The organism is Acidaminococcus sp. (assembly GCA_022482815.1).
Classification (GTDB): domain Bacteria; phylum Bacillota; class Negativicutes; order Acidaminococcales; family Acidaminococcaceae; genus Acidaminococcus.
The window spans coordinates 2941245-2998915 of sequence record JAKVOM010000001.1; the positions used below are offsets into that span (position 1 = coordinate 2941245).

The 57671-nt window shown below is 49.8% G+C and carries 44 protein-coding genes (2 of these 44 cut by a window edge); 8 read left to right on the forward strand and 36 right to left on the reverse strand.

Features of this window, described 5'->3' with window-relative positions; all coding sequences use genetic code 11:
- The 22 genes from LKE33_12695 to LKE33_12800 all read right to left on the reverse strand — a co-directional run.
- A protein-coding gene (locus LKE33_12695) for a C69 family dipeptidase (protein ID MCH3951771.1) crosses the window boundary here: on the reverse strand, positions 1–13 show its 5' portion. Its footprint begins 1457 nt before the window's first position; the window shows 13 of its 1470 coding nt (coding positions 1–13); the start codon lies at positions 11–13; its stop codon lies beyond the left edge, outside the window.
- A gap of 27 nt (positions 14–40) precedes the next feature.
- Positions 41–3454, reverse strand: coding sequence for a 4-alpha-glucanotransferase (malQ, locus tag LKE33_12700; GenBank protein MCH3951772.1), 3414 nt, complete (start codon positions 3452–3454; stop codon positions 41–43).
- Positions 3455–3466: 12 nt separating this feature from the next.
- Positions 3467–5212: a glycogen synthase GlgA gene (gene glgA / locus LKE33_12705; protein MCH3951773.1), complete on the reverse strand. Its 1746-nt coding sequence runs from the start codon at positions 5210–5212 to the stop codon at positions 3467–3469.
- Positions 5213–5332: 120 nt separating this feature from the next.
- Positions 5333–7399 (reverse strand): 1,4-alpha-glucan branching protein GlgB, encoded by a 2067-nt coding sequence (gene glgB, locus LKE33_12710; GenBank protein ID MCH3951774.1) that lies wholly within the window; start codon positions 7397–7399, stop codon positions 5333–5335.
- Between the two features lie 23 nt (positions 7400–7422).
- Positions 7423–9873, reverse strand: coding sequence for a glycogen/starch/alpha-glucan phosphorylase (locus LKE33_12715; GenBank protein ID MCH3951775.1), 2451 nt, complete (start codon positions 9871–9873; stop codon positions 7423–7425).
- A 168-nt stretch (positions 9874–10041) separates the two neighbouring features.
- Positions 10042–11154 (reverse strand): glucose-1-phosphate adenylyltransferase subunit GlgD, encoded by a 1113-nt coding sequence (gene glgD / locus LKE33_12720; protein MCH3951776.1) that lies wholly within the window; start codon positions 11152–11154, stop codon positions 10042–10044.
- On the reverse strand, positions 11147–12337 hold the full coding sequence (locus LKE33_12725) for a glucose-1-phosphate adenylyltransferase (protein ID MCH3951777.1): 1191 nt from the start codon (positions 12335–12337) through the stop codon (positions 11147–11149). Before LKE33_12725 ends, glgD begins: the two co-directional genes overlap by 8 nt.
- Positions 12338–13065: 728 nt before the next feature.
- On the reverse strand, positions 13066–14253 hold the full coding sequence (locus tag LKE33_12730) for an iron-containing alcohol dehydrogenase (protein MCH3951778.1): 1188 nt from the start codon (positions 14251–14253) through the stop codon (positions 13066–13068).
- An 80-nt stretch (positions 14254–14333) separates the two neighbouring features.
- Positions 14334–15548 carry a nucleotide sugar dehydrogenase gene (locus LKE33_12735; GenBank protein MCH3951779.1) on the reverse strand — a complete coding sequence of 405 codons (1215 nt, stop codon included), beginning with the start codon at positions 15546–15548 and terminating at the stop codon, positions 14334–14336.
- A 454-nt stretch (positions 15549–16002) separates the two neighbouring features.
- Positions 16003–17463 (reverse strand): undecaprenyl-phosphate galactose phosphotransferase WbaP, encoded by a 1461-nt coding sequence (gene wbaP, locus LKE33_12740; GenBank protein ID MCH3951780.1) that lies wholly within the window; start codon positions 17461–17463, stop codon positions 16003–16005.
- A 383-nt stretch (positions 17464–17846) separates the two neighbouring features.
- On the reverse strand, positions 17847–18872 hold the full coding sequence (locus tag LKE33_12745) for a hypothetical protein (GenBank protein MCH3951781.1): 1026 nt from the start codon (positions 18870–18872) through the stop codon (positions 17847–17849).
- 94 nt (positions 18873–18966) lie between these two features.
- A complete protein-coding gene (tsaD, locus tag LKE33_12750; protein ID MCH3951782.1) occupies positions 18967–19986 on the reverse strand; it encodes a tRNA (adenosine(37)-N6)-threonylcarbamoyltransferase complex transferase subunit TsaD in 1020 nt (339 codons plus the stop codon).
- Between the two features lie 15 nt (positions 19987–20001).
- Positions 20002–20454, reverse strand: coding sequence for a ribosomal protein S18-alanine N-acetyltransferase (gene rimI / locus LKE33_12755; protein MCH3951783.1), 453 nt, complete (start codon positions 20452–20454; stop codon positions 20002–20004).
- The gene (gene tsaB / locus LKE33_12760; GenBank protein MCH3951784.1) at positions 20418–21119 is read right to left on the reverse strand and encodes a tRNA (adenosine(37)-N6)-threonylcarbamoyltransferase complex dimerization subunit type 1 TsaB; all 702 of its coding nucleotides are present in this window, start codon (positions 21117–21119) and stop codon (positions 20418–20420) included. Before tsaB ends, rimI begins: the two co-directional genes overlap by 37 nt.
- The gene (gene tsaE, locus LKE33_12765; GenBank protein ID MCH3951785.1) at positions 21113–21577 is read right to left on the reverse strand and encodes a tRNA (adenosine(37)-N6)-threonylcarbamoyltransferase complex ATPase subunit type 1 TsaE; all 465 of its coding nucleotides are present in this window, start codon (positions 21575–21577) and stop codon (positions 21113–21115) included. The genes tsaB and tsaE overlap by 7 nt, the downstream gene beginning before the upstream one ends.
- A gap of 458 nt (positions 21578–22035) precedes the next feature.
- Positions 22036–23595 carry a phosphoenolpyruvate carboxykinase (ATP) gene (pckA, locus tag LKE33_12770; GenBank protein MCH3951786.1) on the reverse strand — a complete coding sequence of 520 codons (1560 nt, stop codon included), beginning with the start codon at positions 23593–23595 and terminating at the stop codon, positions 22036–22038.
- 708 nt (positions 23596–24303) lie between these two features.
- Positions 24304–25437: an acyl-CoA dehydrogenase family protein gene (locus tag LKE33_12775; GenBank protein MCH3951787.1), complete on the reverse strand. Its 1134-nt coding sequence runs from the start codon at positions 25435–25437 to the stop codon at positions 24304–24306.
- A gap of 127 nt (positions 25438–25564) precedes the next feature.
- Positions 25565–26002 carry a PaaI family thioesterase gene (locus LKE33_12780; protein ID MCH3951788.1) on the reverse strand — a complete coding sequence of 146 codons (438 nt, stop codon included), beginning with the start codon at positions 26000–26002 and terminating at the stop codon, positions 25565–25567.
- An 11-nt stretch (positions 26003–26013) separates the two neighbouring features.
- Positions 26014–26592, reverse strand: a complete 579-nt coding sequence (locus LKE33_12785) for a 3D domain-containing protein (protein ID MCH3951789.1) — start codon at positions 26590–26592, stop codon at positions 26014–26016.
- A 28-nt stretch (positions 26593–26620) separates the two neighbouring features.
- Positions 26621–28516, reverse strand: a complete 1896-nt coding sequence (locus LKE33_12790; protein MCH3951790.1) for a glutamine synthetase — start codon at positions 28514–28516, stop codon at positions 26621–26623.
- A 758-nt stretch (positions 28517–29274) separates the two neighbouring features.
- Positions 29275–29583, reverse strand: a complete 309-nt coding sequence (locus tag LKE33_12795; protein MCH3951791.1) for a DUF3870 domain-containing protein — start codon at positions 29581–29583, stop codon at positions 29275–29277.
- Between the two features lie 6 nt (positions 29584–29589).
- Positions 29590–30372 (reverse strand): class A beta-lactamase-related serine hydrolase, encoded by a 783-nt coding sequence (locus LKE33_12800; protein MCH3951792.1) that lies wholly within the window; start codon positions 30370–30372, stop codon positions 29590–29592.
- Positions 30373–30797: 425 nt separating this feature from the next.
- Here LKE33_12800 and LKE33_12805 point away from each other — a divergent pair, with 425 nt between their 5' ends.
- The gene (locus LKE33_12805) at positions 30798–31106 is read left to right on the forward strand and encodes a hypothetical protein (protein MCH3951793.1); all 309 of its coding nucleotides are present in this window, start codon (positions 30798–30800) and stop codon (positions 31104–31106) included.
- A 445-nt stretch (positions 31107–31551) separates the two neighbouring features.
- Entirely contained in the window at positions 31552–31899 is a 348-nt protein-coding gene (locus LKE33_12810; GenBank protein MCH3951794.1) for a hypothetical protein, read from the forward strand.
- Between the two features lie 408 nt (positions 31900–32307).
- Here LKE33_12810 and LKE33_12815 read toward each other — a convergent pair whose 3' ends face one another.
- Complete coding sequence (locus tag LKE33_12815) at positions 32308–33486, reverse strand: DUF819 family protein (GenBank protein ID MCH3951795.1); 1179 nt, start codon at positions 33484–33486, stop codon at positions 32308–32310.
- A 32-nt stretch (positions 33487–33518) separates the two neighbouring features.
- Complete coding sequence (locus LKE33_12820; protein ID MCH3951796.1) at positions 33519–34613, reverse strand: dipeptide epimerase; 1095 nt, start codon at positions 34611–34613, stop codon at positions 33519–33521.
- Positions 34614–35408: 795 nt separating this feature from the next.
- Here LKE33_12820 and LKE33_12825 point away from each other — a divergent pair.
- Both LKE33_12825 and LKE33_12830 read left to right on the forward strand, forming a co-directional pair.
- Complete coding sequence (locus LKE33_12825) at positions 35409–36329, forward strand: AEC family transporter (protein MCH3951797.1); 921 nt, start codon at positions 35409–35411, stop codon at positions 36327–36329.
- Positions 36330–36720: 391 nt separating this feature from the next.
- Positions 36721–38244, forward strand: coding sequence for a beta-lactamase family protein (locus LKE33_12830; protein MCH3951798.1), 1524 nt, complete (start codon positions 36721–36723; stop codon positions 38242–38244).
- 448 nt (positions 38245–38692) lie between these two features.
- Here LKE33_12830 and LKE33_12835 read toward each other — a convergent pair whose 3' ends face one another.
- Positions 38693–39658: a hypothetical protein gene (locus LKE33_12835; protein MCH3951799.1), complete on the reverse strand. Its 966-nt coding sequence runs from the start codon at positions 39656–39658 to the stop codon at positions 38693–38695.
- 146 nt (positions 39659–39804) lie between these two features.
- On the opposite strand from LKE33_12835, the gene LKE33_12840 reads away from it, so the two are divergent.
- Positions 39805–40842, forward strand: a complete 1038-nt coding sequence (locus LKE33_12840) for a hypothetical protein (GenBank protein MCH3951800.1) — start codon at positions 39805–39807, stop codon at positions 40840–40842.
- Between the two features lie 313 nt (positions 40843–41155).
- Complete coding sequence (locus LKE33_12845) at positions 41156–42700, forward strand: hypothetical protein (GenBank protein MCH3951801.1); 1545 nt, start codon at positions 41156–41158, stop codon at positions 42698–42700.
- A gap of 72 nt (positions 42701–42772) precedes the next feature.
- Here LKE33_12845 and LKE33_12850 read toward each other — a convergent pair whose 3' ends face one another.
- The 9 genes from LKE33_12850 to queF all read right to left on the reverse strand — a co-directional run bounded on the left by LKE33_12850 (position 42773) and on the right by queF (position 51677).
- On the reverse strand, positions 42773–43588 hold the full coding sequence (locus tag LKE33_12850) for an alpha/beta hydrolase (protein MCH3951802.1): 816 nt from the start codon (positions 43586–43588) through the stop codon (positions 42773–42775).
- A 491-nt stretch (positions 43589–44079) separates the two neighbouring features.
- Positions 44080–45324, reverse strand: a complete 1245-nt coding sequence (locus LKE33_12855; protein MCH3951803.1) for an IS110 family transposase — start codon at positions 45322–45324, stop codon at positions 44080–44082.
- Positions 45325–46331: 1007 nt separating this feature from the next.
- Complete coding sequence (locus tag LKE33_12860; protein ID MCH3951804.1) at positions 46332–47324, reverse strand: hypothetical protein; 993 nt, start codon at positions 47322–47324, stop codon at positions 46332–46334.
- Positions 47325–47498: 174 nt separating this feature from the next.
- Positions 47499–48440, reverse strand: a complete 942-nt coding sequence (locus LKE33_12865) for a hypothetical protein (GenBank protein MCH3951805.1) — start codon at positions 48438–48440, stop codon at positions 47499–47501.
- A complete protein-coding gene (locus LKE33_12870) occupies positions 48430–49359 on the reverse strand; it encodes a hypothetical protein (GenBank protein ID MCH3951806.1) in 930 nt (309 codons plus the stop codon). The genes LKE33_12865 and LKE33_12870 overlap by 11 nt, the downstream gene beginning before the upstream one ends.
- Before the next feature lie 187 nt (positions 49360–49546).
- Positions 49547–50203 (reverse strand): putative 7-carboxy-7-deazaguanine synthase QueE, encoded by a 657-nt coding sequence (gene queE / locus LKE33_12875; protein MCH3951807.1) that lies wholly within the window; start codon positions 50201–50203, stop codon positions 49547–49549.
- Complete coding sequence (queD, locus tag LKE33_12880; GenBank protein MCH3951808.1) at positions 50193–50519, reverse strand: 6-carboxytetrahydropterin synthase QueD; 327 nt, start codon at positions 50517–50519, stop codon at positions 50193–50195. The genes queE and queD overlap by 11 nt, the downstream gene beginning before the upstream one ends.
- Entirely contained in the window at positions 50519–51220 is a 702-nt protein-coding gene (gene queC / locus LKE33_12885; GenBank protein MCH3951809.1) for a 7-cyano-7-deazaguanine synthase QueC, read from the reverse strand. Before queC ends, queD begins: the two co-directional genes overlap by 1 nt.
- Entirely contained in the window at positions 51213–51677 is a 465-nt protein-coding gene (gene queF, locus LKE33_12890) for a preQ(1) synthase (protein MCH3951810.1), read from the reverse strand. Before queF ends, queC begins: the two co-directional genes overlap by 8 nt.
- Positions 51678–52309: 632 nt before the next feature.
- On the opposite strand from queF, the gene LKE33_12895 reads away from it, so the two are divergent.
- Positions 52310–53923: a potassium/proton antiporter gene (locus LKE33_12895; GenBank protein ID MCH3951811.1), complete on the forward strand. Its 1614-nt coding sequence runs from the start codon at positions 52310–52312 to the stop codon at positions 53921–53923.
- An 880-nt stretch (positions 53924–54803) separates the two neighbouring features.
- Here LKE33_12895 and LKE33_12900 read toward each other — a convergent pair.
- The gene (locus LKE33_12900) at positions 54804–55685 is read right to left on the reverse strand and encodes a LysR family transcriptional regulator (GenBank protein ID MCH3951812.1); all 882 of its coding nucleotides are present in this window, start codon (positions 55683–55685) and stop codon (positions 54804–54806) included.
- Between the two features lie 204 nt (positions 55686–55889).
- Between LKE33_12900 and LKE33_12905 the strand changes: the two genes are divergently transcribed.
- A complete protein-coding gene (locus LKE33_12905) occupies positions 55890–56588 on the forward strand; it encodes a DUF1275 domain-containing protein (protein MCH3951813.1) in 699 nt (232 codons plus the stop codon).
- A 928-nt stretch (positions 56589–57516) separates the two neighbouring features.
- On the opposite strand, the gene LKE33_12910 is transcribed toward LKE33_12905, so the two are convergent.
- On the reverse strand, positions 57517–57671 hold the end of the coding sequence (locus tag LKE33_12910) for an HD domain-containing protein (GenBank protein ID MCH3951814.1). It continues 463 nt past the right edge of the window; only the last 155 of its 618 coding nucleotides appear in the window; its start codon lies beyond the right edge, outside the window; its stop codon occupies positions 57517–57519.

The following is a 57671-nucleotide window of genomic DNA, read 5'->3' on the forward strand; positions in this document are numbered from 1 at the left end:
TTGTACAAGGCATAAAAATCAAATCCTCCTCTGTCCTTTTTCAGGCACAATTTCTATAGGTCTCGACGAGTTCTTTCAAAACAGCGGCAAGCTGGGGTGTCAAAACACCCTCCTTCATCTGCCAGTGCCAGTTGCCAGACGCCGTTCCGGGAAGATTCATGCGGCAGGATGACGGCAGTCCGAGGATATCCTGCATGGGCACAATCACGGTACGCGCCCGGCGGGAATAGAGATACCCCAGGAACCGGCGCCGCAGCGTGTCTTCCTCATCGCTGCCGAATTCCCTGATGGAGCTTACCATGCGCTTCATTCTCTCTCTTCCGGCGTCGTCAAGTTCTTCTTCGAACCATCCTTTCAGCGTGTTATTATCATGCGTACCCGTATAGGCGATGCAGTTTGGCTCCGTATCAAAGCTCGTTTCGCCGTCAGACCGCGTGCGGCAGTGAAATTCGAGGATGCGCATGCCGGGAAAACCGAAAGCATCTTTCAGCTGATACACATCATCGGTGATGATGCCGAGGTCTTCGGCCACGAGCCGCAGTTCCGGCACCGTTTCCCGGATAGCTTTAAAAAGAGCTGCACCCGGCCCCGGTGTCCAGTGGCCTTTTCTGGCATCCCGTGTTTTGGCATCGACAGTCCAAACGGCGGCAAAGCCGCGGAAGTGATCGATACGGACGATATCAGCCTGTTCGGCGAGCGTACGGAAACGTTCCCGCCACCAGCGCCAGTCATCTTCCTGCAGGGCGTCCCACTTGTACAGCGGGTTGCCCCATACCTGGCCATCCGCACTGAAGTAATCAGGCGGCACACCGGCGACAGCCGTGGGATATCCTGCCTTATCAAGTTCAAAAAATTCCCGGTGAGCCCAGGTATCCGCACTGTCCGGGGCCACAAAAATCGGCATATCCCCAAACAGCTTGATTCCCTTCTGATGAGCATACTCCTTGATGCCCTGCCAGGCTTTATAAAACCGGTACTGGCCGATCTTATATTTGCGGATTTCCTTTTCCAGCAAACGGCTGTACTGCTCCATAGCCAGTTTCTGACGGTTTCTGATGGGTGCCGGCCACTCCTGCCAGGGTCTCCCGTAGAAATAATCCCTGAGGGCCCGGAAGAGGGCATAATCATCCAGCCAGTAACTATGGGTACTGCAAAACGTCTCGAAATCGCGGGTTTCCTCTTCTGCCAGTTCTCCTTCTTCTGCAAAGAGCTCTTCATTACCGGCAAAGGCAGAAAGCGACAAGTAAGGAGAATCCCCAAGTCCCGGGGGATTAAGCGGCAGAATCTGCCAGACATTCTGCCCGGCCGCTTCCAGAAAATCAAGAAAAGCTCTTGCTGCTGCTTCCTTGTTCTTGCTGCCGGGAAGCGAAGTCGGATGCAGCAGCACGCCCGTTTCAAAAGGTGTACCCGGTTCCGGCAGCCGGTTATTTCTTTCCACGCAGTGGTAAATGATAGCTCCGTAGGGCGGAAGCGTCAGCGTAAAGCGTCCGTTCAGAACGGGTACCATTTCATCGGTCTGCGTTTCAGTCCCTTCGGTTTCATCATAAGGACCGAAGATACGATCCACGGACCACAGGGTTTCCAGTTCCCCGTACGCGAGCCCCTGCGTATCGATAGTCACCGTCTGCGACTTAGCACTCCTGTTAAGAGCAGTAAAGAAGACGCCATCTTCCGCAGTATCTCCGAATACGTCTCTGCAGCCCTCGATGAAGCGGGCAAAAACGTAGACATCGCCGTGCGCATAGACTGTACTGAAACGGCCTGTCTGCAGGGCGGGATACGTGTTCCGCAGCTGGTTCAGCGTGCGGCAGCACGTGGTAAGGCGCTTATTTTCATGTCCCCAGGGAAACGGCTTGCGATTCTGCGGATCCTTGCCGCCCGTAAGACCTGCTTCGTCCCCATAATACAAAGTCGGAGCCCCGGGAAGCGAAAGCTGCCAGGCCCGCAGGAGCCCATCCATACGTTCTGCCACTTCTTCCGGATATTTGCCGGCAAGCACAGTCAGGATGCGCTCCACGTCGTGACTTCCCAGGAGGTTCATCATCGCGTACATGTGCTCGCGGGGATAATTTTCCATTTGCTGCCAGTACCGCTTGTCCGTATCTTCCGCACTATCATTACCCAAAGCAAAGTCTACCATCAGGGCACGCAGCACATAGTTCATGACGCTGTCAAGTTTACCGCCGGACAGGTACTGACGCTGCACACCGTAGCTGACCTTGCGGGAGGCATCTTCCCAGACCTCACCGATGAGGGCCGCATCCGGATCTGTTTTTTTGAGTTCCTGATAAAAAGGTTCCAGGAAACCGTCCGGCAATTCGTCGGCCACATCGAGACGCCAGCCGCTGATGCCGGCTTTCATCCAGTGCTTCATGACACTGTCCTCATCGCGGACAATAAAGTCCAGATAGGACGGTTCTATTTCCTTGACTTCGGGGAGCGTCTTGTCACCCCACCAGCACTGATAATCGTTCGGATAGGTGCGGAACTGATACCATTTGTAATAAGGCGATTTCTCACTCTGGGCAGCCCCGACACTATGATAGTTGCCATACCGGTTAAAATAGCGGCTGTCCGCCCCGGTATGACTAAAGACGCCGTCCAGAATAATCCGTATACCCCGCTTACGTGCTTCCGCACACAGCTTTTTGAAAGTAGCTTCATCCCCGAGGAACGGATCGATAACTTTGTAATCACCGGTATCATACCGATGGTTGCTGCGCGCCTTAAAAATCGGGTTGAGGTACAGGCAGGTCACACCCAGATCCGCGATATAGTCCAGTTTCTCAATGATGCCTTCCAGCGTTCCGCCATAAAAATCATAATACAGGACATTACCCCTGCTGTCCCTGCCGTAAGCCGGCTCACCATCCCAGGCGCTGTGCACGACGGCGCCCGACTTGCCGAGAAAACGTTCCGCCGGAACATCGCCTCGGTTAAAGCGGTCCGGGAAAATCTGGTAGATAATGGCATGCTTCAGCCAGTCCGGCGTCACAGCATCCGCGTCATAGACAGTAATCTGAAACGACGGCGGAGCTTCCCGTGAAAGATCTCCGACGCCTCCGAGCTGTGCCTTGTTATTGCCGTAATAAGTGACGGTATTGTCCGTCTGTACGACGAAGTAATACCAGACAAGGCAGCCTTTGTCCGGGACGCGGAACGTCACTTCATAGCGGCGATTCCGGACGGAATCAGTTTCTTTTTCTTCTGTATCGGAATCACGGCATTCCGTTTTCTGCTCGTCAAGGGGACGCGCCGGATCAACAGGCGGCTCATCAGGGCAGGTCATGGGATACCGTACTTCTTTGTCGTCAATCCATAAACGCAAAAAAACAGCTTCCGTTCCGTCACCCTGCACATCAAGGCGCAGGGTGACGGCAGTGCCCGCAGGTACTGCCCCGAAAGGGAAACGGTAAGCTGTATTGCGTGAATCATGATATAACAGTGTCTTCACGATAGATGTTCCTTATTTCTTTGTGCTTTCAGCGGCTTTTGGAGCCTTGGCACGAGTTGCGGTCTTGCGGGTCGATTTCGTTTTAGCGGCAGAAGCCGACTTTTTGCGGGGAGCCCGCTTATGGACGGTCTTCTTAGCAGCCGCTTTCTTGGCCGGTGCCATCTGAGGTTCGGCTTTCTCAGCGGTGTCTTTCGGAGCAGCAGCCGGTGCAGCCGTCTTCTCTGCGGCTTTCGGTGCAGCGGGTTCTGCTTTTTCTGCTGCCGGAGCCGTTTCTGCTTTAGCAGCAGTTTCCGCAGCCGGTTCAGCCTTCTTTTCGGCCGAAGTCTTTTTCAGAAGAGTTTCATACAGCGCTTCATAAGCCTGAGCCGATTTCGTCCAGCTGTTGTCAGTCATCATAGCGTTCTTCACGAGTTTTTCCCAAAGCTGGTCTTCTTCATAGAATCCGAGGCCCTTCTTGGCCGTGAAGAGCAGTTCATGGGCATTGAAGTTCGTAAACTTCAGGCCGTTACCCTCGCCACTGAACTTATCATAGTTCTGTACCGTATCTTTCAGTCCGCCAATATCGCGAACCACCGGCACCGTACCATATTTCATGGCAATCATCTGGCTGAGGCCGCAGGCTTCATAGCGAGACGGCATGAGGAACATATCCGCGGCGGCATAGACCTTGTGGGCCAGTTCTTCGCTGAAGCGGATATTGACCGAGACCTTGTCCGGATAACGGTTGTCCAGAGCCTGCAGGGCCTGTTCATACTTCTGGTCGCCCGTGCCGACGACGACAAACTGTACATCTTCCTGCATGAGTTCGTCCATGATGAAGGTCACAAGATCCAGTCCCTTGGCTTCCACCAGGCGGGAAATCATGGCAAACATCGGTTTACGGCGGTCCTGGGGCAGACCCAGTTCCTTCTGCAGGGCCTCCTTATCAAGCGGTTTCTGCGTAAAGACGTTAGAAACATCATACTTGTAAGGAATATACGGGTCGGTAGCCGGATTATAGGTGTTTTCATCCATTCCGTTCACGATGCCGCTGAGTTTGCCGGCACACATCCGGACAAACCCATCAAGGCCCTCGCCAAAATAAGGATACCGGATTTCTCCGGCATACGTCGGACTTACGGTCGTGATGTGATCCGCGTAATTCATGCCTGCTTTCAGGAAGTTCACGCAGCCGCTGTTTTCGATACGGCCGTCATCGAACAATTCCATCGGAAGTCCCAGTACATCTGCCACGACCTCGCGGCCGAAGATGCCCTGATATTTAATATTATGAATGGTAAATACACTCTTCATATCCGCATAGAACGGATCCTTCTGATAGACTTCCTTGAGGTAAACGCCGACAAGACCGGTATGCCAGTCATTACTGTGAATAATATCCGGCTTGAAACCGATATGAGGCAGCATTTCCACGATTGCCTTGCTGAAGTAAGCAAAGCGTTCTGCATCATCATAATACCCATAGAGTCCCGAGCGTTTGAAATAATACTCATTGTCAATAAAGTAGACCGGCACGTCGTTTACGACGATTTTCTGAACGCCCAGGTACTGCTTACGCCAAGCCAGATCCACTTCACCGGTATAGACCGTTTCCATCTGGTCATCGTACTTTTCAGCAATCGCCTCATACTTAGGGATTACCAGTGCGGTCTCCACGCCCTGTCTGCGCAGCTGCGCCGGCAGTGCACCCATTACATCGGCCAGCCCTCCCGTTTTGATGAAGGGCGCGGCTTCAGAAGCTGCAAACAACACTTTCATAAAACTCAACCTCACTTTCCTTCATCTGCACAATGCCATTGAGGCCATTGTTGATCATTGGTAGTTTTACAGTGTCTTTAAAAACGTTGATTCATTCGCCTTGCGAAGGAAATGACTGACTCACTTCTCCTTCGCGGCAGCTTGTTTCGGTGCTGCCTTCTTTCGCGCTCCGGTCTTGCGGCGCGTTCCGGTTTTCCGTGCAGCTTTCGTCTTACGGACGACAGCTGCAGATTCTATATGCTCAGCCTTAGATGCGACCGGAGCTTTTTCGGCGTTTTCAGGCTGTAATTGTTTGAGGTAAATCACGGCAAGCGGCGGCAGCGTCAGCACCAGTGACTGCTCACGCCCGTGCATAGCCACGTGCTCACTCTCTATCAGGACTTCTCCGTCTTTCTCAGTGCCCGAGCGAACTCCGCTTCCGCCGAATTCCTTGGCATCACTGTTCCAGACTTCGCGGTACGTACCGGGCTTATCGACACCGATGCGGTAGTCGTAGCGCACGACCGGCGTGAAGTTGCAGACAACAATCGTCCGCTCGTCCGGATTTTTGCCGCGGCGGATAAAGGCGATAACGCTGTTATCCGTGTCATCGCAGCTGATCCATTCGAAGCCCTTCCAGTCATAATCGACTTCATAGAATTCCGGATGGTCCAGATAGTATTGGTTCAGCGCCTTCACATACTGCTGCATCTGCGCATGCATCGGATAATCGAGGAGCAGCCAGTCAAGGCCCTCGGCAAAGCGCCATTCAATGAACTGCCCGAATTCACCGCCCATAAAGAGCAGCTTCTTGCCGGGATGGCTCATCCAATACGCATAGAAGGCACGCAGACCGGCGAACTTTTTCCAGTAATCTCCCGGCATCTTATCGAGCAGCGACTTTTTGCCGTGCACGACTTCGTCGTGAGAAAGCGGAAGGATAAAATTCTCCGAGAACGCGTAATACAGCGAGAACGTAATCAGGTTTTGGTTGTATTTACGATAAACCGGATCCATGGACATGTAACGCAGCATATCGTTCATCCAGCCCATGTTCCATTTGTAGTTGAAGCCCAGTCCGCCATCGCTGACCGGATGGGAAACGAGCGGCCAGGTTGTAGATTCTTCGGCTACCATGAGGGCCTGCGGTTCTTCTGCAAACACAGCCGTATTGAGCTGCTGCAGGAAAGCAACGGCCTCAAGATTTTCGCGGCCGCCGTTCTTATTCGGCTGCCACTCGCCGTCCTTACGCCCGTAGTCGAGGTACAGCATATTGGCCACGGCATCGATGCGCAGACCGTCCATATGGAATTCCCTGAGCCAGAAGAGTGCACTCGAAATCAGGAAACTCCGCACTTCGGAGCGTCCGTAGTCAAAGTTCATCGTATCCCAGTCTTTGTTTTCCGCCAGCATCGGATTACCCGATTCATAAAGCGGCTCCCCGTCAAAATAACGGAGGCCGTGGGCATCGCGGCAGAAGTGACCGGGTACCCAGTCAAGCAGTACGCCGATGCCGTTCTGGTGGCATTTGTCGACAAGATACATCAAATCTTCCGGTGCCCCGTACCGGCTCGTAGCGGCAAAATAGCCCGTTGCCTGATAACCCCAGGAGCCATCGTAGGGATATTCGCACAGCGGCATGAATTCCACATGGGTATAATGCATATCCACCAAATACGGTACGAGTTCATCCGCAAGCTCCCGGTACGTAAGAAGCGTGCCATCCTTATGGCGGCGCCAGGAACCGGCATGAACTTCATAGATGTTCATAGGCCCCGAATAGGAGCTCTTTGCGGCCTTCGCCTTACGCCACTTGCTGTCCTTCCATTTGTAACTCATGGATGCCACAACAGAAGCTGTGTTCGGCCGAACTTCGGCCTGGAACGCGTACGGATCGGCTTTCAGGATGGTTTCTCCTCCTGCCGTCTTGATGGCGTATTTATAGATTGTACCTTCCTTAAGACCCGGAATGAACGTTTTCCAGATACCGTTATCATCGGCGCGCTCCATGGGATTTTTGGAAGCATCCCAGTCGTTAAAATCGCCGACGACACTGACTGCCTGAGCATGCGGTGCCCACACGGCGAAACGAACGCAGGACTTGTGCTGCCACACAGTCTTATGAGCCCCGAACAAACGGTAACTGTTGTAATTCGTTCCGTTATGGAACAGGTACATGCTGTATGTATCTATGGCATTCAGATGCATAACTGTTTCACTCCTTTTACGAATCAGATTTTCACAGGTTTGATATGCCAGATATCTTCGGCATATTTGGTCACCGTGCGGTCACTGGAGAAATATCCCGACTGAGCGATGTTGACCGTGCTGGATTTGAGCCAGTTCATATGGTCAGCATAGCGCCGCAGGACCTCTTCATGAGCCGCGCAGTAGGACTTGAAATCCTTGAGGACGAAGAATTCGTCGTTTCTTGCGAGCAGTGCTTCATAGAGCTGTCCATACATCGGTTCTTCCTTGAGGACGTCCATGATCATGCGGATATCGGCATCATTCCGGTACAAATCCCAGGAAGAATAACCGCCCTCATTGTAGTATTTCTGCACTTCATTTGCCCGCAGGCCAAAGATTACACAGTTCTCATCGCCTACACGGTTATAGATTTCCACGTTGGCTCCGTCCAGCGTACCCAGGGTAATAGCGCCGTTCATCATGAACTTCATATTACCCGTGCCGGAAGCTTCCTTGCCGGCCGTAGAAATCTGTTCACTGACATCGGCTGCCGGGAAAAGACGCTGTCCGAGGGAAACATTGTAGTTTTCAAGGAAGATGACCTTCAGTTTGGCTCTGGCATTCGGTTCCCGGTCGATAAGCCGTGCCACCGTATGGATCAGGCGAATGACAATCTTTGCTTCGCCGTAAGAAGCAGCTGCTTTGCCGCCGAAGATAAACGTCTGCGGCGTTTCGATGAAATTAGGATCATCAAGCAAATGACGATACAAATAGTACACATGAAGGATATTCAAGAGCTGACGCTTGTACATGTGGAACCGCTTGACCTGGATGTCAAACACAGAAAGCGGATCGACCTTGATATCCTTTGTCTTAAAGAGCCATTCGGCCAGTGCATTTTTGCGGCCCTGCTTCACAAGACCCAGCTTTTCAAGAAAGACCGGATCATCACGGAAATCCATCAATTCTTCCAAGCGGGACGGTTTTTTGATCCAGCTGGAGCCAATGGCATCCGAAATCAGGGAAGCCAGCGGCGGGTTCGATTCAAGGAGCCAGCGGCGGTGTGTAACCCCGTTCGTTTTATTACTGAAGCGCTCCGGATAGATTTCATAGAACTGCTTCAGCGTGCTTGTTTCAAGAATCTTTGTATGCAGTTTGGCCACGCCGTTCACACTATGGCTGCCGATAACAGCGAGGTTAGCCATGCGAACCTGTCCGCCCCACAAAATGGCTACAGAGGCCGCTTTGTCCTCGCGATTCGGAAACTTCTCACGGTATTTTTCAAGGAAGCGACGGTTCAGCTCATCCAGGATGAGATAGATTCGCGGCAGCAGCGGCTGAAACATCGAAATCGGCCACTGTTCGAGAGCTTCCGGCATGACTGTATGGTTTGTATACGCCACAGAATTTTTGGTAATGGTCCAGGCTTCATCCCAGGAAAGGCCTTCCTCATCCATCAGGATACGCATCAGTTCCGGAATGACCAGAGCCGGATGTGTATCGTTGATGTGAATGGCATTGTATTTGTCAAATTCGCGGGGATCTCCGTGATGACTCTTAAAGTGCCGCATGATGCTCTGCACGCCTGCGGAAACGAGGAAATATTCCTGCAAAAGGCGCAGTCTGCGTCCCTCTATAGTAGAATCATCCGGATACAGGAACCGGGAAATCTGCTGCGTCACATCCTTGTAACGAAGGGCACGGCGGTAATCGCCATAGCGCAGCTGACTGTAGATACCTTCTGTCGTATACTCGGCTTTCCAGAGACGCAGGTTGTTGACCGTATGGTTGTGATACCCCGGAACGGGTACGTCATAGGGAACAGCCCGTACGGAATCAAACTTTTCATAGATGCATTCCAGATTGCCATCGCGGCCCGGGCGCATATACGCATTGCCGCCAAAGCGGACATAGACCGCCTTGTCGGAGCGCTTGGTTTCCCAAGGGAAACCGTCACGCAGCCAGGCATCCGGCAGTTCTACCTGCTGGCCGTCGATGATACGCTGGTCGAACAGGCCGTACTGATAGCGGATGCTGCAGCCGTTCCCCGGGAGCTGCAGCGCAGCCATGGAATCGATGAAGCAGGCGGCAAGGCGGCCCAGGCCACCGTTGCCAAGCCCCGGGTCGGTTTCCATCGGCATGATTTCATCAAGGTCAAACCCCAGATCCTTCAGGGCACTGCGGGCCAGATCTTCCATGCCGCAGTTCAATAAATTGGCGTCCAGAAGACGCCCCAGCAGGAACTCGATGCAGAAGTAATAGACCTGACGCGTACCTTCGGCATCATAACGGCGTTCCGTCGCCATCCAGTCATCAAACATCAAATCTTTCAGCATGTTAGCAAGAACGATGTACACATCCTTCTTGTCAAGTTCCTTGACTTCCTTATCAAACAAAACTTTTGCCTTTTGTATAAATAAGGTTTTAAACTCTCTCTTGCTCTTCCACTTTTTCGTAATAAACCCTACTTTCCATCCAAAAAAGACGCTCATTCATACAGGTACATACTTTTGCACCCGTTTTTTCTTCCTATCATTCGCATTGGTTCATAAGGCAGCCCGGATTTGCGCCACGTTCTCTTAAATCCGGGCTCCCGGATAAATCAAATCACTATGATGGGAAGGAGGACTGCCGAAGGCAGCCCTCCTCATCTATCCAGCTTACACAACTTCATACTTGGTAATGCAGACAGGAGCTTCCTTTGTTCCCCGCAGGCAGGCTTCCGGCTGCACTTCCTGGTTTTTATCGCAGATGACACCATCCACCCTGGCTTCTTCCCCGATTACAGAATTTTGCATGATGATGGAATTCCGGACGACTGCATTTCTCCCGACACGCACGCGGCGGAAGAGAATGGAATTTTCGACCGTTCCTTCAATGATGCAGCCATCACCGATCAGAGAGTTGGTCACACGGGCATCGGCTTTGAACTTGGCCGGAGCCTCATCCTTGACCTTCGTGTAAATCTTGCGTTCCTGACGGAATACGGCTTTCCAGTTTTCGAGTTTCAGCATATCCATATTCGCTGCGAAGTAGCTCTTCAGCGAATTGATGCGTTTCGCATACCCCTTGTATTCATATCCGTAGACCCGGAGATGACCCACGTTACGGCTCAGCACATCATTCAGATACTGATTCGGATTTTGCGCAAAAGCGCGCCGTACGAGGGCGATGAAGAGATCGCCGTCCATGAGCATACTGTCAAGATAGAGCTTATCGCCCTTCTTGGCATCCTGCACCTTGGAGAGTTTGGTTACATGATCGCCGCCGTCGACGTTCATGATATACCCTTCTCCGGGACTGTCTTCATCAAGCGTCTTATAGACCAGCGTCACATCGGCGTTATGGGCACGATGATAATGCAAAACTTCGTCATAGTCAATATTATGAACCACATTACAGCTCGAAAGGAGCAGATAATGGTTCATTTCACGCTGCACAAACTGCAGGTTCTTGTAATAAGTTCTCACATCGCCCGGCTGAGGATTCGTGATTTCCTTTTCCTCATCGACCGGCAGATAGAACAGACCATGCTGTTTGCGAGCAAGGTTCCATTCCTTACCGGAACGAACGTGATCCAGCACGGAACGGCTGTGGAACGGAAGGATCAGTCCCACCGTATCCACTCCGGCGTTCACCATTGTAGAAAGGGCGAAATCAATCAGACGGAATTTGCCAGCAAACGGCTGGGAAGCCATCGGGCGGGATTGGCTGAGTTCGGTCATAAAATTGGGATCGCGCAGATTGATGAGCCCAATGATATTGTTATCCATTGACAACCTCTCCCTTCTCTTTATCAGATTTAGCGCCCTTCAGAAGAGTTTCCGTCTTTTGCATGAATTCCGGTCCCGGAATAATGGCATCGTTGCCAAAGACTTTGATGGCACCGGCCTTTCCATGAATCTCGCATCCGGATTCCACGAGACACCGCTCGCCTAAGATGCAGTGATCCACGACAGCGCCCTTCTTGACGACCGTGCCCGGCATCAGGACGGAATCAATGACTTCTGCGCCTTCCTCGATGACAACACTGTAGAAGACTACAGAATGATAGACTTTTCCTTCAATGACAGAACCTTCACCGGCAAGAGAACTGATAACCGATGCCTTCGGGCCTACATAGTGAGGCGGCAGGGCCTGACTGCCCGAATAAATACGCCATTTCGGATTGTTCAGGCTGATTGGCGGGTTATCCGACAAGAGGTCCATATTGGCCTGCCACAGGCTTTCAAATGTTCCCACGTCCTTCCAGTACCCTTCAAACGGATAGGCATAGACCGGGACATTGTCCTGCAGCAGACGCGGAATGATGTTCTTCCCAAAATCGTGATCCGAATCTTCACGGGCAGCATCCTCGACAAGATATTTTTTGAGGACATCTTTATCGAAGATATAAATCCCCATGGAAGCCAGGTCGCTCTTCGGGTGAGCCGGCTTTTCCTCAAATTCTTTGATGCGCATATTGTCACCGGCATTCATGATGCCGAAACGAGTGGCTTCGGACAATGGCACGCGCAGCGTGCTGACCGTCACTTTTGCCTTGTGTTTCTTGTGGAAGGCCAGCATCGTCCCATAGTCCATCGTATAAATATGGTCGCCTGAAAGAATAAGTACATACTTCGGATTGATCATGTCAAGAAAATTCAGGTTCTGGTAAATTGCATCAGCGGTGCCCTGATACCAGTTGGAAGAATCCTTATCATTCATGTACGGTGGAAGCACAAACGTACCGCCATTGTCACTGTCAAGGTCCCAACTACTGCCGTTACCAATGTACCAATTGAGTTCGAGGGGCTGATACTGGGTCAGAATACCCACCGTATCAATCCCGGAATTGCGGCAGTTACTAAGGGTAAAGTCAATGATGCGGTACTTGGCCCCAAACTGAACCGCCGGTTTTGCCATATTCTTTGTCAACACACCGAGTCGACTGCCTTTTCCCCCGGCAAGGATCATGGCAAGACATTCAATCTTTCTCAAAAGTAATCGCCTCCTGTTTTGGGTATGCTTATTGAAATAATCCGCGCTGCCATCTGCGAAAGGAACCGAGAACCTGCAGCAAAGCCACCTGCTGCCTGTATTCCCGTTTTCTTTCTAAGACTGGACTTATGACGCTGAGCGATAACCTGAGTATGAAAAATTCTCGGCAAGGATCCGGAAACTCCGGACCGAATCCAGCACTCCGTTTCTTTTCGTGTTATTTCGCCGTAAAAGGCAAAATTCCTTCTGTCCAAAACAGCTTATGCAATTATTTTATCACATTTATACTTGAATTAAATAAAATAAAGACAAAAAAAGGAAAAGTAAAATTCAGTTGTTTATATTTGTTACGAGTGTAATGTTCTGTAGTGGGGAAAGTGGTGGTCAGTAAGTGATGAGTGGCCGCAATGAGGTCAGTACCCAGAAAAAGGAGCTATCTTCCACCGCAATCGTCAGCGCTTCCTACCGTCAGTGCTGACTGCGGTCCCCTTGAATTTCTATGCTAAAGTAGCCGTTCTATCGAAGCCAATTCCTGTTATCCGACTGAATACCCACCGCAAGCGGTCCCCCCTCTTATTTTTTATCAAAAAAACAAGAGGGCTGAGGGCTGGTGCAGCCACTTTTGATTCTACAAAAGCGAAGCGTCGGTGAAAAGAAAAAGGGGTTGTGAAAGATAAATATTTCCCCCACACCCCCTTTTTTGATTATTTTTCTGCAGCGGCTTTATAAATGGCATACATATCCGCTTCGTGCAGCACTTTGGCAGACCCCAGATGATCATGGGCCGTCACACTGCAGCGGTGTGCCAGTTCGCGCAGCTGCTCTTCCGTCGGATGAATGCCGAGTTCATGGAAATTCAGCGGCATATCCATCGATTTAAAGAAATCTTCCATGGCACTGATGCCTTTAAGGGCAATCTCTTCATCCGTGCCATTTTCCGGAACGTCCATCACTTTCAGAGCAAAACGCTTAAAGCGCGGCAGACAGTCTTTGTAGACGTAACGGGCCCAGCTGCCCCACAGAGAAGTCAGGCCGGCGCCGTGCGCCACATCAAAAAGTCCGCTCACTTCATGTTCCAGGCGATGCGTCGCAAAATCCCGATTCGTATGGCCGCAGCCCGTAAGGTCATTATGGGACAAACTGCCGGCCCACATGACTTCAGCACGGGCATCGTAATCGTCAGGATGTTCCTTCAAAATATGGCTTTCCTTCATGACAGTCCTCAGCAGTGCCTCTGCAATCGAATCAGTCAGTTCCATTTGCCCGCCGTTGGTAAAATACCGTTCCAGCGTATGCATAATAATATCGCAGCAGCCGCAGGCCGTCTGATAAGCCGGCAGCGTCATCGTCAGTTCCGGGTTCATCACAGCAAACACAGGACGCCCCAGATCATTGTTATAGCTTCGTTTATCCAGAGTCTTGTCGTTAGTGATTACAGAGGAATCACTCATTTCACTGCCCGTTGCCGCAATAGTCAGCACCACACCGACCGGCAGGCAGGCCTTGGCCTTCCGTTTGAAATCATAAAAATCCCATACGTCGCCTGCATTGGCAAGGCCATAGCCGATAGCCTTGGAAGCATCAATGACACTGCCGCCGCCCACGGCAAGCAGCATCTCTATACCTTCAGCCCGGCCTTTTTCAATGCCTTTATACACAAAGGAAAGACGCGGATTCGGCGTTACTCCGCCTAGTTCCGTGTACTCAATTCCGGACGCGTCAAGCGACGCCCTCACGCGGTCCACGAGGCCGCTCCGGATGGCGCTGCCGCCTCCGTAAATAATCATCACCTTATGGATGCCCAATGCCTTAACGAGTTCCCCGGTGCGTTTTTCCGTATCGCGTCCGAAGACCACCCGTGTCGGGGTATGAAATTCAAAGTTCTCTACCATGGTTTTCTTCTCCTTTGCGCTTTGGACAGTCGCTAGCTGCCGCTGCATTTAATGAGGCGCAGCGCCTCGGCACCTTTCTCTTAATCCCGCTGGAAGAGGTCACGCGTATAGACTTTATCCTTCACATCATCCAGTACGTGTTCGAAGCGGTTGGCAATAATCACTTTGCTCCGCTTCTTGAATTCTGCCAAATCGTTGACAACAAGGCTGTTATAGAACCTGCTTCCGTCAGGAAGTGTAGGTTCATAGACAATGACCGGCACACCCTTTGCCTTGATACGTTTCATGATGCCCTGGATAGAGCTCTGCCGGAAGTTATCGCTGTGAGATTTCATGGTCAGTCGAAAGACTCCGACGATATTGTCGCGGCTGTCCTTCATGGGGTCGTACCCAGCCTTTTTGAGTACCTGACTGGCGACATGATCCTTACGGGTCCTGTTCGAACGAACGATAGCTTCAATCAAGTTCTCCGGTACTTCGGAATAATTAGCGAGGAGCTGCTTTGTATCCTTGGGCAGACAATATCCGCCATACCCGAAAGACGGGTTATTGTAGTGCGTCCCGATACGCGGGTCAAGGCATACGCCTTCGATAATAGACCGCGTATCAAGGCCTTTTAATTCGGCGTACGTATCGAGCTCGTTGAAGTAAGCAACACGCAGTGCCAGATAGGTATTGGCAAAAAGTTTGACCGCTTCGGCTTCGGTCGTACCCATAATACGAACAGGCACATCCTGCTTGATAGCCCCTTCCTGCAGCAGTGAGGCAAACAGCTCTGCATCGGCTTTTCGTTCGGCGTTATTCATATTGGTACCAACAATAATCCGGCTGGGATACAGGTTGTCATAAAGGGCTTTGCCTTCCCGCAGGAATTCCGGGCTGAAGAGAATGCGCTCGTAACCGGTCTTTTCCCGCAGCTGGCGGGTGTATCCTACAGGCACCGTGGATTTAATGATGATGAGTGCCTTGTCATTATACTTTCTGACCAGATCCACAACTGTTTCGACGGCTGACGTATCAAAGAAATTCCGTTCGGAATCATAGTCCGTCGGCACGGCAATCACAACGATATCTGCCTTGCCGTATGCTTCGGCGGCATCCGTGGTAGCCGTCAGCTTCAGCGGTTTTTCAGCCAGATAGTCTTCGATTTCCTTATCGACAATGGGCGAAACATGATGATTAATCTTGTCGACTTTTTCAGGATTGATGTCGACAGCATATACAGGATGATGCTGTGCCAGGATAATGGACACGGATAATCCTACGTAGCCCGTTCCTGCCACTGCGATTGTTATTTTCTCTTTATCTTTCATGATTCTGTTCCCCCACTATAATAAAAAGCCTGATAAAAGACAGATCATCAATCAGATTGAACTGTTACTGTCTTATAGTATAACAAAAAACGACATCCGTTCACAGGATACAGGATATCGTAAAAAAAGTGAACAAAGGAGCCAGGAGCCGGAGGCAATACGAAAACAGCCGCCAGCGGCAAGCCTCCGGCAATCAGCAGCCAAAGCAGCACGATTCCACAGCTTGGCAGCCTCAGAAAGAGTAACCCGTAAGAGCTGCCAAAGCAGCACGTTTTCACAGTCTGGCAGCTTTGAAGCCAGTGGCCGGCAGCCGGCGGCTGACAATCAGCCACCGCAGCATAAAAGCCGGCAGTCAGCAGTCAATAAGCAAATTCACACAGCCGGTCAGCCCCTTTTTCCCAAGTGTATGGGAAATGAGGCTGAAGCTGTAAATTCATCAGTAAGCGCCCTTATGATGTAAAACGACACTGAATGTCTTCCACAATAAAGACAAATCCAGCCAGACGGACCAGTTCCTGACATACCAGGAATCCATCTGCACACGTTCTTCATACGTCGTGTCGCTGCGGCCATTTACCTGCCACATGCCTGTAATGCCAGGGCGAACCATATAAAAATCGGCAATGTAGTTGCCGTAGCGGGGAATTTCCGCCGTTACAATGGGGCGCGGCCCGACAAGACTCATTTCCCCCTTGAGCACGTTAAAGAGCTGCGGCAGCTCGTCAAGACTCGTTCTGCGCAGAACGCGGCCTACCCGCGTCACACGGGGATCATCCTTGAGTTTGAAATCCCGTTCCCATTCCTCCCGGGCTTCCGGATTGGCGGCCAGATATTCCTTTAATTTAACGTCAGCATCGACGCACATGGTCCTGAACTTATAGCAGGGAAATTCCTTGCCGTTTTGACCGATACGCCTGTGCGCAAAAATAATCGGTCCCGGCGAATCAAGACGAATCAAAATCGCAAGCAGCAATAAAATCGGGCTGATACAGATCACACCTATGGTCGTCAGCACCATATCAAAGATATACTTGGCAATTTTGTTATAACGGCGAGCCAGATTATTGCGAAGTCCCATTAAAAGGAGACGCTCATTAAACATACTTTCTACGGTAACGCCGTTCACAGGAAGACCGATGAGGTCCGGGACAAACGCCAGATTGCGGACAAGCGGCTGAATCCGGTAAATCAAGGAATCCAGCTTGTCCGGCGTCAGACCGGGTGTGGCAATAATGACATCGTTGACCCGCGTATCGGCAATTACCTGCTCGATATTGTCAAAGGTGCCCAGATAGGGCAGCTCACCGACGTATTCTTTCCGTTCTCCGGCATCATCGACGTATCCGACAAAATGGAAGTTCAGACCAATATCTTCCCTTACGCCGCGCAGCAGAAGCTGAGCAGTCTTGCCGGCACCCACAAGCAGCACCGGATAATTTCCAACGCCCGCCCAGTTAAGGATTTTAGCGATAATAACACGGGACAGACAGAGGAACAAGAAGGCGAAAAAGGCCAGAAAGACGATAAAAAGACGTGATGTCGAATTAGCAATATGGGTTGCGTACACAAGAAAGACAATCAGGATCATCGCATAGACGGAACTCCAGAAAATCCGTTCCATCTTGATCCAGATTCCCATCGGTTTCTGGTAAACGCCGGAATGACGCAAAAACGCGATGAAAATCAAAGGAAATGCCAGGTACTGATTCGCCCATGCAATGTGAAGTGAAGTGTTTCCCGTCAGACAATTCCGAAGCACAATGGAAATATGTTCTGCCAACAGAATAAAAAGCCAGTCGGTAATCATGTAGATAGCCGGCAGAAAATAACTCATATGATGTTCGATAAATCGCTTTTGATGATGCAGCGATGATCTGTTCGATATGTCAGATTGCATAAATAAACGCTCCTTGATGCAACGTAAGATAGATGGGTAGACTCAGCAGCTGAATGACAAGTCAATTATTGATATTATACATAATCTTATGGTCAGAAACAATGAAAAAAGAAGGAACAAAATAGAAAAAACGGGAAAGGCGATTAAAAGCGGCGGCGCTTCGCGCGAAAAGAAAGCTGTGACGCTGTGGCCGCCTTCGGCGGCGAAGAAGAAAAAACAGTGGGTAGTGGATGGTGGTTAGTACAATCGTGCGGGCAGCTGCCTTGGCGGATTCTTGAGGAAGAAAGGACCTGGCAGTTAGTCACAGCCTTCGGCAGAGTGGTCCATCACCCATCGCAAAGCAGGCTGCGTTTTTTCGTCCCAGCCGCTCGATAAAATCTTTTCTATTTTTTCTCCGGTAATTCCTTATACGTTTCAATCTTGCTTCCATCACTAAAGACAACTTTGGTGATTTTTCCTTCCCACGTCAGGTTTTTAGCCTGCATAACGGTAAGATCAGACTGCACGAAGGGGCTGAGCTCACGGGCCATATCCCATTTTACCGTCCCATTCGTCAGGCCCTCCATATGCTGCTCAAAGGAGGCCGCCACCGAAACACCCTCAGGGGTACTGGCCTTGACGTATCCGTCAATTTCTACGACCGGCTTATCACTTTTGACAGTACCGGAGATGGCAAACCGCAGCTGCTGCGTAATTCCCAGTGCATCCGCCGGCTCAACCCGTCCGTTCAGGCTGTCGATTTTGACGAGCTGAGACAGTTGATCTTCAATCGGTGCATTAAGGGAGGCCAGCGCCGTCTGTTCGGCTTCATGCCACTGCCTCATAAAATCACCGGCATTCTCCCAGGAGACGGCTTTCCAGAAACCATCATCATTTTTCTTCATACGGATGACAATGGGAAAATCAGCGCCCACACGATCATCATGGATGGAGGTAGTCACAGTGGCGCCGTCGGCATCTTCTTTGGTTTCGAGTTTCCCCGTAAGGTGTGCCAGGCCGCCCAGCATCCGGTAAGGAATCGGATTGACGAGTGAGCCTTCCTGCTTGGGAACCACAGCTTCATTCACACTGCCCTGCTCCACATAGGTGCGCACCAGGTAATTCAAACTGTCAATGATGCGTGGTTTCAGCGAATCGGCCATCTGCAGGGCCACGCCCTGCATGGCCGGCGAAAAATCAGATTCACGCAGCGTCTCTTTGATGGCATCATAATAAAAATGATCCAGCACACTTGCCGTATCCACGTACTTTTGAAAAGTATCCCAGTCATGTTTCTCCACAGCTTCGGCAGCCATCGTCAGGGAATAAGCCGGCGATTTGCGATAATGCAGGTACCAGCCGCCCAAAGCGCAGCAAATCACTACCACGACTGCCGCCACAATGGCGACTGCTTTCTTTCCTTTTGTCATATGTCCCTCCTGCAAGAAAAAGAGTTCCTTCCCTTTTCAGAAGGAACTCCGAATTGATATGTGTTCTTCCCGATTTCTCCGAAAAACCACTTACTTATTGAACCCCCAATTTCAAGTTCGGGTCGGCATTCAGCGTAAGCTCGGCAAAATCATGGTTGAGGTACTGATAGTACCCGCGCACAGCGACCATCACCGCATTATCCGTGCAAAGAATCGGCGTCGGATGAACAAGCTCCGCGCCCACGGCCTTCGCTCCTTCTGCCAGTGCTTCCTGCAGCCGCTTATTGGCAGAAACACCGCCGGCAAGAACAATTTTCTTAAGGCCCGTTGTCTTAAGCGCCTCTTTGCACTTGGTCACGAGCACATCTACGATGGCCTGCTGGAACGAAGCGGCGACATCGGCCCGATTCAGCTCAGCACCGCGCTGCTCTTCCGTGTGAACATAATTGATGACGGCAGATTTGAGCCCGCTGAAGCTGAAGTCAAAGCTATCAGGCAAGAGCGGACGCGGAAAATCAATAGCCTGTGCATTCCCGTTAAGAGCCAGCTTTTCGATTTCAGGTCCGCCCGGATACGGCAGTCCCATAAAGCGGGCAATCTTGTCAAAAGCCTCTCCCGCAGCATCATCCCGCGTCTGTCCAAGCGGACGGAACGTGTTGTAATCTTCTACCACAAGAAGTGAAGTATGCCCGCCTGAAACGACAAGCGCCAAGAATGGCGGCTTCAGCTCCTTATCGGCAAGAAAATTGGCAAACACGTGCCCTTCCAGGTGATTGACGCCGATAAGCGGCTTTCCCGTCCCGAAAGCAAGTCCCTTGGCGGCGCTCAGTCCTACAAGAAGCGCGCCCACAAGGCCGGGTCCATAGGTTACGGCAATGGCGTCGATATCATCCAGGGAAAGCTTGGCATCCTTCAACGCCTTGTCAATGACGGGCATGACATGCTCGATATGTTTGCGTGATGCAATTTCCGGCACAACTCCGCCAAACTTACGGTGAATGGCAATCTGTGTGGAAACCACATTGGAAAGCACATCCGTCCCGTTTCTCACGACGGAAGCGGCCGTTTCATCACAGCTGCTTTCAATTCCCAAAATGTTGATTTCTTTTTCCATAGTATCCTTTCGTTCTTAAAGGGAACAGCGCATCAAAATAGCGTTTTCCCCTGTATCTTCATAGTAATGAGGCCGCATCCCGCATTCCGTAAGTCCCAGATGAAGATAGGTGCGGCGTGCCGGCGTATTGTGTTCGCGTACTTCAAGCGTAAGTTCCGCAGCTCCCAGTGCCTTAGCCTTCTGCATGAGCGTTTCCATGAGATAAATTCCCAGTCCCTCGCCTCTCCGCGTGGGAGAAACGGCAAGGCGCATAATCTGCGCTTCTCCTGCGACCAGCCAGAAACCACCGTAGGCAAAAGGCACATCTTCTTCCAAAAGAGCATAATAATGAGCCAGGCGTCCATGGAGCTCTTCCTGCCATACTGCTTTCGACCAGACTGTGGGAAAACTTGCTTCATCCATCGGCAGCAGCCAGGGAAGGTCACTTTCCGTCAGCGTCCGGACTGTTTTGGATGTCTCTTTTCCCATAATTCCTCTGCCTCGCTGCGCCGGATATAATACGGTTCCATTCCGAAATAATCATGCAGGTCCCCTGCTTCATAAGACTGAGAAGCAAGAATAGCAGCCGAACTGCCGCGCGGCATGCGGGCACTTTCCGGAGCCATCGCCACAAGCAGTCCTTCATGTTTCGGTACGCGCTGGCATTCGCCCATGAGGATGGAAGGCCACGGCTTCTTTTCAAGTTCCGCAATGAGCGTCTTCCCCGGTACAATGCTGACCGGTGCCGCTTCTTCAAGTCTTCCGTTCTCCCACAAATATTGCCCCAGATACAGGTTTCCCTTCTGCGCGTCTAGCACCGGTGCGAGCAGCACCCCGGCAACCGGCAGATTGTAGGCAATGACCTTGAGTGTATCCACCGCACGCAGAGGAATGTTCAGACTGTATGCCAATGCTTCAGCAGTGGCCATACCGATGCGCAGGCCTGTGAAGGAACCCGGTCCGCGGCTTACGGCGATCAGTTCCAAATCCTTTTTATCCACCCGGGACAACTTCAGCAGCGTATCCAGCTGCGGCACCAGCCCTTCCGAATGGGTGAGCCCCACATTGATTTCCAGGGAGCCCAATATTTTTTCTCCGTCGCAGACTGCCACGGAACATACTTTTGTTGATGTATCAATCCCTAATGTCAGCACTCTTTCTGCACCTTTCTGCATAGTTCTTCATAATGACTGCCGTGAGGAATAAACGTCATCTTGCGTCCGTCCCCCACTCTCTCGATTTTGATTTCCAGAGATTCTTCCGGCATATATTCCGTAAAAAGTTCTGCCCACTCGATAAACGTAATCCCATCATGGCCGGCATATTCCGAAAAACCGATATCTTCCAGTTCCTCGGGCCAGTTGATGCGGTACAAATCGAAATGTTTGATTTCGACTCCTTGGCCATGATACATATTAAGCAGGGAAAACGTCGGAGACGTCACTTCCTTCGGGTCGATTCCCAACGCGGAAGCGGCTGCTATCACAAGTGAAGTCTTACCGGTTCCCAGGTCGCCGTTCAAAAGAACCACGTCACCGTCTGAAAGAACACCGGCAAGCACTTTTCCCACTCGTGCCGTATCCGCTTCGGTCGGACAGTTAATCGTAAACATTACTGTTACCTCCAGTCCATTGAAAATTTATTATACCACAGGAAGGAAATTGATAGAAGGGATGAGAGTGGTGAGTGGTTAGTTCATAGTGGTTAGTACACCCGTACGGGCAAATAGTCGGGTAAAATCCCAAGGCAGACAGCCGTTAGCAGTTGGCAGATAGCAGCAGATAGCGGAGAGGCGATAAAAAGACGCTTTCGGCCTTTAGTTTCAAGCATTTAGCCTCCGTTCTGAATTCAAGAAACTGTTTTTATAATTTCAAAGCCAAATTGCCATGGCAATTTGGCCTCCACGGGCGGACAACGGGCTGCGGGCGGCGGAAAGCGATTTTTAGGCTACCATCCACTGCAAAGCGGTTCCCCTTCCTCCGTCGCCGCATAGCGGCGAGGAAGAAGGTCCCAAGAAAAGGCACACAAAAAAACCGCCTGCCAGATGGCAGACGGTTTTTAACACTCAAATTAGTCCAGTTTAGGGCCGGCGGATGCGATATCGTCGGTGACTTTCCCGGCAAACTTCTTGAAGTTTTCGTTAAAGAGAACGGCCAGTTTGCGGGCGGTCTTGTCATAAGCGTCCTTATCTTCCCAGGTGTTTCTCGGGTTCAGGACATTGCTCGGTACGTTCGGGCAGGATTTCGGCACGGACAGGCCAAAGATGGACATCGTCGTCCAGCCTTCTTCACCCAGTTCGTTGTCCAGGGCGGCATGAATCATAGCACGGGTATAATCCAGCTTCATACGCTTGCCGACACCATAAGGGCCGCCGCTCCAGCCGGTGTTTACAAGGTATACGTTCGTATCATGCTTAGCAATGCGTTCGCCCAGCAGCTTTGCATAAACCAGAGGCTGCAGCGGCAGGAACGGTGCTCCGAAGGCCGTGGAGAATGTAGCCTGCGGTTCGGTGATACCGCGTTCCGTACCGGCGACTTTACTGGTATAACCGGTCAGGTAATGGTACATAGCCTGTTCTTTCGTCAGTTTGGAAATCGGAGGCAGAACCCCGAAAGCATCAGCCGTCAGGAGAATGATATTCTTCGGATGGCCTGCACGGCTCGGAATCTTGGCATTCGGAATATAGTTCAGCGGATAAGCCACACGGGTATTTTCCGTCAGCGTGCTGTCGGAAAAATCAGGTACGCCGGTCTTCGGGTCAACAATGACGTTTTCCATAACAGCGCCGAATTTGATAGCGCCATAAATTTCCGGCTGGCTTTCTTCGGTCAGGTCAATGCACTTAGCGTAGCAGCCGCCTTCCACGTTAAAGACGCCGCTGTCGCCCCAGCCGTGTTCGTCGTCACCGATCAGGGCACGTTTCGGGTCGGCGGACAAGGTCGTCTTGCCTGTACCGGACAGACCGAAGAACAAGGCTACATCGCCCTTAGGTCCTTCGTTGCAGGAGCAGTGCATGCTGAGGACGCCCTTCTGCGGCAGCAGATAGTTCATGACGGAGAAGATAGATTTCTTCAGTTCGCCGGCATAACGGCCGCCGCCAATCAGAATCAGGTTCTTATCGAAGTTCAGCAGGATGAACGTTTCGGAATTGGTATGATCCAGTGCAGGGTCGGCTTCGACATCCGGCAGGGAAATAACGGTAAAGTTTTCCTGTACTGTGCTCGGTTCATCCGTCTTGATGAAGAGCTGGCTGACAAAGAGGCTCTGCCAGGCCATCTGGTTAATGAATTTAACACGGATCTGGTTGTCAGGATCGGCACCAGCCAGCACGTTATTCACGTAAACCTTATGCGTCTTGATATAGGCTTCGCATTTTGCATAAATGCGGTCAAAGGTTTCTTCCGTGCAGGGCTGGTTGTTGTCCCAGTTTACAATATCGTGGGTCAGCGGCGTATCAACGATGAACTTATCTTTCGGGGAGCGGCCCGTATGAGTTCCCGTCGTTACGCGCAGGGCGCCGCGGTCGGAGAAAGTCCCTTCGTGGTTGCGAATGGCTTCTTCGATGAGTTCCCGCACGCTTAAATCGCGTACTACTTCTTTTGCTTCTGCCAATAATTTCTCGCTGTTCATCTTGGTTCTTACACTCCTATTTTAAAATTAGAGACACGTTTCTCACCATACCCTGAGAGCAGAAAAACGCTGTCTCACTTATCAATATCCTTAAAAAATATTATATGACAGAAATTCCCCCTCCGCAACCGGGAAAAGACGCAATTTTCTTGCAAGAGTCTAATCAGACGGGCAATTCAGGCGCATGAGGAATATGAAACAGGCTATGGTCGACTGCGTCGACAAGCCTGCGGCAGCATGGTAGAAAAAGTGGATAGTGGATAGTGTGTAGTGGCTAGTACAATCGTGCAGGCAGTTACCTTGTGGATTCTAGAAATAGAAAATAGCTGGCAGTTAGTTCAGGCCTTCGGCAGAGAGGTCCATCTCCCACCACAAGCGGTTCCCCCTCTGACTTGGCATATTAAAGTAACGCTTTATCGAACCAATTCCTGTTATCCTACTGACCACCCACCGCAGAGAGGTCCCCCCCTCTAACTTACTTTCCTCCCCCCACTTCGTGGTCCTTCCTTCCTAAAGGACGGAGGTGGCAGAGGAATTCCAAACCTTACGGTTTGGCTTAACTAAGCAAATAAGAGGGCTGAGGGCTGGTACTGTTATTTTTGTTTATTCAAAGCAAAATTGCGGAAGCAATTTTGCCTCCACGGGCGGACGGCGACCTGCGTATAAAAAAACAGGCCATCGCCGAAGCGATGACCTGCGTTTTTATTTTTAGTAGAGAATCTTGTTTGCAATGACCATGCGCTGTACCTGGTTTGTGCCTTCGTAGATTTGGAGGATCTTGGCATCGCGCATTTTCTTTTCCAGAGGATAATCTTTCATGTAGCCGTAGCCGCCCATGATCTGGACAGCATCCGTTGCGACCTGCATGGCAACGTCAGAAGCAAAGCACTTACTCATCGCTGCTTCCTTGCCGAACTCCATGCCCTGATCACGCATCCAGCAAGCCTGCTGAACCATCAGACGTGCAGCGTTCACTTTCATAGCCATATCGGCTACCATTGCCTGAATCATTTCGAAGGAAGCAATAGGCTGACCAAACTGTCTTCTTTCACGTGCATAATGCGCTGCAATGTCAAGGCAGGACTGCGCCAGACCCACAGAAACTGCCGCCACAAACGGACGAGCCGAATCCAGAGTCTTCATAGCGATACGGAAGCCGCCGCCTTCACGGCCGACACGGTTCTTTTCCGGAACGACGACGTCTTCCAGAATCAGTTCGCACGTATTGGAAGGACGGATACCCATCTTGTCTTCCTTACGGCCAACACGGAAACCAGGCGTGCCTTTCGGAACGATAAATGCCGTCAGACCGCGGATACCGCCGGTCTTACGGGTATTAGCAAAGATAAGGTAGCTGTCGGCAATACCACCGTTAGTGATAAAGACCTTGCTGCCGTTCAGTACGTAATGATCGCCGTCTTTCACAGCCTTCGTAGCTACGGCGCCTGCATCAGAACCGGCATTCGGTTCGGTCAGGGCAAACGCAGCGAGGCCGCCGCGGTTCAGCAGATCGCACTGATATTTTTTCTGTTCTTCATTGCCGGCAATCAAAATAGGATAAGAAGCCAGGGCGTTAGCAGCAATGGAGGTAGCCACACCGGCACAACCCTTAGCAAGTTCTTCGTAAATCATTGCTACGGTAATGCTGTCGAGTCCGGGGCCGCCGTACTCTTCCGGTACGACCAGGTTCAGAAGACCCATATCTGCAGCCTTCTTAAAGATCTCCGGTCTGGTCTCATTCGCTTTATCCATTTCGTCGGTATAGGGAACAATCTCCTTATTTACGAAATCTCTCACCAGTGCCTGCAATTCGAGTTGTTCATCGGTCAATGCAAAATCCATAACATCCTCCTGGGTTTGGAATTTTTAATGACTTTAGGAATCCAAATTCAAAGAGCGCAAATATTCTGACTCAAGAGACGAATGTCCATCTCTCTGGACATCCTCCCGGCCACATAGCAAACTAATTTTACCACTTTTGAGGAATCTCGTCAAAATGACCCAGGACAAACATGGTACCTGTTACTTCAACCATCTTGCGTCCATCAGGTCCAAAGATTTCCACCCGGCAGACTATTGTAGACTTTCCGGCATGGACAAGACTTGCCTTGGCAAGAAGCTGTTCTTTTTCCTTCGTATTGCGAATGAAATTGATGGAAGCCGACAGCGTTACGACTTTAGCACCAATACTGTAGCAGACAGCGCCCATGGCTGTATCCGCCATGGTAAAAAGAGCTCCGCCATGTACGGCACCATAGCGATTACCGTGTTTTTTGGGATCCACATCCATCGTAAACTCAACATAGCCGCATTCTACTTTAGAAAGTTTAATATCGGCAAGTTTCATAAAAGGATTTTCTTCAAAACGATTGTACATCCATTCCCGGATTTCTTTTGCGGTTAACATAACTTCACTCCTTACAAGATATAGACACGTACGCGCCGGCGGCCCCACTGAAGGGCTTCTCTCCGGCTCATAAACGCCAGGTCAATATGGTTGCCTTTGATGGCGCTGCCCACATCAGCAGCCACACCTTCCCCGTATCCCATAATGTAAAGTCGTGTCCCCAGGGGAATGATATACGGATCCACAGCAACAATGCCCCGTCGCATTACCCTTCCTGTCGACGTGATACCTGTCACGCCCGGGTCTGATGGACTGTAGCCGGTTGCTTCCATGGTCCATATCTTGCGATACTGACCGAAGCTAAGGCCGCTTTTCTTGCTCATCAGATTATACAAGGGCCAATCTACGGAGCCAGTAATTTTCTTTTTATTCTTTTTTTGGAACAAACTTACAGCTTTTCGGGTCTGTTTGCCATACTCCCCGTCAATCTCGCCGCGGTAATATTTCAACTTATACAGCATCGACTGTACTTCTTCCACGCGGCGCCCCTTGGACCCGTACTTGGCCACCAGCTTGGCAGCAGATACGGTAAGGGGCGTGCACAGAAGAATGAGGAGTGCCAGCACAAGACTCAATGTCTTTCGGTGCACAGCCTCTCTACCTCCCTAAGCGGAAGGATTAGATGATGTTGTCGGTATAGTCCGCATACAATGCTTCTAATTCTTCCATTTTTGCATTCAGCGTTACCTGGAGATCAGAAGCCTTGTCGAGATCGCCGTCGGCAAATGCCTTTTTAATCTGCGTGAACAGAGACGTGCTCGTATCAGTATCCTTGGCAATCATGACACGCAGTTCTTCCACTCTCTGCCACATGCCGTCATCCCAGGCAGTGGAGGTTCCTTCAGCCGGTTTCATGGCCTTGATAGCCTTACGGTCTTTCGGAATGATGTGGGTCAGGAGCTCGGTCTTCCATCTGAGCAGGGCACCTTCCTTGAAGGATTCCAGGTAAACTGGCTTTAAGATGTCACTTGCGGTCAGAACGGCTACCTTTTCAGGATACTTTTCCAGTGCTTTCATGTTCTCCCAAACAGTCGCCGGCGGTTTGCCAAAGTATGCGTCTCTTTCTTCCGGAGTAAAGTCTTCAAAGACGTCGACTTCAGAGCGGTAGGCTCTGTCTTTTTCCAGATAGGAAGCATCTTCGCCCGGCTTCTTGGAAATCTCCGCTTCCAGTTCCTTCGTGGATTTACCGGACGCGAGGACAGCCTTGACGCCGTCGAGAGCAGCCAGATAGAACCCTGCCAATGCCATGTAGGTGTTGGTGAAGGGGTTCGGGGCACGCATCTCGATACGCGTTGCCATCGGGTTATCAACGTCACGAATGAGGCCGGCCAGGACGGTTCTGTTACGCGTAGGTACAGCACTCGTCTTGCCAAGACTCGTTACGATGCAGACAGGAGCTTCAAAACCAGGTCTCAGACGGTTGAAAGCATCGGTCGTGCAGGACACAATCGGATTCAGCACTTCATAGTTCTTCAGGATACCCATCAGTACGCCATAACCGACGGCGGATAAATAGTCGTTCTTCATATCCGCAGGGGACATGATATTTACTATTTTACCATCTTTCATTTTTGCTGCAAGACCTACGTGGGTATGTTCACCACTTCCTGCTACACCAAAGATCGGTTTTGCCAGGAAGGAAACTTCGAGGCCGTTGCTGCGGAAGATTTCCTTTACAAGAGAACGTACCAGGATTTCATTATCAGCTGCCTGGAGGGATTCATCGAATCTCCAGTCGATTTCAAGCTGTTCATTGACATGGGTCATATTGCCGTTGGCATCGAGCTGGCCGCGGACACCGCCGACTTCCTTGTGCCCCATTTCCGGATGCAGACCATACAGGCCAAGCACTTCAACGGCTTGTTCCAGAGAAGTACGGACATTGCCGCGCGTGCGCTGCCAATACTGTTCCTGCATAACCTGAGAAGAGGACAGGTCAGTTCTGGACACGTTTTCACGCGGGGTCTTGACCCAGAATTCCAGTTCCGTAGCACTGGTGAAAACAATCTTTTCGATATCTTTCGGATCAACGGCAAGACCGGGAACCGTACCGGCGCTCTTCATAGCTGCCAGGCATTCCTTGGCAAAATATTCCAGCGTGGATTTCAGGATGTAACGGGAGTCCACGAATTCATTATTGTGCTTCAGGAAGCACGGAATACGCAGGGTGCCGATCATTTTGCCCGATTCTTCATCAAAGTTTTCATGGTTGTAATCGACAAACCAGTTGACGCTGCGGTCAGCTACCATGTCGACACGCGCATCAGAAAGCGATGCTACGCCCGGCAGTACAACGGAAGAACCGTCGGTCTGTGCCGTATGGTCGTAGAGCATCTTATCCATATCGTCCAGCAGGGCGCTGATAGGAACTTTTTCATCCGTGTCATTGCCGGCAAAGTCAATACCCATAAAGGACACAAATTGTACTTCCGGATGCTGAAGCAGCAGGGCACGCAGAGTGTCCGGCGTCAGCTGGCTGGGTTTAATAACGTAAAGCAGGTCCTTTTCATACATGATAATTACCCCTTTCCTATCTATCGCCTTTTACTATCTTTACTATGAACCGCAGCAGCGAAACTGCCGGATTCATTAGCTGCCCTATTTGTTTTATAAATAGGGGTCATTTAAATTACATGGCTTATTATAGCACAACCTTTTCATGTCGGCTAGTGTTTTTTATCATTTTTACGAACAATTTATTTTTTATATTTTTATCTGTTCGATTTTTAACCATTTTTTAAATGATTTACGGGATTTTTACATTAATAAAGCGGGAAGTTTCGAGTTTCGTCCGAACATTGGAGTGGTGGCTAGGTGATAGTGGATAGTACTGTAGTGCGGGCAACTACATTGGCGGATTCTTGAGATAGATTATTGCTGGCAGTTAGTCTCAGCCTTCGGCAGAGTTGTCCATCACCCACCGCTTTCCGGAAGGCCCGATACTATCGGGCCTTCCTGCGGTCCTCCCTCTTCAATGTCGCGCAGCGACGTCGAAGAGGGTCACTACTGCCCCGATTGGGGTGTTAGTGTAGATTTAACAGCGTTTCTATCGGACCAATTCTTGTTGTCTGACTGACCACCCACCGCAAGCGGTCCCCCTTAACTTACTTTCCTCCCCCACTTCGTGGTCCTTCCTTCCTAAAGGACGGAGGTGGCAGAGGAATTCCAAACCTTACGGTTTGGCTTAACTAGCAAATAAGAGGGCTGAGGGCTGGTGCTGTTATTTTTGCTTCCACGTGCGGATAATGGCATGCGACACGCGGCCAGCGGTTTTATAATCCCAATTGTTTGTAACGCTGCAGAGCATCATGATAGGCGGCAATGATGGCTTTAGATGAAGTTCCGAAATAACGGGCATTGATATCTGCTTCAATCTGGGCGTTTTCCGTAAATTTATGGGCCATAAAAAGTTTCTTGATGAAATTACGCGTCAGCGAAAGGGTCGCATTGCAGTCGACATCCACGATTTCCCCATCCTTGGTAAGCTCGAAGGCAATATAGAATATGCCATAGATTCGAGTGATGGCATTATCCAGGCTGGTACGCGCCTCACCGGTCAAATAAATTGTCCTCTTGTCCATTCACATTCACCCTTTCATCACTTGCTGATAAACCAGAAGGGAAAGTTTCCCGATAATTTCTTTTCCCGCAGCCGGAGAAGGCTGATTGCTTGTGAGCGCCACGAGAATGTAAGGATGGTCCGGAAAAAGAAAAATTCCCGCATCATTTTCAACACCCGTAAGATCCCCGCATTTATGAGCAAGCGGCACATCTTCCGGCAAATAGCGCTGCAGCCTGTCGCCCTGCTGCTGGCGTTTCAAAATATCCAGCATCAGAGCCGAAGCTTCCTTACTGACCAGGCTGCCCTCGTAGACTTTCTGCAGAATCTGCGCCGCATCATCCGAACTGATAAAATTATCCCGCCCTTCCTGCAGCGCTTTTGCGTCCATCATCCGGCGTCCCAGTCGGGCAGCTTTGAGACCGAGACGGCGGCCCATCCGGTTAATGTTATCCATGCCCAATAGACCAATGAGAAGGTTCGCTGCTTCATTATCGCTCACAATGATCATGAGCGTGGCCAGTTCTTTCAGGGTAAACGTATGCCCGGGAGCCAGCTCCTTAAGCACGCCGTCCCCGCCGGTCCAGTCTTTTTCCGTAACCGTAACTCTCTTATTGAGGGACATTTCGCCTGCGTCCACTCTGCGCAGCAATTCGGCCAGGATCAGCAATTTGATGATGCTGGCTGAAGGTACAGTCTTGTCACCGAACACGGAAAAATGAATTCCTGTTTTTAGATCTATAAAAGAAAGGCAAACATTCCCTTGTCCGTTTTCTTCTATCATTTGTTCAACCCGATGCTGCAGTTCCATGTTGTTCTAACCCCTTCTTTTTTTGATGCGCTAAATTTCCAAAAACATGATAGCACAAAAGGCATGAGAATCGCATCAAAGAATTAAGAACCAGCAGAGTGGCTAGTGAGTAGTGGATAGTACTGTAGTGCGGGCAGATTGTTGGGAGAAATTAAAAGTCAGATAGCAGATGGCAGTTAGCAGATAGCTTCAGATAGTAAAGCCTTCGGCAGAGGGGTATGCCTACGGCTTTTGATTAAACTTTCCTCTGACCTGAATTCAAGAAACTGCTTTTATAATTTGGCTTTCACAGACGGATGGCGGGCAGCAATATTTTTCTATTATAAAAAATGAATATGATAAATATAATAATTCTTTACAGTTTTTCATTGTTTCTTCATTTTTCATTGCTATACTGTGTTCAACATCTCAAGGAGGGATACACCATGAAATATAGTGTGGATACCATTTTAAAGTCTATGAAAAAAACTGCTGCTGTGCTGGGCGTTTTCACGCTGATGACCGGTATTTGCGGAGCAACCCTGTCTCAAACGGAAGCCGCAGACCGTAAGGACGGCCGTCCGCCTATTGTGGAAAACAAGAAGAAACCGGACGCTCCTAAGAAAATCAAGGAAAAGAAGCCGGCTCCTCCCAAGAAGGTAAAGAAACAAGCTCCTCCCAAAAAGGCAAAGAAGCAGGCCCCTCCCAAAACGGAGGAGAAGAAACCGGCTCCTCGCATCAATTTTGATAAATAAAAATACCGCGCCGGAGCGCTATGATTTAGATTAAAAAAACAGATGTTCCGGATTCCGCCGCCTTATGGTCCTGTTTGGTGCCATTTGGCGGCGGTTTTATTTTATGAAGTCGTTTGCAGGAACCGGCTGAAAGGTTAAAAGGGAGAATATAATTCGGGAACAATGAAGACATGATAGTTCTTTCTTTAATGCTCCTTTTTTCACTTACAAGCTGCCAACCACCACAATGGAGCTCTTCTCCTCTCAATGCCACAAGGCGGTGTAGAAGGAAGCTGATGAAGAATGCCAAACCTAACGGTTTGGTTTCATTAAGGCGACACGCGGCCAGCGTTTTTCCCAGACATAAAAAATAACTATGGAAAATATAATGATTATTTACAAATCTTCATTTTTTCTTCATTTTACATTGCTATACTGTGCTCAACATTTCAAGGAGGGATACACCATGAAATATGAAATGGACAAAATCTGGAGTTCTCTGAAGAAAACAGCTGCCGTGCTGGGCGTTTTCACGCTGATGACCGGCGTCTGCGGAGCAACTCTGTCTCAGACGGAAGCTGCAGACCGTAAGGACGGTCGTCCTCCTATCGTAGAAAACAAGAAGAAACCGGACGCACCTAAGAAAATCAAAGAGAAGAAACCGGCTCCTCCCAAGAAGGTAAAGAAACAGGCTCCTCCCAAGAAAGCCAAGAAGCCGGCTCCTCCCAAGAAGAAGATCAAGAGAGACGAAAACCGCCGCGGTAACAAGAATGTAAAGCCGCCAATGGCGCCTCGCTTCAATTTTGATAAATAAGAATACTGACCGCGCTGGAGCGGTATAGTTTAACTTAAAAATCAGATACTCCAGATTCCGCCGCCTTGATACATTCAGTCCTCGTTGGTGCTGAGTGTGTTAGGAGTGGCGGTTTTATTTATGCAGCGACCGGCGTAAAAGGGGCCGTGACAAAATAAAAAGCGCTTTTGGCCTATGGCATATAGCCTCGTCTGCAGCAGTGTAGTAAGACTTTTAAGCAAAATAAAAACCTGAAATTTAGCAGATAACCCAAATTTTAGGTTTTATTTTTATAAGTTCGTAGAAAAATGCCCTGGCAATTTTTCTTCCACGGGCGACCGGCGTAAAAAGGGGCTGTGAAATAATGCGCAAGTATTATTTCACAGCCCCTTTTTTAATTATGAGCGCAATTTTTAGTTACATCTATGCTTACAAATTGCTCAGCACAGCGCCGCAGATCATACCTGCGAAGTTACCGATAGCCGCACCCAAAACGCCCATCAGTACACCGATACCGGCGTAAGAGGCATCATAAGCAGAAGCCACAATCGGTGCAGAAGCAGCGCCGCCGATATTGGCGAGGGATGCCGTGGAAACCATGCACAGATCCCAATGGAAGATCTTCGACAGGATGAACATAAGAACGACGTGAACGGCCAGAATGAAGAAGCCGTAAACAACCCACATCGGTGCAGACAGCAGATCCGTGACGGATGCCGTAGAAGCCAGGAGGGAAACAACGGCGTACAGATATACGCTGGAAAGTTCTTCCACAGCCGGCACTTTGCCAAGCGGGGTCATGGCGCAAATCAGGCCAAGAATCGTAACAAACAAGGTCGTCATGGAACCTTTATCAAACATAGCAAGGCCCACAGATTTCAGCATGGTGTTCAAAGAAGCACCGACGCTCTGGGAAATTGCAGAAACAACGAGAGAAATACCAATCAGGAAGATCCAGTCGGTACCCGTAGCCTTTTTCTTTTCCTTGGCTACTTCGGCAGCAGCAGCATCAGCTACAGCCTGCAGTTTGGAAGTATCGGCTTTCGTCGCGTTATTCCATTTGGAAGCATAGCGCACCATGAGGAGCAGCAGGGCAATCCATACAGAATAGCAAACCGTATCGAGGGCCAGGGCGCAGCTGTAAGCACCGGCATCTACCGGCAGTGCAGCCTGCATAGCGGCCATGTTGGCGGAACCGCCGACCCAGGAAGCATAGAGGGCAGCCACGGCACCCCAGGTATCTTTCCCGAGGAAACCTTTGAAAATCGGATAACCGACTACAAAGCCGACGAACAAGGTCAGTGAACAGCCGAGGAAGATAGCTACCATGCGTCCGCCCAATTTAGCAAGTTTGCGGAAGTCGCAGCGCAGCAGCATAACAAAAATCATGGCATAAAGCAGATTGTTCTTCAACGCTTTATAAGCTGCCGAAACTTCCTTGGAATGATACAGGCCCATAGTGCAGAAGACCATGTTCAGCACGTAAATCCACACCAGAGGCGGAACAATATTGAAGATTTTCCACTTCGTGTACTTTTCCAGAGCCAGCAAGATACCGGCAAGGCACATCAAGAAAGCGATGTACGTAAAACCATTGGTAATAACCATAATACCACTCCCCTTTTTCGCTCGAACCTTTCCTATTCATCCAGATATTTAATACCGCGGACACCCGTGACACCAAGGCCCGGTGCATCAGAAACCGTGATTTCCTTTTCATTGAAGACAGCGCCGCCTTCGACCGGATCTTCCGTGCAAAGTACCGGACCATCGAGGTCGACGCGGGTAATGACTTTGCGGGCACAAGCCAGATGAACGGCCGCGTTGACACTGACTTTAGCTTCCAGCATGCAGCCAATCATGCACTCGACACCGCAGACATCGGCCAGCGTAGCAATTTTCAGTGCGTTTGTCAGGCCGCCGCATTTCATCAATTTGATATTGATGAGGTCTGCCGCCTTCATTTCAACGACTTTAAGAGCATCTTCCACACTGAATACGCTTTCGTCGGCAAGTACCGGTACATAGGAGCGTTCCGTAACATATTTCAGACCTTCCAGATCGTGCGCTTTAACCGGCTGTTCAACGAGTTCGATATCAAGGCCCTGTTCCTGCATCTGGTTCAGCAGCCGAACCGCCTGTTTCGGGCTCCAGGCCTGGTTGGCATCAATACGGATGCGCGGCTTATCGCCGACAGCCTTACGGATAGCGACGAGCCGGGCCACGTCAAGCGTCGGATCAATACCGACTTTGACTTTCAGCGTATCATAACCGCGTTCAATGGCATTGATGGCATCGCGGGCCATCTCTTCCGGCGGATTCACGCTGATGGTAATATCCGTCACAATCTGATGGCGGGCACCGCCGAGCATCTTATACACAGGAATGCCGTATTTCTTACCGTACAAATCCCACAGGGCAATATCGGCAGCCGCCTTGGCGCTCGTATTCTTGACGATACATTTCTGCAGATCCTTGGTCAGATCTTCAAAATCATCGACATCGCGGCCGACCAGTGTCTTGCTGATATGGTCCTGAAAGGCACCGATGATGGCGCCCGTCGTATCACCCGTAATGGCACCCGTAGGAGGCGCTTCACCAAAACCGACTTCTCCCGTGTCGGTGTGAATTTCGACAATAATGTCCTCCACGCTGTCCACGCTTCTGAGTGCTGTCTTGAAGGGAACCCGGAGCGGGACCGAAATTCTTCCCAGTCTGACCTTTGTAATTTTCATTTTCACCCTTCCTCTCTGCTACCTGGAAAATAAAAAAGCCCCAGCAGGACACACGTCGCCGTGTACCAGCTGGGACTCATCATGCTCCTTGAACTGTGGTGCAGTCCACACAAAATGAAGCAGCTCTTTATTACAGGATAGTACGAAATTGTTTCCATGTCAATCAAATTATCAAATTATTTAGCATATTGTGTATTTTGTATACAGGATGTATGGTAAAGTGTTTCAGTATCATAAAAAAGCTGTGGCGCTTCGCGCAGAAAGAAGAAAGTGGGTAGTGGATAGTGGAGAGTGGTTAGTACACCCGTGCGGACAGCTGCTTTGGCGGATTCTTGAGATAGAATGCGAATAGCAGGAAGTTTTTTCTTTACTGCAAACTGCTTGTCAGTTTGCCTCCTCCAGTGGCGACCTGCAACCAGCGACGCGCGACCGGCGGTTTTAAATGGCAGATAGCCGATAGCAGTTAGCAACAGTTAGCGAAGCCTTCAGCATTGACAATTTTATTCTGGCCATATAAAAGTAGTTTCCTAAATTTCCCTTACACCTGCCTTTTAGCCGGCCGCCAACGGTGGCCGAAGCCTCACCGCCGGTTGCCGAAGGCAACCTCAGCAAGCCGCCATGGGCGGCTCAAGCCGAAGGGCGCAGTCGACCAAAGCCTTCCCATCAAACCGCTCGTCGGTTTGTTTCCTCCATTGCGACCGGCGACACGCGACACGCGACCTGCGTTTTCTCTCTTGACAAGCACTTTTTTCGCAAGCTACGATAAGAGCAATATTTAAAATGGGGGTAAGGAACATGGAATTACTGCTGGCAAGGACGCTGCTGCACCAGGTCATCATTATGTTTCTGCTTGTCGGAGTCGGCTATCTGCTGACAAAGGCTGGTAAAATCACAGATGCCGGCAGCAAAACGCTGGGAAATATCCTAATCTACATTTCTCTCCCCTGCGCTATCATCCGGGGATTCCAGGTACCTTATTCAGAGCAGACACTCTTCCATCTCGTGCTGAGTACGGTACTCGCGGCAGTCATTCTGGCGCTCTCCATGATCATTGCCCGCCTGACGGCTCGCGGGGATGCCATTGCGGCATTTGCCGGTGCTTTTTCCAATCCCGGCTTTTTCGGGATTCCCATTATCACGGCGAGCTTTGCCGAAAGTACCGTATTTTATATAGCGCCTTTCATCGCCCTCCTCAATATGTGCCAGTGGACGTACGGAGTGAGTCTCCTTGTCGGAGAAAAAACCTCCCTCACGCCGAAGAAAATTCTGACGGCGCCCTTTATGATTGCCATCATCATCGGTTTATTTTTCCTTTTCACGGGGCTGCCCATGCCCAGTCTTGCAAAGCAATGCGTCGGCTATCTTGCCGGCATCAATACACCGCTTGCCATGTTTACTATCGGTGTCTATATGACCAAGGTGAATTTTCTCAGCATGTTCCGCCGCGTTCGGCTCTATCTGATTTCACTGACCCGTCTCATCTTGATTCCGGTATGCTCCTTCGTGATTCTTTCCCTCCTCCCGCAGTGCCCGCTTGAGATGCGCCTTGCTCTCCTTATCGCATCAGCCTGCCCGGTAGGTTCCAACATTGCGGTCTACGCCGATCTGCACAATAAGGATTATCCCTATTCTGTCCAGACGGTTGTGATTTCCACGCTGCTGTCTATCATAACAATACCTATTATCGTGCAAATTGCCGAAAATCTATGGAAATGAGAGAGTGATTAGTGGGTAGTGGGAAGTGGTTAGTACACCCGTGCGGACAGGTTGTTGGGTAAAGCCCGAGGCAGATAGCAGATAGCATTTAGCCGATAGCAGCAGTTAGCGAAGCCTTCGGCATTGACAATTTTATTCTGACCATAAAAAAGTAGTTTTCTAAATTTTAATTACACCTGCCTTTCAGCCGGCCGCCATTGGCGGCCGAAGCCTCACCGCCGGTTGCCGAAGGCAACCCGAGCAAGCCGCCAAAGGCGGCGCACGCCGGGCGACGCAGTCGCCCCAAAGCCTTCCCGTCAAAGCGGCAAGCGCTTTGACGGGGTCCATTTTGCTTTCTTTTTTCAAATCGGTATAATAGAGGGCAGATATGAACGAAGGAGGATTTTCTTTTATGTTTCATTCCAGCTTGACCCGCGGCGTTCTTATTGCCGCGTTATCTTTTGCATTTGCGCTGCCGGCGTTTGGGCCTTCCATTTCTGCGGAAGCAGCCACCAAGGCCGCAGCCACTACGACCGCCAAAAAGACAGTAAAGTCGACGGCTAAGAAAACCACTAAAAAGACTGCCAGAAAAACAACAAAGGCTAAAAAGACGACCAAAAAGCCGGTGAGTGCCGTCAGCCCCATTAAAGGCGGCGTACCTTCCCAGGCTTCCAAGGCAGCCCTCACCAAAGAACTCAACGCCATGATTGGCAATACGGGCACCCACGTACCGGGGCTCGGCGTCATCGCCTTCAAGGACGGCAAAGAAGTCTACAGCCATTTTGCCGGACGCCGTCATATCGGAGCCAGTTCCGGCGGCAGCGACCTGCCGATTACGCGGGATACGCGCTTCCGGGTAGCATCCGTCTCGAAGATGTTCACGGGCTTTACGATCATGCAGCTCGTCGACCAGGGCAAGATTGACCTTGACGAAGATATCAGTCATTACCTCGGCTATACACTGCGCAACCCGAATTTCCCAAACACCCCGATTACGGTACGGATGCTCCTTTCCCACACGTCGTCCCTGCGTGACGGCAGCTACTATTCTTTGCCGCCTTCCGTCTCCATTCGGGAATATTTCCGTCCCGGCAGCGACTACTACAGCAGTAACCACTTCGGTTCCAAATGGCAGGCACCGGGAAAGTATTTCGTCTATGCCAATATCAACTTCGGTGTCCTCGGCACCATCATTGAACGCGTCACGGGACAGCGTTTCGATAAATACCTGAAGTCCCATATCCTGACCGACCTCGACACGGAAGCCAGCTTCTTTACGGCAACGCTGTCGCCGCACGCTTTCTCTAACCTCGGCACCATCTACCGCAAGAACAAAGGCTCCTACTGGAATGAAACGGGTCCCTGGATTCCGCAGTGCGATGACTTCCGCGGCAAGCAGCCCACGCCCTGGACTTCCCCCAGCGGTTACAGCCTGAGTAACTACCGCGTCGGTACGAACGGCACGATTTTCGCGCCGCAGGGCGGTCTCCGTATTTCCTACGAAGAATTGAGCCATGCGCTGCGCCTCCTCATCAACAAAGGTGTCTTCAACGGCCGCACCGTCGTTCGTCCCGATCTCATGAAAGAAATGATGACGGAACAATGGCGCTATACGCCGGCCCATAAGAACGGCGATACCTACGGCGGTTCCATCGAAGGCTACGGTCTTTCCCTCTACCCGATTTACGGCAAAGGCACAAGCCGCGTCGTCAAAGACCATGTGCTCAACCTGTGGGGACACACCGGTGAAGCCTATGGCCTCCTCTCCGGCGTCTTCGTTATCCCCGGCACGAAGGACGGCTTCATCTACATCATGAATGGCGAAGCTGTTGCCGAAGATACGGATTCCCGCAGCGCCGGTAAATTCAGCGGCAACTATATTTGGGAAGAGAATATTATGAATGCGATTTGCAGGCATTTGTATTTCGGTGAATAAAGAAAAGCTGTAGTTAAAGGCACCTGGCCAAATAGAGTCCTCGACTTGTCTCGGACGTCTATTTGGCCAGAGTTTTTTCTAAGGAAGTTTCCGCCGTCCTCTGCAGAATCCAACTCCATCTGCTTTGTCAGACCGGATTGTGACCACTCGACGTACGTCTTTTGTACGACTTCGTGGCCCCAATCCAGTCTTTCGCGCATATGGAGCTGTCTTGCAGCAGAGTCCATCAGAAACAAAAGTAAAAAGACAACGTGAAATCTAAGCGTATGCTCCAAAAGAAAAAGGCTACCATCCATCGCAGCGATTCTAATTTTATCAATGCTGTTTGCAGTGAATGGTAGCTTTTATTTATTTTTCTATTTTGTTTCGTATTTATACAGCCAGTAGATATGTTGTCTTTAGTCAGGCGAGATGCTTTAGCCAGGCGAAACACCTTGGCCAGGTGCCTTTATACTTCTTCGGTCTTCACAGTATGAAAAATACCGTTTTTACTTCTCACCCAATCATTCTGGTTTTCAAACTTCACCCAACCTTCAACTCCGTTGGCATTTCTTACGCAGAGCCAAAGATCAGAGTGTGTATAAATCTGGTTTGAATTCGTCCGGAGGAGACCGATCCGTCCGCCTTCCGCGATGACGGAATAGACGCCTTCGCCCCGATAAGCGAGGAATCCATAGAGTTTACCTTCATAGGAGTAGAGATATCTGCGCGGATATGTATGAAGTTCGTAATCCACAATCCGGGCTGAGAAGCCCGCACTGATGACGCCAAGAGGATAACTGTCACTGCGCGGTTCGGCGAGAATGACCTTATCCTGCCGCGGAATCACGCTGCACTCCAGCGGACTGACGGGCAGTTCTCCGTTCACGGCGTGGTGCAGTACATAAACGGGCGGGAAACTGCCATAAGGATAGTACCCATCTGCTGTTCTTTTCTCAGCGCCCAGTCTTTCCACGGCCGCCGTTCCGACCTGGGCAAGGACCTGCCCCTTGGCCGAATGAAGCAGTTCGTCTTCTTCGATTTTTTCGCCGTCATAGTAGATATCAAAGGTAAGCTGACGGTCCCCCTGCCGCTTTTTCAGGTACAGACCGTGATACTCAAACGGTGTCTGCGCCGGCATTTCGGCACGATCTGCCTGTACGTCACTTTCGGAAAGGGTATATGTTTTAAACTGTACTGTAATTCCCTCGCTATCTACGTCAATGGCACGGGCCGAGCTGAGATCGGCAAAGGTTCCCTGCTGCGCATTCCGGGATAAATAAGGATAATTCGAGTTATTATGCCACCGCAGCACTTCTTCCGTTGCGGCAGCAGCCGGCTGAGCGTTTGTACTGACCGGTGCCGCCCCGGCCGCAAGGGGCATTCCCAGCACGGCAAAAAGAATCAGATAGCGTGTGAATGTATGAATGAACATAACAATCTCCTTTGGGTTTGATAGGAACATTGTACCATATTGCCGCCCATTTTGACGAAATGACGTGAAGGGCAGGTCAAAAGCGCTTTTATTCTTCTCTATAGCTGGAGTACAATGGTAGTATCAATGCTAAAGGCGGTGGCTGTATGTTAAATCGTGAAAAGTGGGATGCTTATCTGGCATCCGGCGGCAAGGGGCTGGCGGCACTTTTTGAAAAAAGCCTGACCGGGTTGTGCGAAAAGCGTTATGCCAAGAAAATTCTCGCGCTGTATAAGCGTTTTTGTCCCAGTGAAGCCTTACAAGAGCTGATTTACGAGCAGCTTATTGATTTTATAGATGACGCTGGCTATGAAGAAACTTTCGAAGAAGTCGACGAACTCTGCGTCGCGGCGGATCCGAAAACCGATTTTATGGAGATGCTGAGTCTTTTCATATATGGCGAAGACGGTGAGCCGGCAAGTGACCGGGAATTTTTCAAAGAATTTGAAGACGCTCTTGCCTATACGACAACGTACCTGGCTTCGCGTGCGCCGGAGCGTTTTATTCCCTATTATTTTTACTGCACATTTAATATTCTTACTTCCATTGCAGCGCACTTTGAGATTTCCCTGCCTCCCCTGCCGGAAGAAACAGATTTCCGCGGCCGCATTCGCTACTATGAAGCCCTTTCTGCCGCGCTGCTCAAGTTCGGCAGGGAAAACGGCATGACGCCTTATGAACTCCACGCCTTTCTCTATGACTATGCGCCCAAAACCTGCAGTGCCCGCAAAAAGAATTTCAAGTGGCAGGCAGCAAAATCGCAGACCATTTACCTGATGAGCATGGAACGGTACGATGATTTCTTCAGTGACAAATCGGATGCGGTCATTCCCTGGCACTGTGCGCCTGAAACCCATCCCGGCGACAGTGTACTTCTCTATCTGAGAACACCCGACAACGCGCTTCATTCTCTCTGGAGCTGCCTGTCAGACCCCTTTATCGACCCCTTTTATTATCCCTGGTACTGCGCCTATGCCGGAAAGCCCGAGCTTATCAAAACCATTTCTCTCCGCTGGCTGCAGAAGGATAAAATCATGTGCCATAATCCCCTCGTTCACCGGAATATGGAAGGGTGTGACGGCAAAGCTTTGACGGAGGAAGAGGTCGAGCGGTTGAGAGAGATGGAGGAGGAGAAAGAGAAGTAAGCTGTGGCGCTGACGCGCGCAAAGAAAGCTGTGACGCTGTGGCCGACTTTGTCGGCGGGCCTGCGGCAGCAGGGAAGAAAAAATAATAAGTGGCTAGTGGGAAGTGGCTAGTACACCCGTGCGGGCAGATTGCTAGGCTGAAGCCTAAGGCAGATAGCCGATAGCAGTTAGCAGATAGCGGAAAAGAAAAGCACTTTTGGCTTATAGTATTCAACCTCGTTTGCAGTAGTGTGGTACGGCCTGATGACCGGAATGGAATGAAAAGCGTTCTGCCTTTTGACAAAAAAACTTTGACAATGAAAAGAGGGTTGAAATGTTCAATCAGTATCAATGGAGTTTGTACCTTAAATCCGGTGGACAGGATGTTGTCGACTTTTTTCGAATCAATCTGGAAAAAACATGCACCGATAATTATGTTTATGGAATAGCAGATCTACACGACTACTATTGTCCAGTTATGACTATAACAAAAGATTTATGCGAAGAAATACTAGGACTTAATGTTTACCAGGATGATGATAGTGAAGAATATTTGCATCTGCTGGAAGAAACAAAAAATTCCAATGAGCCATTAGAAAATATTTTATTTAAATTTGACCATCTTGATGACAATATTTCTGGAACATATGCTTCTGAACAAGAAACAATGAATTCATTTTTAAGTTATATGGCTTCTTTTACTACCTTTCTTGCTCAAGTAAACCCAGAAAAATATATTCCCTATTATTTTCAACGTAATTTCAATGTTCTCTCGAAGATTGCTGAAACTTTTAATATCGAACTTCCATCAGTGCCACTCAAAAAAGAAAGTTTAAAGAGAGTTCTATACTATAGCCAGCTTTGTGAAACCTTCCACCAATTTCGAAAAGAAAATAATCTGACTCCCTATGAATTGTACGCATTTCTCTATGATTACGCCGTAAAGGTTATCGGCGGCAAAGACAGCTATATTATGCAGGATATTCCTGCTCCGCAAAATGCCTTTTTTATCGGTTCAAGCAAAAAAGACCTTTTCTACAGTGAAGATCCTGGTACAGTCACTGCATGGCAGTGCAGCCCGTACACGCAGCCTGGAGATTATGCAGTCATGTATTTGAAAACTCCCGACAGTGCTGTAGGTTCTGTCTGGCGCTGCGTTTCCGAAGGTTTCATCGACCCATTTTTCTATTATTATCGTTGTGCCTATATAGCCAATCCCATTCAAGTACACCATGTTACACTGAAACAGCTTCGTGCTGATAAAATTTTTAAAGGGCTCACTTTAGTCAGGAAAAACATGGAAGGTGTTAATGGTACACATTTGCTCCCTTCCCAATTCAATCATCTCATGGATATGGCAAATTCGGATTTACCACGCCTTACTTACACGGAATCAATAAGCGGAACAGAATTGACAATTGAGAAAAATGTGGAAGAAGAGCTAATTAAGCCATTATTAAAGCGTCTTGGCTATGAAGGAGACTACGAGCAGCAAGTTCGGATTAAGGCTGGCAATCAGGAAGAATCAAAAGAGTGGATTATTCCTGATTTTCTAATTCATATTAATAGGGATCTCAGCAACTTACGTGCGTTTGCAGTCGTTGAAGCAAAATTTGCAATTACGCAGGATGCTGACCTGGAAAAAGCATGCATTCAGGTCAGAAGTTATGCGAGACAGGTTCTGGCCCGCTTTGCTATGATTGCTTCGAAAGATTTCCTTTGGCTCTATTCTGCGGAGGATGATTTCACTGAACCTATATCGAAACTTTCCTGGGCTGATACAGTGGACGATGATACTTTTAATGCCCTTAATCAGCAAATCGGCAAAAAAGGCAGGATTGCCAAAGAGTATTTTAAAGTTGAAAAAACTTGGAAATAAAAAATCCCGTACCGGAATGGACACGGAATATGAACAAACCCCACGGAAAGGGCTCCGTGGGGTCTCTTTATTTTATTTCAGTCCTTCAATAAACTCCGTTACAGCCTTATTGAACTGTTCCGGTTTCTCCCAGAAGAGCATGTGGCTGCAGTCTTCAAAATACTCAATTTTAGCACCGGGAATGTGTTCGCCTACCCAGGCACTGCCGTGGTAGTCAAAAACGCGGCTTTCCTTGGCTACGCACACCAATGTCGGCAGGTCGATATGAGGAATGAAGTCGCGCCAATCAAGGTTCGTATGGTCACGCATGATTTCAATGCGTACATAGGGCGGGCATTTGCAGATTTCATCAACAAGCATCTTATGATCTTCCGGTGAATCATCATGTTTCAGGCAAGCGCCCATGAGTCCCTCGGCAGCACCCCGCGGATCGGATTTGGCAGCGAAACAAGTTTCCATAAAAGTTTCAACGTCAAAGCAGGCTTTTTGTCCCCACGGCCAATCAGGTTTTACATATTGTGCCGGCGATTGATCTACACAGATGAGGCTATCAATGCGGTGATGCCCGAAAAGTTCAATATAGCTCCAGAGGATGGACGCACCCATGGACCAGCCCAGTACAGTCACGTGTTCCAGATTCAGTGCATCCAACAGGTTTTTCACGTCCATGGCATAACGAGAGATACGGTGACTGTACAGGACTTTTTCCGATTCACCGTGGCCGCGCATATCCATCAGTACGACCTTGAAATGCTTGGACAGTTCGCCTACATTATGCTTCCAGAATTTAGTCGAGCAAGTCCAACCCGGCAGCATGAAAAGCGGCTTTCCTTCTCCATGGATTTCATAGTAGATGTTGACGTTGTCGTTTGTTTTGATAAATGGCATGGTAATTTCTCCTTTCCGCAATAGGCTAAATAATTTGTCAATTTCAGTATATCATAAACGCGGAAGGAAAATGATAAAAGCACTCCGGCATTTGGCTGTAAAAGCTGTGGCGCTTCGCGCGAAAAGAAAGCTGTGACGCTGTGGCCGACTACGTCGGCGGGCCTGCGGCAGCAGGGAAGAAAAAATAATAAGTGGCTAGTGGGAAGTGGCTAGTACACCCGTGCGGGCATCTGCTTTGGCGGATGCTTGAGAAGGATTGCAACGGGCAGTAAGAAATAAGCCTTCGGCAGAGTGGGACATCATCCACCGCTTTCCGGAAGGCCCGATGGCGGCCTTCGGCCGAATAGGAAGCTCACGCAGCTCCTCCTCGTCGCTGCTTCTGAGAAACTTCGCGACGACAACTCCCACTTCACTTCGTTCGTGGATCGTTGGCGCTCAGTTCCGTTCCCCCTTCTTCAATGTCGCACAGCGACGTCGAAGAAGACTAACTATCATATGTCAAGTACAATGTCCTGTGAATCGGAGCTAGTATTTATCTGCTTTTGAAGCATTAATTGAGCAGATGTTTTGTATGTATTTCCTGTTGTCTGAAGTGCATAAATTAACCGTACCAACTTTTTGGCTGCATGAGAGATTGCTATGTAGTAATGCTTGCCTTCGTTTAGTTTCTTAGCTAAATATTCCCTGTAGGCTGGTTCGTACCGGCAGACGAATATCGCTGCGTTAAAGAGCGCAAATCGTAGATAACGTGACCCTCTTTTCTCCATGTGGGCGCTTCGACCTATCCCACTTCGGCGTCCTGATTGGTTCCTGGACGGTGCAAGCCCGGCATAAGCTAGAACTTTGTCAGGAGAAGAGAACTTGGAAAAATCCCCGACTTCCGCTAAAATTGCGGCTCCTGTGACGGCACCAATCCCAGGAATTGTAAGTAAAGGTTCCGGATGCTCGCTCAGCAGCTCCTTTTCCTCAGCCTCGATTTTGCGAATTTCTTCATCATAGTCCTCAAGAATCCGGATGTTCGCCCGCAATTCATGTTCATTGCCCAGATTGTTGTGTTTACCGATAGATTTTTTTGCCTCGTCACGAATTTGTTCAGCCAAATCCTCATTTAAGCTGCCTCTGGATGCCTTGTGAATAATGTTTTTCAAGTGTTTCAAGTTGGCGTTTGCCAGCTCCTCGGGAGTAGGATATTCCATGAATATAGCGTGAGCAGTAGCAGAATTCAGGTTCATATATTTTCCTAGTTCAGGGAAGTTGAGAACCACAAGCCGATCCACGTCTTGTTTAATCTTTGTTCTTGCCTGAACCATTCTGAACCGAGATCTGGTAAGTGACATGAGACGTTCATTGTGGTATTCTTTAGGAACGTAGGGTTTGAGATCCAAATCGGACATGAACATACAGGCTATGAAATGAGCATCAATGCGATCGGTTTTAGTTTTGCGAAGGCTATGACTCTTTTTGTATTGATCTGTCATCATGGGATTGAAGACATAAGTTGGTAGCCCGTTATTCAGCAGGAATCTGGTGATATTCTCGCTGTAAGGTCCGGTGGCTTCAAGCCCTACTTTTATGTTTTCTGCCGGTTGTTTGTAAGAGCATATCTGCTTCAGCAGAAAGTCAAAGCCTTCCCAATCATTGGTAATAGTAAATTGCTTGTACCTGGACTTATGCTCTGGGTCAAGAATGCAGCAGTCATGTTTGTCTTTGGACACATCAATTCCAACGTAGATCATAATATAAAACCTCCTAAAAAATATGATGCTGAAACCACAGACTCTCTGCTATGTATCCTTGTTCTATATAAACCGTCTGGCGGTATCTAACTAATTAACATCGCTGCAAAGAGCTGTGGTTGGAGTCTTCTTCAAACCGTTAATCGGTAGGTCCTAAAACCAATCCACAGCATCTTTTACAGTGTAGCACTTTCCCCCAAAAAGAGGGTTAAAGTCCCAATACATATGATACAAGGTCTCTACTATGAACTGCAGGCCTGCTATATTTTGTAGCGGTGAAACACTACAAAAGATTTGAAAGTCTTTACGTAGCCAGTGTTTTGCTTAAAGAAAATATAGAACACCTGCAGTATATTCTTTAGGGACCTTCCTCGACGTCGCTGCGCGACATTGAGGAAGGGGACCCGCTTGCGGGGGATGATGACCCTTAAATTTATTTTTTCTATATTGATTTGCTAAACAAAAATCCAGCACTCCTACAGTTTATATTCGCAGCTCTTTGTTAGGTATTCATTCAGAACTCAGGAATGGGTACGATCATGGGGCGACTTAATTTAATTGAGCCAAATGTTCCATTTGGCTGCCTTCAGGAGTGCTGCTGTTTTCTCCAGCCCTCTAATTTACCCTTACTTGTTATCTAACTGAATATCCACCGCAAGCGGTTCCCCTCTTCTTCCTCGCTGACGCTCGAAGAAGGCACGGATATAGTCGCCAAAGCTCCGCTTTGGCAAAATATAATAAAAGAATAAAAGAAGCTATCCATCCATCGCAAGCGATTCTCCTCCTTTCGACGCCGCTCCGCGTCGTGAAAGAAGGCTCCCCGTAGCCAATGCTTCGCATTGCCCGAATGAAATAAAAGAGGGCTGATGCTTCTATTTTCGTTTATTCGTGGCCAAATTGCCTCAGCAATTTGGCTTCCACGGGCGGGCGGCGGACGGCGGGATACGGGCAGCGAAAAAGGGCTGTGAAGCAATGAACATTCATTGTTTCACAACCCTTTTATATCTTTACTCTACGCTTTCGCTCTTTTTCTTATAATCTTCGTCATCGGTCAGGTCATAAAGCTGACGATACAGGTCTCTTTCGATGTCCTTTTCTCCCATTTCATGGGCCTTTTTTGCCCCGTCAAGGAAGAAGGCCGTGACTTTGGGTGCCGGTCCCGGGACAAAGCCGAATTCGGCCAGGGTCTCGCGCAGGTCGGTGCGTTCGATATCCTTAAGTACTTCCTTAAAAATTTGGGCCCTTTCGCCATAACGTTCAACTATTTCCGTCTGAAAAACAGGTTTATCAGCTATAAGATCCAGCACGACAGCGGCTTTGGCATATTGATGTTCCCTTATAAGATACTCGGCAAGATGATAGAATACATCACAAAGCGGTCCTCTTTCCACAGCGACACTATATTCTTCTTTGATAAGCTCAAGAGCAAGATCCATGTCTTCCTTTTGAATACAATGCTCGATCATATCCCCGTAAATCATGGTATTGAGGGGATTCCATTCAAGAGCAATCTTGAATTTTTTAAAGGAGTCCTCTTCTTTGCCAAGGTCGTGAAGAATCATCCCCCAAAGATGATACATATTGTCAATGGGAAACGGCACCGGTTCAATCGGCAGATTTTTCCGTTTTTCATCAATGAGCTGCGAGAAAAGCACTACTTCATAATCCGAATCGACAGCCAGTTGATAGGTTTCCTGGTCCGGATTCTTTTCTGTTAGAGGACGGGTATTGTTAACCAGTTTCCGAATTCTGCGTTCTGCCTTCTGCAGCTTCCCATCTGCGGCCAACTCCAGGATTTTGTCCATTTGATTTTCCATATCGTCACGGATGTTGCCAACAAACTCATCGACTTCCTCCTCGGACAGCTGAAGGTCATCTTCCTCATCGGGGATTGTCAGCATTTTTCCTTTGCCGTGATGGTGATGAGCATGGTTTCCCTCTTCATGAACGTGCTCATGTTTAAACGCATCAAAATCAAGAATGTGATCGTGGTCAGTCATAAGAATCTCCCTTTCATAATTTGGCTTGCTCAATAAAAGTGGTTAGTGGTCAGTGGCGAGTGGTTAGTACACTCGTGCGGGCAGCACCTTTGGCGGATTTCTGAGCCAGGGTGCAGATATTTTTTTGCTTCCTACAGTGCGGCCGGCGACCCGCGGCCAGCGACCTGCGGCCTTTTACTCTTCCGCTTCATCGGCTTGTTTGGCTGCTTCTTCCGCCTTCGTTTCGTAATTGGCATCATCGGTCAGTTCGGCGAGAAGTTCATACGTTTCCTCGGCCGTATCCCAATCTTTTTCCTTTTCCGCCGCAGCGGCCACGTCCTGCAGTCCTTCAATGACTTTGGGATTCGGTCCCTCAGAGAGGCCAAATTCCCGGCAGACCGCGGAAAAATCAGCCGGTACCGGATCGTCAGATTTTTCTTCTATCGTTTCCAAAAGATCCGCGTAGTCGTCCGGTGTTTCGTCCTCAATCGTATGTTCCAGCACGTACTTCATGCAGGCATGTGCTTTCGTGTAGGCACCGCGGTTTACGAGGTACCGCGCCAGCTCGGCAAACGCCTCCAGAACGCAGCTCATATAGACAGAATTTGCTTCATCACGGATATTCTGCAGCCATTCGTTCCATTTTTCATGCGCTTCATAATACCGGTTCAAGTAGGCAAAGGGCAGCTGCGAAAAGGGATTCAGCCTGTGCGCTTCCAAAAACGCTTCAAATCCCTCATCGTCCCGGCCCAAAGCCGTCAGAATCTGACCTTCCAGCGCGTACATAACATCAAGCGGTACGGGCAGGACACTGAGCTTGCGGAACTTCAGTTCCTCCTGGTGGAGCCGGCGGTAAACCGGCACTTCAAAATTCAGTCCCAGGCTGAGCTCCATGACTCCTGGATTGTCCTGCAGATAGCCTTCACTGGCTTCAATCAGCTTCTGGACATGGTTTAAGGCCCGTTCCTTTTTCCCCGCTTCAAAAAGCTGTTCGATTTCAAAAATTTTGTTCAGGGCATCCCGATACACGGTAGCAATCGTTGCTTCCACTTCCGCTTCGGAAAAGCTGCCTTCCCGCAGCTCTTCTTCCTGAAGCTCTTCATCGGCATGCACATGTCCTCTTTCATCAATGCTCATGAGCCGCTCCTTTTTCCAGTGCATCCGCTTTGACCTCATAGGATGCGTCTCCCGTCAGACGGTACAGCTGGTGGTACATGGCCGCAGCACCTTCATTCCCTTCATTGGCTTCCTGCTGCCCGGCAGCTTCCGTAATAGCAGACACAACGTGTACGTCCGGCCCTTCATCAATGCCATACTCCCGACAAATCTCGGCAAAGGTCTTGTCCGTCTTTGCCTCCGCATAATCCGAGAGTTCCTTCTCCATTTCTGCATCTAGTGCTTCTGGCTTGAAATCATCCCCGGCAAGCGTTTTAGCATGGGCGATGACCACGGCCGCTTCCGCAGGCTTATCCTGACGCATCAGGTACCGGCCCAGTTCAGCGTATGCCTCTGAAAGATTCCGTACGTAAAGTGCATTGTGGTATTCCTGCTGAATGTTGGAAAGCCATCCTTCATAATCCTTTGTATCCTCGCAGTAGCGGTTCAGGTACACGTAATTGAGGCGCGTAAACGGGTTCCATTCAAGGCTCTGGCGGAACCGCTTCTGGGCATCCGCTTCCTTTCCCAACGTGCAGAGAATGAGTCCCCACAGATGGTAAGCCAGTCCCATCGGAACGGGAGCCGGAAAATACCGTTTACCCTGGATTTTTTCCTTCATAAGAAGCGGGTACACGAGTACTTCAAACGTCACGTCAAGACTTGGGCACACCCAGTCCGGCTGCTCGGGAGGCGCCGATTTTTCCACAAAACGGCGTACCCGGCGGAGCGCTTTTTCACTTTTGCCGGAACGAGCCAGCGTATAAATATTGTCAAGCTGCTTCACGGCCTCCTTCCGGACAGCCGTCATTGCCGATTTCATTACATCATTATTGACATTTTCACTTTCCACCAAAGAAGCAAGCGCATCTTTGACCAAGTGCTGCATTCTGTTAGGCATCGTACATGAGACTCCTTTGTTCAAATTCGCATACGCAAATATTGTACCATAGTGCGCGTCACGTAGCAAAACGACATACTTTCATTCATTTTCTGACGAAATGACTGCAGCGCGCGAAAAAACGCCGCCGAAACCACCTGTTACCGGTGCAAGTTTCGACGGCATCATCATTTTCTGATTTGTGTTCTTATACACCCCTCCGGTCCGGCTCCCAAATAACCTTGTGGAGCTGTACCTGCACGCAGACGCTGCCGAGCTTGTGTGCTCTCACAAACTCCACCAGACTTGCCGGTGCAATTTTTCCGAATACGGGCGACACATAAATCTGCGCGGGAATATCGTAACTTTTGAGGATTTTTTCCATGTCGAGAAGGTCGGCTTCATTACCGACGACGAACTTCACGACATCGTCCCCGTTCAGTTTCTCCAGATTTTCCATGCGCATTTTGTTCCGTTCCCCGGAAGAAGGGGACTTGATGTCCATGGTATAAAAAAGGCCCTGCGGGCGCTCGTCAAAGAGCGGCACGGCCCCGTTCGTTTCAATATTGACGTCGTAGCCTTCGCCTCCAAGGACGCGGCACAAATGCTCGATGGGCTGCAGCATGGGCTCGCCGCCTGTCAGCGTAATGCGCTTCCAGGGATAAGCGTGAATACGCGTGAGGAGTTCTTCTTCCGTCAGGTGCTCTTTCGCATCCGCCGCGGTCCAGGCATAAGCCGTATCGCAGTAAGAACAGCGCAGATTGCAGCCGGCAAAACGCACGAAGATGGCCATGTAGCCCGTGCGCTTCCCTTCCCCATCGATGGAATCAAAGAGTTCGACTACAGGAAACGTTTCAGTCTTCATAAGTCGCCGTATTCCCTTCCGATTCCTGGACAGACACCTTTGTGCAGTACGGAATCTGGTCGTGGATCCACTTAGCAATATTTTCCGCCGTAGGGTTTACGTGGACAACGTCGTTGATAAAGGTGTGGTCGAGCTGCTTCACAACGTCCTTAATCTTCGTAAAGTCCACGACCATACCATTCTCGTCCAGCGTCTCCCGTTTGCATGTCACCTCGATGACCCAGTTGTGGCCATGCAGACGTGTGCACTTGCTTTCATAGGGAAGGCTGAGGCTGTGGGCTCCGCTCACTTCCAGTCGTTTTGTTACGGTATACATTACTTTCCCTCCAATGCCGGATCGGGCACGCCGTTAGCCGCAAAAGCCTTTGCCCGGTCGATACAGGTTCCGCAGGTGCCGCAGGGTTTGTCTCCGCCTTCGTAGCAGCTCCAGGTGAGTTCATAAGGCGTACCGAGTTCCAGCCCTTTTTTGACGACGCCTGCTTTATTGATACCGACAAAAGGTGCCACGATATGGCACTGATGATATGTCCCGATGGCAATGGCCTGCCCCATGGCGTCGGTAAAGGCCTTGCTGCAGTCCGCGTAGGCATTGCCTGCCGCGTCGTCGGCATGGGCCCCGATATAGATGGATACATCATCCTTTTCGTAAATGCTCATGGCAAGGCTCGCCACGGCAGAAAGCATCAGTCCATTGCGGAAAGGCACATAGGTTGCGACCTTGCCTTCACCGTTTTTGGCAATCTGCTCAGCATAGCTTTCGTGAACGATTTTTTCCGTCGAATGAGCGAGCAGCGAGCAGTTCGAATACTTAAAAATCGCGGAAAGATCGAGCTCATAGTGCGGCACATGGTAGTACTCCGCTACCTTCTTTGCGCATTCCAGCTCCTTGCGGTGCTTCTGACCATAGTAAATCGACACGGTCGATACATTCTCGCGGCCAAACTCGGCGATGGCAACGGACAGGCATGTCGTCGAATCAACGCCGCCGCTCGAGAGTACGAGTGCTTTCTTACTCATTGACAAAAGCCTCCATTCTGCGCTGGGCCATGTCCTTGTAGGCGTCCTTGTAATAGACGGCAAACGGCAGAATGCTGATGCCGCCGCGGGGATTGAAGTATCCTCTCACTTCAAGGTACAGCGGATCAAGGAGCTTGACCAGATCATTTTTAATGATGTTAACGCAGTCTTCGTGAAAATCGCCGTTGTTGCGGAAAGAGAACAGGTACAGCTTCAGGGACTTGCTCTCCACCAGTTTATGATTCGGAATATAGCTGATGACAATGCGTCCGAAATCCGGCTGCCCCGTCTTCGGGCACAGACTCGTGAATTCCGGGCAGTTCAGCTTGACCATGTACGGTGCCTCTTCATGCTTATTGGGGAAGCATTCGAGAACCGTGGGGTCGTATGTGCTTTTATAAACAGTGTGGCCGCTGCCTAATTGCGTGACACCGGCTAGTTCTTCTTTTGTTCTCATAGTGTTAGCCCTTTCTTCTTGATTACAAATGAATATTATATAGCATAAAAGGAAGATGTTGCAAGAAAACGACGAATAGCACTTGAACTGGGCTGAAAAGTTGTGAGTCATGAGTTGTGAGTTATGAGTTGTAGGATAACAGGAATCAGTCCGACAAAGCACCTGTAAAATCCAAACTAAACCCCAATCGAAGCAATAGAGACCTTCTTCCACGCCGCCCAAGTTAAGCCAAACCGTTAGGTTTGGAATTCCTCTGGGACCTCCTTTCAAGCCGTTCTACGGCTTCGAAAGGAGGGGGCCCGCAGTCAGCACTGACGCTAAGTCAGGGCTGACGATTGCGGGGGAGGATAGATTCTTTTCTTTCGGTGCTTGCGGTAGGTGATGGACCACTCTGCCGAAGGCTATTAATTACAGCCTTTCTCAAGAATCCGCCAATGTAGCTGCCCGCACGATTGTACTAGCCACTACCCACTAACCACCATCCACTCTTTTGGCTCGGCCAAAAGCCATATGCCAAAAGCGCCTTTTTTCAACGTTTTCCATCATTGAACTTCACACTTCAGTCACATCCCTATGGTAAAATGGGCTCCATATCATACCAGCGCGCTGTCAGCGCAGAAAGGAAGGTTCCTATGACGCTTTCTATCCTCCTTACGGGATCGGTGATTCTTCTTTCTCTTATAATCCGTAAAGTTCTCAAGAAGACGCCGCTTCCTTCCCTCCTTATTTTTATTCTTCTCGGGATGCTCTTTGGCGAAAATGGCCTTTTCCACATCCCCTTCGATAACTACGTGCTGGTAGACCAGATCTGCAGCAGCGCCCTTGTCATCATCATGTTTTACGGTGGTTTCGGGACAAGCCTCAAAGCGGCCCGTCCCGTTCTCAAAGCATCGGCCCTTCTCTCAACGGCCGGGGTTGCCCTGTCAGCCCTCTTTCTCGCTTTACTGGCACACAAAGTCCTGGGATTTTCCTATCTGGAATGTCTCCTGATTGGTTCCGTCATCTCATCGACGGACGCAGCCTCGGTCTTTTCCATCCTGCGGACAAGCCATCTCTCCCTGAAATACCACACGGACTCCCTCCTCGAAGTAGAATCCGGTTCAAACGACCCGATGGCCTTCATGCTGACATCGGTGACCGTTTCCCTTCTTTTAGGGTCACCCGTTTCTGTGCCGATTCTTATGGCGGAGCAGATTATTATCGGCAGCGTCATCGGACTCTTGAGCGGTTACCTTGCCATCAAGATTCTTCACAGGAATCTTCTGTCCGGCAGTGAAGCGCGGACACTTTTTCTTCTGTCCGTGATGCTCCTGTCCTATGCTGTGCCGCTCGCTTTGGGCGGCAACGGGTACCTTTCGACGTACCTCTGCGGCATCTACATCGGGAACGCACCCATGATCCAGAAACGTCACCTGGTTCATTTCTTTGACGTTATGACCCAGGTAGCTCAGGTCATGATTTTCTTCCTGCTCGGTCTCGTCGTGACACCCGTAACGCTCCCGAGTGTCGTAGTCCCGGCACTCATCCTGACACTTCTTTTGACGTTTATCGTACGGCCGGCCGTTGTTGCACTGCTGCTCCTGCCTTTCCGGGCACCACTTTCGCAGATTCTTCTCACAAGCTGGGCCGGACTTCGCGGAGCCGCGTCCATCGTGTTTGCTATTACGGCTATTCTGTCCGGTATCAACCTTTCCTTTAACCTCTTTAACCTGATTTTCTGCATGGTGCTCCTGTCCATCTCGATTCAGGGAACGCTCCTTCCCGCCGTGGCAAAACGCCTTTCCATGATTGATGCCACATCCGACGTTGGAAAGACCTTTACGGGCTATGCAGAGGATACAAACGTCACCTTCGGAAAAGTCCATATAAATGACAGCTGCGGCTGGGCGGGCAAGACCCTGCTCGAACTCAATTTACCGACCGACCTCATTGTCGCCATGATCCTGCGGCGCGGCGGCATGGTCATCCCTACAGGCGCCACAAAACTCGAACCCGGCGACACCTTGATTCTCGGTACTCATGATTTTCAGGGCGGCAGCTGGACCTTGGAAGAAGAAATCGCGACAGAGGGAACCTATCCCCTCAATACGCCCCTTGCTGAACTTTCTCTCGGCAAAAACCAGCGCATTCTCCTTATCCGCCGCGGTCCCCTTGCCCTCATTCCTTCAGGTACCAGCGTCCTTAAAGAAGGAGATATCCTCGTGCACTTGAAGGAGAATGAAGAGCATTCCGGGGAAAATGCGTAAGTATTCCTTCGTGGTTCAAAGTTAAAAGTTGTGAGTTGTGAGTTGCGCAAACAAAAATTATTGCCAGAGCATAAGGCAGATAGCAAGTAGCAGTTAGCCGATAGCTGCAGATAGCGGAAAAGCGCCTTTGGCATGTAGCTTTTGGCACTTAGCCGAGCCTACGGCAGCGAGGAAGAAGGGGCAAAAGAGCTACAGAGATTAACCATAGCAATACTTTATTTTGTTATAGCAAAATGACACAAAAGGTTTGAAAAATAAATATTAAGGGTCGTCACCCACTGCAAGCGGTTCTCCCCTAACTTACTTTCCTCCCCCACTTCGTGGTCCGTCCTCCTTCCAGCGGAAGGAGGTTGTAGAGGAATTCCAAACCTTACGGTTTGGCTTAACTAAGGCGACGTCGAAGAGGGTCTCTAAAAAATTTATCGCAACGATTTTTTAATTTTCTTTTAGGCAAACCGACGCAAGGAGGTTTGGCTTCGGAAGGAGGAGAATCGCTTGCGATGGAGGGATAGCTTCTTTCAATAAAAAATAAGGCATACGCCCCATATAGGAACGTATGCCCCAATGCCACACCTCTTTTTAATTTTCTTTTTATGAACGGCACAGAAGATAAGCCCAGATGCAAGGAAGACGGGCGCGGGGCCCAGAAGATGTACACAAATAGTACCTCGATGGGTCACGCGCCCGTCTGACACAGCAGATGGGTTTATATTTCTGCGCCGGGCAGAAAAAGTTTCCTTAGAAAAAGCTCCGCAGCCGACAGCGCTCGAAACCAGTCGAGAACCTGGCGGCTGCGGGTGCCTTTAAATGCAGTAACTCAATGATAAGAACCATCCTAGCGTGCGAGGTCCTACCGAGCACCAGATTATCTGAGGTGCCTTTACTCACTCTGCCTGCTCAGTTCCCTATAAAACCGAATCAACTCCCTCATCCCCTCCGACCTATACTGCTGCCTCCTCCAGATAAGGCTCAGGCTGATTTTCATCGGTTCCTGAAAAGGCAGGAACCGGAGATTCGCGTCATGCGAAACCAGTTCCTTGTAAAGGAACCCCACAGCCTGCTGTTTCCTGACAAGCTGGAGCATTGTATAGAGCTGGGATGTACGGCACAGGATGTGGGGCTTCTGCCCCGCCCTGACAAAACGCTCCTGCAAAAGTTCCGACTGAAAGAAAAGTTCCGGCATCATGACCAGCTTTTCATTTCTCAGGTCTTTAGCCTGCACGGCCTCCCGTTCTGCCAGCGGATGGGTCCGGCTGACAATCGCGCCGGATTCCAGGATAGTTACGGGCACCGACTCAAAACCGTTCGGCACGGGCTGAGTATGAATGACAAAGGCCAGATCCAGAAGCTCGTGTTCCAATTCCTGTTCGACGACCGCCCTCCGGTTTTCTGTGACTTCAAGGCGCAGCTCCGGATGATCACTTAAAAAATTTGCGTAAAGACTGGGTAAAAGCCATCCTCCCAGAATCGGTGGCACGCCCAGCCGAATAGAATGCCGTTTAGCGCCGAGATCCTGCATGATGCTTACGAGCTTATCCGCATTTTCAGTGAGAGCACGGGACATTTTCAGGAGTCTTTCGCCCTCCGCCGTGAGTTCCATGCCCCGATACTGGCGGACAAAAAGCCCTACGCCGAATTCCTTTTCCAGCGCCCGGATTGCACTCGAAAGTGACGGCTGAGAAACGTGGAGAGCTTCTGCGGCCTGGGTCAAGTTGCCGCAGGCACAAACGGTCTGAAAATAACGCAGCTGTGTCAGATTCATAAAAGCCTCCTTATGATATAGATTTATCTTATATCATTGTAGATAAAATATATTATACAAATTCCTTTTTTCATTCTATACTAAGAATCGAAAAAAGGAAGCCCCTTTTTCAAAAGTACTTCAAGATTCCGGTTCCCTTTGAGGGGGAACCGGACTGCGAAGCCAAAAAAATTATTCGAACTATCTTATTGAAAAGGAGTGAGGATGATGACAATGTGCACGACAACCGAGACGCTTCATAGCGCAAGAAAGTACGTATCGATCGGCCTGCGTTCTGATTCCTGGCCCCTGCTGTTTCTTATGACCTCCGTCGGCGGTTTTTCCGCTTCCTACAGTTTTCTGTCCCGCGGCGGCGTATTCGCCTTCGCTCAGACCGGTAACATCATCTACTCGGGACAAGTGATGGCAAGCGGTCACTTCATGCAGGTACTGACTTTCCTCTGCCCCGTCCTTTCCTACATGTTCGGGCTCTTTTTCTCCCAACAGCTGGAAAGCCGCTGCCAGGGTAAAGTCTCCTTCCAAAAGGCCATCCTTCTCCTTGAAAGCCTGCTAATGACCGTGACGGCGCTGCTTCCCGCATCCTACGCGAGTATCCGCCTTTCCCTCTGCCTGTTGGGTCTGGCATCAGGCCTTCAGATGGAAACCTTTCACCGGGTAAACTCCTGTGAATATACAAGCATCATGGTTATGGGCAATATGAAGCGCACTGTGGAAGCTTTTGGCGCTTATCTGACAGATCACCGCTCCGCTTCTCTTACAAAAGCCCTGATGTACGTTGTCATCAACGCCATCTTCTGTCTGGGCTCCGGCTGGGGCTTTGTCGTCACACGGGCACTGGGAGATAATGGTATCCTGCTTCCCGCCCTGCTGCTGGCATCAGCCGCCCTGATCCTGAGGGACTAACGCAAAACCGAAAGAATATTCTGAGGCCTTTGCCGAATCCCTCTTCTAAAAATGCATATATCTTATATCCACCCTTTCCCTAGGGCACCGTCTGTTATTCCGTGGGCGGTGCCCTTTTTAGTTAAAAGAAGTGGTTAGATGTTAGTGTCTAGTGGGTAGTACACCCGTGCAGGCAGGTTGTTTGGGCAAAGCCCAAGGCAGATAGCAGATGGCAGTTAGCAGATAGCTGCAGTTGGCATAAAAGCGCTTTTAGCCGCTAACCTTAATGCAGAACACATTTTTTTATAATTTCAGAGCCAAATTGCTGCAGCAATTTGGCCTCCACAGGCGGACGGCGAGCTACGGGCGGTCGGCGGCTTTCAAGGTAGGTGTGAGGCAATTTTTCGTACGAAAAGAAGCGCCGACAAAACTACCTTATTCAGGTTAGCGTTTTATCAGCGCAACAGCTACATTATTTGGCCTTACTTTTATTTTCGTCTCGAGTGTAAGTCAAGCTTTTGTCAACAACGAGAGATCAGCGCAGATGCGTGAAGATGGCACGTTGAATTAGTCATCGGTTCCCTTATATCTGCGCCCATCTTCTGTGCCGTCCATAAAAAGATGTTGTGAGATGGAGTGAAGTGTGATGAATGTTACCTGAGAAAAAAATAACGCCGCTTTTGGCGGCTGTTTGTAATACATTAACACTTTATGAGAATTTTGCGTCTAATTGCAGTAAGCGAATAATATTACCTGCCATTTCCATTGTCGATTTTGTGGATTGCTGCAAGACGGGTTCAAGCACAAGGAAGAAAGGATTGCAGCCAGGAGGCGTACGGTTTTGGGTACGTCGACTGGATTGCAATTCTTTCTGACACAGTGATTACGAAAAGAATCGCCGACAAAACAACCTAGTTCAAGTTAGTGTTTTGTCGGCGCAATAGTTACATTATCTAGCCTTACTTTTGTTTATTTTCGTCTGCTTGACGGCATCCTCCCAAAGGCTCTTTCCCACAGTCTCTTTTACCAAATCCTTGGCATATTGGACAAGGGTCTTGGACCAGGGTGTCCGCAGATATTTCGTATCGAGGGCTGTCGGAGAAA

Coding starts and splice junctions, on each gene's coding strand:
- glgA (MCH3951773.1), bottom strand. CDS start 5,212: ATGAAAGTGTTGTTTGCAGCTTCTGAAGCCGCGCCCTTCATCAAAACG.
- glgB (MCH3951774.1), bottom strand. CDS start 7,399: ATGCATCTGAATGCCATAGATACATACAGCATGTACCTGTTCCATAAC.
- LKE33_12715 (MCH3951775.1), bottom strand. CDS start 9,873: ATGAGCGTCTTTTTTGGATGGAAAGTAGGGTTTATTACGAAAAAGTGG.
- glgD (MCH3951776.1), bottom strand. CDS start 11,154: ATGGATAACAATATCATTGGGCTCATCAATCTGCGCGATCCCAATTTT.
- LKE33_12725 (MCH3951777.1), bottom strand. CDS start 12,337: ATGATCCTTGCCGGGGGAAAAGGCAGTCGACTCGGTGTGTTGACAAAG.
- LKE33_12730 (MCH3951778.1), bottom strand. CDS start 14,253: ATGGTAGAGAACTTTGAATTTCATACCCCGACACGGGTGGTCTTCGGA.
- wbaP (MCH3951780.1), bottom strand. CDS start 17,463: ATGCAATCTGACATATCGAACAGATCATCGCTGCATCATCAAAAGCGA.
- LKE33_12745 (MCH3951781.1), bottom strand. CDS start 18,872: ATGACAAAAGGAAAGAAAGCAGTCGCCATTGTGGCGGCAGTCGTGGTA.
- tsaD (MCH3951782.1), bottom strand. CDS start 19,986: ATGGAAAAAGAAATCAACATTTTGGGAATTGAAAGCAGCTGTGATGAA.
- rimI (MCH3951783.1), bottom strand. CDS start 20,454: ATGGGAAAAGAGACATCCAAAACAGTCCGGACGCTGACGGAAAGTGAC.
- tsaE (MCH3951785.1), bottom strand. CDS start 21,577: ATGTTTACGATTAACTGTCCGACCGAAGCGGATACGGCACGAGTGGGA.
- pckA (MCH3951786.1), bottom strand. CDS start 23,595: ATGAACAGCGAGAAATTATTGGCAGAAGCAAAAGAAGTAGTACGCGAT.
- LKE33_12775 (MCH3951787.1), bottom strand. CDS start 25,437: ATGGATTTTGCATTGACCGATGAACAACTCGAATTGCAGGCACTGGTG.
- LKE33_12780 (MCH3951788.1), bottom strand. CDS start 26,002: ATGTTAACCGCAAAAGAAATCCGGGAATGGATGTACAATCGTTTTGAA.
- LKE33_12790 (MCH3951790.1), bottom strand. CDS start 28,516: ATGTATGAAAAGGACCTGCTTTACGTTATTAAACCCAGCCAGCTGACG.
- LKE33_12795 (MCH3951791.1), bottom strand. CDS start 29,583: ATGGACAAGAGGACAATTTATTTGACCGGTGAGGCGCGTACCAGCCTG.
- LKE33_12800 (MCH3951792.1), bottom strand. CDS start 30,372: ATGGAACTGCAGCATCGGGTTGAACAAATGATAGAAGAAAACGGACAA.
- LKE33_12805 (MCH3951793.1), top strand. CDS start 30,798: ATGAAATATAGTGTGGATACCATTTTAAAGTCTATGAAAAAAACTGCT.
- LKE33_12810 (MCH3951794.1), top strand. CDS start 31,552: ATGAAATATGAAATGGACAAAATCTGGAGTTCTCTGAAGAAAACAGCT.
- LKE33_12815 (MCH3951795.1), bottom strand. CDS start 33,486: ATGGTTATTACCAATGGTTTTACGTACATCGCTTTCTTGATGTGCCTT.
- LKE33_12820 (MCH3951796.1), bottom strand. CDS start 34,613: ATGAAAATTACAAAGGTCAGACTGGGAAGAATTTCGGTCCCGCTCCGG.
- LKE33_12825 (MCH3951797.1), top strand. CDS start 35,409: ATGGAATTACTGCTGGCAAGGACGCTGCTGCACCAGGTCATCATTATG.
- LKE33_12830 (MCH3951798.1), top strand. CDS start 36,721: ATGTTTCATTCCAGCTTGACCCGCGGCGTTCTTATTGCCGCGTTATCT.
- LKE33_12835 (MCH3951799.1), bottom strand. CDS start 39,658: ATGTTCATTCATACATTCACACGCTATCTGATTCTTTTTGCCGTGCTG.
- LKE33_12840 (MCH3951800.1), top strand. CDS start 39,805: ATGTTAAATCGTGAAAAGTGGGATGCTTATCTGGCATCCGGCGGCAAG.
- LKE33_12845 (MCH3951801.1), top strand. CDS start 41,156: ATGTTCAATCAGTATCAATGGAGTTTGTACCTTAAATCCGGTGGACAG.
- LKE33_12850 (MCH3951802.1), bottom strand. CDS start 43,588: ATGCCATTTATCAAAACAAACGACAACGTCAACATCTACTATGAAATC.
- LKE33_12855 (MCH3951803.1), bottom strand. CDS start 45,324: ATGATCTACGTTGGAATTGATGTGTCCAAAGACAAACATGACTGCTGC.
- LKE33_12860 (MCH3951804.1), bottom strand. CDS start 47,324: ATGACTGACCACGATCACATTCTTGATTTTGATGCGTTTAAACATGAG.
- LKE33_12865 (MCH3951805.1), bottom strand. CDS start 48,440: ATGAGCATTGATGAAAGAGGACATGTGCATGCCGATGAAGAGCTTCAG.
- LKE33_12870 (MCH3951806.1), bottom strand. CDS start 49,359: ATGCCTAACAGAATGCAGCACTTGGTCAAAGATGCGCTTGCTTCTTTG.
- queE (MCH3951807.1), bottom strand. CDS start 50,203: ATGAAGACTGAAACGTTTCCTGTAGTCGAACTCTTTGATTCCATCGAT.
- queD (MCH3951808.1), bottom strand. CDS start 50,519: ATGTATACCGTAACAAAACGACTGGAAGTGAGCGGAGCCCACAGCCTC.
- queC (MCH3951809.1), bottom strand. CDS start 51,220: ATGAGTAAGAAAGCACTCGTACTCTCGAGCGGCGGCGTTGATTCGACG.
- queF (MCH3951810.1), bottom strand. CDS start 51,677: ATGAGAACAAAAGAAGAACTAGCCGGTGTCACGCAATTAGGCAGCGGC.
- LKE33_12895 (MCH3951811.1), top strand. CDS start 52,310: ATGACGCTTTCTATCCTCCTTACGGGATCGGTGATTCTTCTTTCTCTT.
- LKE33_12900 (MCH3951812.1), bottom strand. CDS start 55,685: ATGAATCTGACACAGCTGCGTTATTTTCAGACCGTTTGTGCCTGCGGC.
- LKE33_12905 (MCH3951813.1), top strand. CDS start 55,890: ATGATGACAATGTGCACGACAACCGAGACGCTTCATAGCGCAAGAAAG.